Here is a 55,732-nt window from a genome sequence, read left to right as displayed (position 1 = left end):
GGGCTGTAGAGGCTGCTGGCACGCTGCGCGGCAGGCCCGCCTACCGACCGGGACGGGCTGCTCCACACCTTCCCGAAGGAGGCCGACGGTGGCACACCGGACGCTCATAGTGGCGCGGATGGAGCCGGGCAAGACCGACTCCATCGCGCAGATCTTCGCGGAGTCGGACGCGACCGAGCTGCCCCACATGGTGGGGGTGGCGCGGCGGACGCTCTTCACCTTCCACGACCTGTACTTCCACCTCGTCGAGGCGGACGAGGACATCACCCCCAACCTCTACCGCGCCCGCAGCCACCCCCTCTACGACGACATCAACACCCGCCTCGCGCAGTGCGTGTCGCCCTACGACCCGAACTGGCAGGAGCCCAAGGACGCGATGGCCAACCCGTTCTACGTATGGACGAAAGACGGAGGGAGGATCCAGTGAGCGAGTTCACCCAGCGTGAGCTGGCCGCGAAGCTGCTGGAGTGCGCGGGCGAGGCCGACGACGTCGACATCGCCGACGAGGCGGCCCTGGACGTGCCGTTCCTCGAACTCGGCTACGACTCGCTCGCGCTGCTCCAGGTGACCGGGGTCATCAAGCGCGAGTACGGCGTCGAACTGTCCGACGACGCCGTGGTGGAGGCGGAGACGCCCCGGCTGCTGCTCAAGATGATCAACGCCAACCTGCCCGATGCGGCATGAGCGCCGCCGGTACCCAAGCCGGTGTGCTGCCCGCGCCGGGGCTCGCCGGCAAGCGTGTCCTGGTCACGGGCGGCACCCGCGGTATCGGACGTACCACGGTGCTGGCCTTCGCCGAGGCGGGTGCCCGCCTGGTCGTCGCCCACCGCACGGCGGGTGACGAAGCGCGCACACTGGCCGGGGCACTGACAGCGACCGGCGCGGAGCACCACCTGGTACGCGCCGACGTCACCGATTCGCAGGACACCGCCCGCCTCGCCGAGGAGTGCGGGAGGCAGCTGGGCGGTCTCGACGTGCTGGTCAACAACGTCGGCGTCGACGGGCACAGCAAGTTCGCCGACCTGGACGAGACCGAATGGCACCGGCTGATGGACTCCAACGTCACCTCCGCCTACCTGGTCACCCGCGCCGTCCACGCTCTGCTGGCCGACGGCGCCTCGATCGTCAACGTCGGCGCATCGGTCGCCCTGCGGGGGCGGCCACTGGGCACCCACTACTCCGCCTCCAAGGCAGCACTCGTCGGTTTCGGCCGGGCGCTGTGCAAGGAGGTCGGCAGCCGGGGCATCCGCGTCAACACCGTCGCGCCCGGTGTCACCGCGACCGAGGACGAGCCGGGTGCCGGACTGCCGCCGCAGCTCGTCGAGCGCCTCGCCGGCATGACGGCACTGGGCCGGCTGGGCACCGCGGCGGACGTGGCGGGCGCGGTCCTCTACCTCGCGGGTGACACCTCCCGCTACATCACGGGCGCCACGCTCACAGTCGATGGAGGAATCTGATGCCCTACGCGGCAATCACCTACCGGGTCAAGCCCGGCCACGAGGAGGAGATCGCGGAGATCTTCGCCAACTTCAAGCGCGTCGACACCCCCGATCTGACCGGCGACGACGGCCAGGCGGCCGGTCGGCTGCTGGGCACCGGCGTCTTCATCAAGGACGACGTGATGGTGCGCGTCATCCACTACGAGGGCGACTTCGCAGCGGTCGGCAAACACATGGCGCAGCAGAAGGGCGTCCACATCCTGGAGGAGAAGCTCCAGCCCTACCTCGCCGAGGAGCGCGACACCTCCTCCCCGGCAGGCTTCGCCGCCTACTTCCGCGACGCCACGATGCGGTCCATCGCCCAGCTGACCGTGGACACGCACCCCGCCGGGAGCTGACCTGCGATGAGGATGGACGCTGTCCTCGGAGTGGCCGTTCTCCTCGGCAGCGGCGTCACGGCGGGGGTCCTCTTCGCCGTGGCGCTCAGCGTGCTGCCGGCGCTGTTCGCCATGGAGACCGGCACCTATGTGCATGCGCACAAGCTGCTGGGGCGGAACTGGGACCCCACCATGCCCGTCGTCGTGCTGACGTCCACGGTGCTGGCCCTCGCCCTCGCCTTCGTGGCCGACGGCACCTTTGCCCGCACCCTGTTCGCCGTCGCGGCAGTGCTGCTGCTGGGCGTCTCCGCCGTCTCCCACCTGTGCAACGTCCCCATCAACCGGCGGGTCAAGGCCGTGACGGACCCCACAGCGCTGCCGGACGACTGGGAGGACCCCCGCCCTCTGTGGCGGCGCTGGCACTTGCTGCGTACCGCGTTGTCCCTCGTCGCCCTGGTGCTGAACGCCGCGGCGGTGACGGTGCTGTGACCGCGGGGCTCGGTGCGCCCCTTACGGGGCGGTACGCAAACCCGCCGCCCTAGCCCTGGAGCGTGCCGAAGTCGGGGATGGTGAGCGACCCGTCCTCGGCGAGCGGGAATCCGGGGTTGTGTGCGATCTCCCAGGCGTGGCCGTCCGGGTCGACGAAGGCGCCGGAGTAGAAGCCGATGGCGTTGGTGGCCGCGGGCTTGCTCACGGTCGCTCCGGCGCCTTGCGCGGCAGCGAGCAGAGCATCGACCTCGGCGTCGGAGCGCACATTGTGTGCCAGGACGATCCCGCCGAAGCCGCCCGCCGCCCCGCCTGTCAGCCCGCAGTCCCGCGCGAGCTTGTCACGCCCCCACAGGACCAGGCCCAGACCCCCCGCCTGGAAGAAGACGGTCTCCTCGACCTCCTGCCCCCGCCAGCCCAGAGCTTCGTAGAAGGCCCGAGACCGCGCCACATCGGATACCCCGAGCGTGACCAGACTGATGCGCTGTTCCATACCAGGACATTAGCGCGCTGACGGGACGCTTCCGGTGCCGACCTGTCGGACATGGCCCGGTGAGCAGCAGATCTGCGGAAGAACTCCCGTCCGGTTTTCACATCGGTATGAGGGGCTGCCACGCGTGGCGGACCCTCACAGGCGCAGGGCGCGTTGTCCCAGAGGGTGAGCTTGCTTCCGCGCGCGGAACAGCAGCACACCCCGGCGGTATTTCCTTCCGTTCGTGCTCAGGCTTGAGCATCGTCGGTTTGCGCAGAGGCAGTCGGAGCCCCGACGGTCAGGGTCGCTGTTGGTTCAGTGCCGGGTGCGTGGTGGTGCGACTGCCAGGTGTGGGTAAGGAGGTTGGGGGTGCTATGAGTCGGCAGGTTGCCTGCGGCGCAGCCCCGGCTTCGGGGGAGGGGCAGAGTGGCGTTCCGGATCCATTTCACGGCTGACGATCTCCTCCGGGTGTCCCTTGCGCAGGGGCTCGACCCGCTGCACGAGACAGTGATGAGTCTGCGAGTGCTGCAGCAGCGGCGGCCGGGCAACGCCTTCGGGCCATGGCGGCGCTGGGCGCGCCCGCGGATCCCGCACTCCGTCCACCAACTGCGGGCGCTGGTACCAGCCGACGGATTCTGCCCCGACTTCATGACCCCGCCCGGAACGACGGACTTTGAGACGGGCCTGGACGCGCTGCTGCACACGCCGAAATCGTTTCTCCGTAGCGATCTGGAAACGTTCACCCGCTTCACCGCCAGGCCGCTGCCTGCATGGGCGGGCTCGCTCGCCGACGGTTCCCCGCGGGCCCTGGAGACCGTGAGCGGTGCCGTGCGTGACTGGCACCGGGCGGCCATCGCTCCCATCCGGAAGCATGTGGAGGCACGTGTTGAGGCGGCCCGTTCATCCGCGGCGCGGACGCTACTGGCTGCAGGACTGGACGCGATGCTCTCCCGACTGCACCCCACCATCTCGTGGAAGCCCCCCGTGCTCGAACTCACCTGTCCGGATCACGATTGGGACCTCCACCTCGAAGGCCGCGGCGTACGTCTGATCCCGTCCTTCTTCTGCGGTCGCGAACCCATGATCTACCTGCACCCGGCCCTTCCTCCGGTGGTGGTCTACCCCGTCAGCCACGACACCGTCTGGCTCCCCACCACGGAGGACGCCTCGTCAAGTCGCCGGACCAAACTGGCTGCGCTACTGGGCCACGGCCGGGCCGCAGTGCTGGAGGCGCTCACCGCCGGGCACAGTACGACCTCCGACCTCGCGAGCCGCACCGGGCTCTCCGCGGCCACCGTCTCCCACCACACCACCGTGCTGCGCGAAGCCGGACTCATCACCACTCACCGCACGGGCGGCAGCGCCCACCACATGGCCACCTCGCTGGGAATGCAGCTCATCCACGCAGAGCATCCACTGAGTTCCCCCTGAACCTCACGTCGCGGGGATACGGCCGGACCTGACACAAGCCCACTGACCAGCACTATTCGAGCAGCGTCGAAATGCTCGCTCCGAGATGCGTTGTTGGCTGAGCATGGGATGGCCGACTGAGGCGGAGGGGACCACAGTCGGCGACAAGGTCATCATTCGAAGCCTCGATGGCGTGTTCTGCCCGCATATCCGAGGAGACGGGGGAAAGAAATGCCGCGCCTGACAAAGCGCTCCACAGGGTGGTTGGTCACCACGCTCTTACTGGTCGTCGCTGCCGTACTGGCTGTGCAGCAGATCGGCCCCACCGTGTCACCGGACGGAAAACCCGGAAAGTCGAGCAGGAATAAATCCGGAGCGCAGTACAACGCCGCTGCCGGGACAACATGTCCGCAGTACCTGGTCATCGGAGTTCGCGGTTCTGAGGAGGAATACACCGACGAACCCGAATTCCGCATGGGAACTCGTGTCGGCTCCTTCGTCAAAGAGGCGGCCAAGTTCCTGCCGTCCCGCACGGAGGGCGGTGCCGGCACACAATACATATCGCTTGAGTATCCGGCGAAGTTGGGGCTGTCCGCGCCTGGGAAAGGCTACGAGCTGTCAAAGAACGCGGGTGTCGACAAGCTGGCGCAAACCCTGAACGACTACAGGACACGCTGCGCCGGGACGAGCATCGGTCTCATTGGTTACTCGCAGGGCGCGAACGTCATCAGCGATGCCCTGCGTGACAAGGTCGATGATTCCGTCACCTCCATGGTCACGTCGGTTCTGCTGATCGCCGACCCGTACTCCCGCGGCTCCGAGGCTCCGTACCGGGTGCTTCTCAGCGAGACGGGAGAGCCCCTGACGTCCAGGGAGTCGAAGGGCTCCGGCATGCTGGGAGCGAAGCTCCTGCCGGAGTCGGTTCACAAGAGGACCACGGAACTCTGCCGGCGCGACGACCCCGTGTGCAACGCTGAAGAGGAGTTCCTCGGTCTCCCGCTGCCCAAGCAACTGCAGGCTGGCATCTACTCCGCCGGTCATGAGTCCTACCAGGAACTCGGCGGCGAGGCATTCCACAAGAAGTGGGCAGAATCCTTCGTGCGCCGTCTCAAGCTCGACAACACCGGCGGAGACCGGTCGGAAGCATTCACCATCAGGGCCAGAAACGGCTGGGCAACGACCGACTGCCTGGACGCGGACGAAAACACCATCGAAAAGAACGGCGGCAAGGTCCTGGTGCTCCCGTGTAACGGCAGGGACAACCAGAAATGGCGGCTGCTCCCCGTCGGCGGACAGGGTGCCAGCACCTACTACATCCAGAGCGTGCGCTCGGGCAAGTGCCTGGACGTCGAATACCACGATGGCGGCCCGGCAGGCAGCCCGGCTCAGATGTATGACTGCAACGACGGGATCAGCGAACAATGGACACGCAGTGGCACCCCGGGCAACTACACCTTCCTGAACGAGCGCGTCCCGGCCGACGGCACTGGAAAGAAGGCACTTGAGCAGGGGAAGCCACCTGCCGCCCTTACCCCTGAGGCCGCCTATGTGAACAATGCGCAATCCGACAACGACGACCAACGGTGGAATATCACCCTGGCCGACTGATGGGTATCCCGTCGATGGCGGCCTTCCCCCCGGGGGAAGGGCGCCACCGGAGCCGATTCGCCCCGGCGACCACACACGGTGACACCAGGCGGAGCCGCCGGGCACGGTTACGCGTCCGCGCGGTGCCCACTCATCACGGCGAGACTCTCATCGCGGATCGGCTGCGACGTGTCGCGGTCGGGGCGGTAGGGGGCCAGGTCGGGGACGGGGGTGGAGGTGGTGAGTTCCTGTGCCGCGAGGGTGGCGAGGAGCGGGGCGAGGGTGACGCCGCTGTGGGTGGTGAGGGTGTAGAGGCCGGGGGCTTGCGGGTGCGGGCCGACCAGGGGGAGGCCGTCCTCGGGGACGGGGCGGACCCCGATGCGGGTGCCTGACAGTGCGCGGAAGGCGGGCAGCAGCGCGGCGCACCGGCTGAGCAGGTCCGCCTCGGGAGGTACGGGGGTTTCCGCTGTCGGGGTGAGGAGGGCGTCGACCGGCCAGGAGATGGCGCAGACCCGGTTGCCCGGCGCCGGGCGCAGATCCACGCCGGGCGTCGCGACGATGGCCCGCAGCGGGTCGGCCAGCGGGGTGGACTCCCCCACCAGCCCGGGGATCTGCCGCAGCGGCAGCCGTACCCCGGCCAGTTCGGCGATGCGCCCGGCGTCGGGCCCCGCGCAGTTGACGACATGGTCGGCCTCGAAGCGCCGGCCCCGCGCCTCGGCGCCGCGTACCCGCCCGCCGTCCAGCAGCAGAGCGGTGACGGGGCTGTCGTAGCGGATGTCGGCGCCCAGGGCCGCGGCACGGTCGAGCAGCGTACGGGCGAGGAGGGGCGCGTCGTACCAGGCCGCTTCGTCGTGTACGACCAGCTCGGGCGCGCGGCAGGCCGCGGGGTCGACACCGGGCGCGAGGGTGCGCAGTTCGCCGGGGTCGGCGGTGCGGCACGGGTGCCCCCAGCCGGCCAGGCGCTCGGTACGCGCGCGGAGGGTGCGCTGTTCCTCCTCGGTGTGGCCCCACTGGACGAGCGGTGCGGGATGCCGCCAGCCGGCGCTGCCTCCCGCGGCGCGGATCTCTTCCTCCAGTTCGCGGTGGAGGGCTGCGCTGCGCTGGTTGAGCAGGAAGTAGGAGTGCGGGGTCTTCAGATGGGTGACGTCGATGGAGAAGGTGGCGCTGGAGGTGCCCGGGGTAGGGCCGCCGGCATCGAGCACGGTGACGCTGATGCCTGCTTCGGCCAGGCGGTGAGCGGTCGCGGCGCCTATCACTCCGGCGCCGATGACGACGGCTCGGGTGGTCATGGAGTAACTCCCTTGGGGGGTGACGGAACGAAGGGGTGGGTGGCGGCGGTCAGAGGACCTTGCTGAGGAAGGCGCGGGTGCGTTCATGGCGCGGGGCGCCCAGTACGTCCGCCGGCCGGCCGGTCTCGACGACGACCCCGTCGTCCATGAACACCAGCGAGTCGCCGACCTCCCGCGCGAAGCCCATCTCATGGGTGACGACGACCATGGTCATGCCGTCCTCGGCGAGCGACCGCATCACCTCCAGCACCTCTCCGACGAGTTCGGGGTCGAGCGCGGAGGTGGGCTCGTCGAAGAGCATCAGCTCGGGCTCCATGGCCAGGGCACGGGCGATGGCCACCCGCTGCTGCTGGCCGCCGGAGAGCTGCGCGGGGTAGCTGCGTGCCTTGTCGGCCAGCCCGACGCGGTCGAGCAGCTCGGTGCCGCGTGCCCGTGCCTGCTCCTTCGGTTCCTTCCTGACCTGGACGGGAGCCTCGATGACGTTTTCCAGCGCGGTCATATGCGGGAAGAGGTTGAAGCGCTGGAAGACCATGCCGATGCCCTGGCGGCGCCGGGCGACGGCCTTCTCACTCAGCTCGTACAGCTTGCCGTCCCGCTCTTCGTAGCCGACGAGTTCGTCGCGCACGTACAGCCGGCCCCGGTCGATGGTCTCCAGATGGTTGATGCAGCGCAGAAAGGTGGACTTGCCGGAGCCGGAGGGGCCCACCAGGCACATCACCTCGCCGGGCGCGACGGTCAGCTCGATGCCCTTGAGTACTTCGGTACGGCCGAAGCTCTTGTGCACGCTCTCGGCTCTGATCACGGCGGGGGTCACGGTCGAGGTCGCTGCGGGGGTCACAGTGCCTTCTCCTCACGGTGGTTCCGGGCTGCGGCGCGCAACCGCTGGAGCGGGGTGGGCGGCAGATCACGGCTGGCGCCGCGGCCGAAGCGCCGCTCCAGGTAGTACTGGCCGATGTTGAGGACCGAGGTCGCCACCAGGTACCAGAAGCAGGCGACGACCAGCAGCGGGACCTGCTGGAAGTTGCGCGAGTAGATGCCCTGGATGGAGGTCAGCAGCTCTGGTACGGCGATGGCGAAGACCAGCGAGGTGGTCTTCAGCATGGAGATCGCCTGGTTGCCGGTGGGCGGGATGATGATGCGCAGCGCCTGCGGCAGCACGATGCGGCGCAGGGTCTGCCCACGGGACATGCCCAGCGCCTGGGCCGCCTCGTTCTGGCCGTCGTCCACGGAGGTGATGCCCGCGCGGACGATCTCGGCCATGTACGCCGCCTCGTGCAGCCCGAGGCCGAGGACGGCGGCGGTGAGCTGGGTGATGAGGGTATTGGTGTCGGCCTGGACGAAGGTCGGCCCCCAGGGGATGCCGAGCCCGACGGTGGGGACGACCGCGGACAGGAAGTACCAGAACAGCAGCTGGACCAGCAGCGGGGTGCCGCGGAAGATCCAGATGTAGCCCCAGCTCAGCCGGGACAGGATCGGGTTCTTGGACATCCGCAGGATGGCGAGGACGACACCGCCGGCGATGCCGAGCGCCATCGCGAGCGCCGTCAGCAGCAGCGTGGTCCGCAGCCCTTCCATGATCACCGGCGAGAACAGGAACTCGCCGACGGTCCCCCACTGCATCCGCGGGTTGGTGATCCAGCCCTCCAGCAGGAAGATTAGGAAGAAGGTGATGACGACCGCGGCGACGCGCAGCCCTGGACGGCGCAGCGGGACGGCGGTCAGCGACTCGGCCGCGCTGCCGCGGTCCGCACGGGCGAGGGTCTGGCTCATGCCCCGCCCCCGTTCACTGTGGCGCGCTCAAGGGCCCCTGACTCGATGTCCCATGCTTTGAGGATCTTCGCGTAGGTGCCGTTGTCGATCAGTTTCTGCATGGCACCGCGGATGGCCCGGACCAAGGTTCGTTCCTCCTTGTTGATCAGGATTCCGTAGGGCAGGAAGCGGTACGGCTTGCCGGCCGTGCGGAGCCTGCCGTGCGACATCTCCGCCTGGTAGATGACGGTGGGGGTGCCGCCGACGAAGGCGTCGGCGCGGCCCGTGGACAGGGCCTGGAAGCAGCCGACGGAGTCGGGGAAGACCAGCTTCTCCAGCTCCGGCTTGCCGGCCGCCGCACACTTCTTCGCCTGCGCCGCCACGTCGTCCACCTGCGAGGTGCCCTGCTCGACGGCGACCTGGCTGCCGCACAGGCTGGAGAGGGAGCGGATTCTTCCTGCGGCCTTCTCGGAGGCCAGGATCGAGCTGCTGGTCTTCATGTAGTCGACGAACGTGACCTGCGACTGGCGTTCCTTCTTGTCGAGCATGGCCTGGATCGCCACGTCGTAGCGGTGGGACCGGACGCCGCCGATGATGCTGTCGAAGTTCGCCTGCACCAGACGGACGCGGACGCCGAGGATCTGGCCGACGGCACGGATGAGGTCGGGTTCGGCGCCGATGACGGTCTTGTTGTCGATGTCCAGCAGGGACAGCGGCGGATAGTCGTTGCCGACAGCCGAGGTGAGGCTCCCTTTGTCGCGGATGTCCTCGGGGAGCAGCGCACGGAGTGCGGGGTCGGTGCGCTGCTCGGGCACCTTGGACCGGTTGACGGTGTCGGTGCCGCCACAGGCCGTCACGGTCGAGGTGATCAGCGCCGCGAGCGCGAGGGGAAGTGCGGTGGCGCGGGCCCGCGGATACCTTCCGGGCACGGTGCCTCCCTTCTTCAGCTGCTGGTCAGACGACCGGTGCAGGGCTGGTGGACGCCTAATCTGCGGGATGGCGGGGGCCCGGGCAAGGTCAGAGAGAATGAACGTTGCCAGACAGGGTGTTAAGTTCAGCTGATGCTGACCCCACCGCAGCTGCAAGCGATATGCGAGGTCGTCGCCGCCGGATCCTTCCGTACGGCGGCGCAGCGCCTCGGCTACACGCCCTCCGCCGTCTCGCAGCAGATCTCCACCGTCGAGCGTGCCCTGGGCGTTCCGCTCTTCGAGCGCTCACCGCGCAGCGTGCGCCCCACTCCTGCCGGGCTCCAACTGGCCCGGCGCGCCGGACGGCTGCTGGCCGACCTGGCGGCGACGGAGAACGAGCTGCGCGCCTACGCCGCCGCCGAGCGCGGGCGGCTGCGGCTGGGCAGCTTCTGGTCGGCGGGGTTCCGGCTGGTGCCGACGGTGCTGACGGGGTTCCTCCGCGACCGGCCCGAAGTGGAGGTCCGCTACGAGGAAGGTGACCCGCAGGTCACGGTGCCTGCAGTGCTGGAGGGGCGGCTCGACCTGGCGGTGATCTTCGAGTACGGCGTGGTGCCGCACAGCTGGCCCGAGGGACTGGAGCACACGCTGGTCCTGGAAGAGCCGCTCTATCTGCTCCTCCCCGCCGGGCACCCGCTCGCCGGCCGGCCGCACATCCGGCTCGCCGAACTGCGGGACGAGCGCTGGATCAGCTACCACGAGGACACCGACGCAGCCCGCTGTCTGCGGCACATCTGCGCGGCAGGCGGCTTCCTGCCCGAAGTCCTCTTCCGTACGAACGACTACAACCTGCCCTACGAGCTGGTCCGGCAGGGCCTGGGCGTGGCGATCGCACCCGAGCTGGCCGTCCCGGACCCGCCGACCTCGCCCGACACCTCCGGCACGCGCCTCGTCCGGCTCACCGACCCCACCCACACCCGCCGCGTCTACGCCACCCGGCGCACCACCGACCCCAACCCGTTCCTGCCCCAGGCCCTCACCCTCCTGCACACCGCCGCGGCCGCTCTGCCCGAGCGGGCCGAGGGAGAGTGCCACACGGTCACCGGGTGATCTTCATCTGGCCCATCATGCCCATCTGGAGGTGCCCCATCAGATGGCAGTGGTACATGTACAGGCCCTCGTAGTCGGTGAAGCGGAGCTGGATGCGTGCCGACTCACCGGCCATGACGGTGATCGTGTCCTTGAGCCCGGCCTCCGCGGCCGCGGGCGGCTTGCCGTTGCGGTCGAGGATCTTGAAGGTGTCGAGGTGGGGGTGCATGGAGTGCGGGATGCCGAACTGGGTGTCGGCATTGGTGATCTTCCAGGTCTCGGTGACACCCAGCTTCGGCCGGATGTCGACGCGGTCGATGTCGAACGGCTTGCCGTTGATGAGGTGTTCGCCCGTCTGCCGGTTGAAGGACATGGTGAACTCGCGCTCGATCTCGGAGGTCCCGAAGTCCGGTACGGGCCGTAGTTGCGACGGCACGCTGCTCGGGTCGTCGGCGTCGCGGACCACGTCGAAGCGCATGACCTCAGGGGATTCGCCCTCGTACGGGTAGGCGTTGTTGAGCACCAGTTTCCGGCCGATGCCGTAGCGGGCGAAGTCGACGACGATCTCGTGCCGCTCGCCGGGCCACAGCTGGAGCATCCGGGTGGGGACGGGCGCCGGAAGCAGGCCGCCGTCCGTCGCGATGTGGGTGAACTCCTCGCCCTCGCCAAGCTGGAGCAGGAACAGCCGCTCGTTGGAGGTGTTGACCAGCCGCAGCCGGTATTTGCGGGCCGCCACCTCGAAGAAGGGCCGCGGCCGGCCGTTGACGAGGATGGTGTGGCGGTCCTCGAATCCGTGCAGGTCCCACACCAGCGCGCCGTTCTCCTCGAAATCGGCGTCACGCATCTGAAGCGTCACGTCGTACTGCCCCTTGGGCAGCGGCAGGCTCTCCTCGAACTCGTCGGTGACGATGTAGGTGGCCGCCAGTCCGCGGTAGGCGTTCTCGGCGTGCCCGTGGTGCGTGTGGTCGTGTATCCACAGGGTGGCGGCGTCCTGGGCGTTGGGATAGCGGAAGATCCGCCGACCGCCCGGGTCCACCTGGTTCCTGGGGTGGCCGTCCGAGCCCTCCGGGGTGTGGCCGCCGTGCAGATGCATGGAGAACGGCACGTCCAGCCTGTTGATCTGCTCGATGACCACCGGCCTGCCCCGCCGGGCCACGATCAGCGGGCTCATCGTCCCGTTGAAGGAGCGGATCCGGGTCGTGGTGCCCGGCAGCATGGTGACGTCGGCCTCCCGGGTCGTGAGCCGGTAGAAGTCTTGGCCGACCAGCCGCACCGGGCGCAGCGGCGCCGGCACCTTGAGCGGTGTGGTGAACGGTGACCCGGCCGCCCGTGCGGTGCCCGACCGGCTGCCGACGACGAGGCCGCCCGGCACGGCGGCCAGCACCCCGGCCGTGGCACCGGCCCTGAGCACGTTTCTGCGAGTCAGCACGGAGAACTCCTTTTAGCCGAACGTGGGTTGCGCGGATTGCCCCCTGTCCGGAACAGGAGCGGGAGAGCAAGATCCGTCGGGGGCCTCGCCGTCAGGCGGCCGCGGCGTCCCGGACCGACATCTGCGCCATGCAGGTCAGCAGCGAGCGGCGGAACGTGGCGACGAAGCCCTCGACCGTGTCGGTGTCACGGGGCCGGGACAGATACGGGGCCAGCTTCTCCTCCACCTCGCGCACCCCCGGCTGGGCCGCCATATGGCGGGCGATGGCGTCCAGGTCGCCCTGGTACTCGATGACCCGGACCATCGTGGCGTCGCGGATGAAGACGGCGGTGGACAGGATGCGTGCCGCCTCGCCGCCCGCCTCGTCCTGGACGACGGGCGAGCCCACCCGCCGGAAGTTCCCGAAGATCTCGGAGATCTCCTTCTCGTATCCCGCCTTGATGTCGTAGGTGATGGCGGCGAACGGCATGGCTGCTCCTCGCTATTCGCGGACACGGGTCCCTGCGGGGCCATCTCGCCGGATGCCGCTCGGCGAGTGGTCGAGCCCCGCTGGGGAGGGGTTGCCCCTGTCCGCCGTCCGCAGACTGCGGGCGCGTCGTGGCTGGGCGCGCAGTTCCCCGCGCCCCTTCCGGGGCACCTCCCTCATTGCAAGATCCGCCGCGAGGGCCATCAACGACGGTTCGAGCGCGCTTGTAGGCGCGGCTGCAACGGTGCGGGGCGCTGGGTGAGGGGGCAACCACCCGGCGCTAGCCAAGGAAAGGCCGATGAGGAGGCGGGGTCAGTGACCACCGAGATCACGCGCACCGTCCGGGTGCACGCCGACGACGTCGAGGCCAACACCCGGCGGGGCGGCGACATCAGGACCACGCTCAGCCCGAAGACGACCGGATGCACCAGCGGCTTCGGCGGAGTGCTGACCCTGGCGCCGGGCGAGCACGTCACCGAGCACTACCACCCCTACTCCGAGGAGTTCCTGCACATCGTCACCGGCCGGCTGGAGATGACGATGGACGGGCAGGTCGTACAGCTCGGCCCGGGCGACTCGCTGCTGGTGCCCATCGGCGTGCGGCACCGGCTGGTCAACACCGGAACCGAGCCCGCGCACGCCGCTTTCCACCTCTCGCCGCTGGCGCCCCGGCCCGATCTGGGGCACGTGGACACCGAGAAGGTGACCCGGCCCGAGCAGCCCAACCCGTCGGTCGGCGGTGCCTCGTGACCCGAGACGCAGCGACCGGCCGCCGGGCGGTCGTCACCGGCATCGGCGTGGTGGCGCCCGGCGGTGTCGGCCGGGAGGCGTTCTGGAAGCTGCTGGCCGACGGCCGCACCGCGACCCGCCGCATCTCGCTGTTCGACCCCACCGGGTTCCGCTCCAGGATGGCGGCCGAGGCCGACTTCGATCCCGTCGCGGCGGGGCTCGCTCCCCGGCAGATCCGCCGGATGGACCGGGCCGCGCAGTTCGCCGTCGTCAGCACCCGCGAGGCGGTCGAGGACAGCGGATACCACTTCGCCGCCGCCGATCCGGCCCGTACCGGGGTGAGCATCGGCAGCGCCGTGGGCTGCACCATGGGCCTGGAGGAGGAGTACGTCCTGCTCAGCGACGCGGGCAAGCACTGGCTGGTGGACCACACCTACGGAGTGCCGCATCTGTACGGCTACATGGTGCCCTCCACGCTCGCCGTCGAGGTCGCCTGGGAGGTCGGCGCCGAGGGCCCGGTCGCGCTGATCTCCACCGGCTGCACCTCAGGGCTGGACTCCATCGGGCACGGCGTGCAGCTGATCGAGGAAGGCAGCTGTGATGTGGTGCTGGCCGGGGCGACCGACGCGCCGCTCTCCCCGATCACCTCCGCCTGCTTCGATGCCATCAAGGCCACCTCGCCCAACAACGACGACCCCGAGCACGCCTCCCGCCCCTTCGACGCCGAGCGGGACGGCTTCGTCCTCGGCGAGGGCGCCGCCGTCCTCGTACTGGAGGAGAAGGCGGCGGCCGAGGCGCGCGGAGCGCGGATCTACGGCGAGATCGTCGGTTACGCGGGCCGCAGCAACGCCTTCCACATGACCGGACTGAAAGCCAACGGACGGGAGATGGCCGAGGCCATCCGGGTCTGTCTCGACCGCGCGCGGCTCGACCCCACCGCCGTCGACTACATCAACGCGCACGGCTCGGGCACCAAGCAGAACGACCGCCACGAGACCGCCGCGTTCAAGCGCAGCCTCGGCGAACACGCCTACCGGGTACCGGTCAGCTCCATCAAGTCCATGGTGGGCCACTCGCTCGGCGCCATCGGCTCCATCGAGGTGGCCGCCTGCGCCCTCGCGCTCGACCGGCAGGTCGTGCCGCCCACCGCCAACCTGCACAACGCCGACCCCGAGTGCGACCTGGACTACGTACCGCTCACCGCGCGCGAGCACGCCATGGACGTGGTGCTCAGCGTCGGCAGCGGCTTCGGCGGCTTCCAGAGCGCCACCGTGCTGGCCCGGCCGGGAGTTGTGGCGTACGAGGGGAGGGCCGCATGAGCCCCACCGCGACCGCTCAGGCAACGCCCGTCTCCGCGACCGGCGTCACCACCCCGACCCGGGCCCCCGTGATCAGCGGGCTCGGCGTGCTGGCACCCACCGGCATCGGCACCGAGGAGCACTGGAGCTCGGTGCTGGCGGGCCGCTCGGCCATCGACCGGATCACCCTGTTCGACCCGACGCCCTACCCGGTGCGGCTCGCCGGGCAGGTGCCGGGGTTCGTGGCCAAGGAGCGGGTGCCCAGCAGGCTCATCCAGCAGACCGACCGCTGGACCCATCTGGGGCTCGCGGCGGCCGAGGCCGCCATCGCCGACGCCGGGGTCACCCCCGCGGAACTGCCCGAGTACGAGATGGCCGTGGTCACCTCCAGCTCCTCCGGCGGCACCGAGTTCGGCCAGCACGAGATGGAGAACCTCTACCAGCACGCCCCCGACTGGGTGGGCGCCTACCAGTCCATCGCCTGGTTCTACGCGGCCACCACCGGCCAGATCTCCATCCGGCACGGACTGCGCGGCCCCTGCGGAGTGCTGTGCTGCGAACAGGCCGGCGGGCTGGATGCCATCGGCCAGGCGCGGCGGCTGATCCGTACCGGCGCCAAGCTGGTGATGACCGGAGGCACCGACGCCTCCCTTTGCCCCTACGGGCTGACGGCGCAGCTGACCACCGGGCAGCTGTCCACCGTGCAGGACCCGGCCCGTGCCTATCTGCCCTTCGACGCCGAGGCGTCCGGCTATCTGCCCGGTGAGGGCGGTGCGCTGCTCGTCGTGGAGGACGCCGACGCCGCCGAGGCCCGCGGTGCCGAGCACATCTACGGCCGTGTACTGGGCTACGCCGCCGCCTTCGACCCCCCGCCGGGCTCGGAACGCGGTCCCGTACTGGCCCGTACCGTCCGCACCGCGCTGGCCGACGCCCAGCTGGACGCTGCCGATGTGGATGTGGTCTTCGCCGACGCGCTCGGCGTTCCGGAGGCGGACCGTGCCGAAGCCGAGGCGCTGGCCGAGGTGTTCGGACCGCGCGGAGTACCGGTGACCGCGCCCAAGACGCTCACCGGCCGGCTCTACGGCGGGGGAGCGGCACTGGACGCCGCCACGGCGCTGCTCGCACTGCGCGACCAGACCGTCCCGCACACCGCGGGCCCGGCCGCGGCAGCGCCCGGATACGAGATCGACCTGGTGCTCGGCGAGCCCCGCCGGACCGCACTGCGTACCGCGCTGGTCGTCGCACGCGGCCACGGCGGCTTCAACGCCGCACTCGTGCTGGGGCATCCGCAGGGACAACACGAGAAGTGAGGAGGGACCGCCATGGCGGGCCACACCGACAACAGCATCGTCATCGACGCGCCGATCGACCTGGTCTGGGACATGACCAACGACCTCACGTCCTGGCCCCAGCTGTTCAGCGAGTACGCGGCCGTCGAGGTGCTGGAGGACAACGACGGGGCGAACGGCCGGGAGATCATCTTCCGGCTCACCATGCACCCGGACGAGGACGGCAACGCCTGGAGCTGGGTCTCCAAGCGCGTCCCCGACCCGAAAGCCCGCCAGGTGCGGGCCCACCGGGTGGAGACGGGGCCCTTCGAGTACATGAACATCTACTGGGAGTACCTCCCCGAGGGCGACGGCACCAAGATGCGCTGGGTCCAGGACTTCCATATGAAGGAGGCCGCGCCGGTCACCGACGACGGCATGACCGAGCATCTGAACCGCAACACGGCCATCCAGATGAAGCTCATCAAGGAGAAGGTCGAGGCGGCGGCAAAGGCAGCGGCACAGCGGTGATTGCCTACCTCGCCCCGCTCGTCGTCCTGCTCAACGGGCTGGCCGCCGGAGTGCTGTTCGGCACCCAGCTCGGCGGCTGGCCGCTGCTCGCGGCGCTGCCCGCCGACCGGTATGTGCACGCGCACGCGTTCTTCGCCACCCGCTACGACCCGGCCATGCCGATCTGTCTGCTCGGCACCCTGGCCGGGGACATCTGGCTGGCGGCGGTCAGCCCGCACGCGGTGGCCCGCGGTCTGTTCGTCGTGGGCGCCGTACTGGCGGTGGCCACCATCACCATCTCGCTCACCAAGAACGTCCCGGTCAACAAATGGGTGCGAACCCTCGACCCGGACAACCTGCCCGCCGACTTCGCCGACCGCGACCCGCGGTGGCGCTGGGGCGCCTGGAACCAGCGCCGCAGCGCGCTGACCGTCCTCGCCCTGGTCGCCAACTGCGCGGCCCTCACGCTGCTGCTGTGACATACGACCCGCTTAAGGAGAAACTCATGGATCTCGGCCTCAAGGGCAAGAAGGCCCTGGTCACCGGCGGTACCAGGGGAGTGGGCCGGGGCATCGTGCTCGCCCTGGCCGAGGCCGGCGCCGATGTGCTGACCTGCTACCAGCAGGAGAGCGAAGCCGTCGCCTCGCTGGAGACGGCCCTCAAGGAGACCGACGGCGACCACCACGTGATCTGCGCCGACGTCTCCGACCCCGACAGCGTCGGCGCGCTCGTCGCCGAGGCCCGCACACGCTGGGGCCGGCTCGATCTGGTCGTCAACAACGCGGGCGCCATCAGCCACATCCCCTACGCCGAGCTGCCGCTGGAGGAGTGGCGGCGCATCGTCGACACCAACCTCACCGGCGTCCATCTGGTCACCCAGGCGGTGCTGCCGCTGCTGCGCGAGGGCTCGTCCGTCGTCAGCATCGGCTCCAAGGCGGTGGAGGCGGGCATCCCGCTGCGCTCCCACTACACCGCGACCAAGGCGGCGCTGGTGGGCCTGAACCGCTCGCTGGCCAAGGAGTTCGGCAGCAAGGGCATCCGCTTCAACGTCGTCGCGCTCGGTGTCATCGAGACCGAGAACCTGCACAAGATGCCCGAGGACCAGCAGAAACTCATGATCGAGCGGTACAGCGCCAAGACCGCGCTGGGCCGGCTCGGCACCCCCGACGAGGTTGCCGGCGCCATTCTGTGGCTGGCCAGCGACCTTTCCCGCTATGTCACCGGCGCCACTATCGGCGTGGACGGAGGGATCTCCTGATGCCTACGGAAACCCAGCGTGAAGGCCAGTTCCGGGTGCTGCTGCGGATGCAGATCAACCCGGGCATGGAAGCCGACTTCGAGAAGGTGTGGCGCGGCAGCACCGAGGCCGTCACCGGCCACCCCGCCTGCCTCGGCCAGTGGCTGTCCAAGTCGGCGGATGAGGAGTCCACCTACTACATCGTCAGCGACTGGATCGACGAGCCCGGCTTCCGCGAGTTCGAGACCAGCGAGGCGCACCTCGCCCACCGCGAGCGGCTGCACCCCTACCGCTCCCAGGGCTCCTTCAACACGATGACGGTCGTCGCGCACGTACCCGGCAAGGCGGGCACGGATGCCCGCTGAGGTCCGCGTACTGGTCTACCAGGCGGCCTACGACGACGAGCAGCTGGCCGCGGTGCGCGCGGCATACCACGAGGTCAGCAAGCGAATGGCGGAGGTACCCGGCATGCTCGGCAACGAGCTGCTGCGCTCACCCGCCGACCCCACCGCGCTCGTCGTCGTCAGCCGCTGGTCCGACATGGCGGCCTTCCGCGAGTGGGAGGAGGGCGCCACCCACAAGGACGACACATCGCCGCTGCGCCCGTACCGGGACACACGGCTGAAGGTTCCGTTCGGCATCTACCAGGTGGATGCGGAGTACTGATGACGACTTCCACAGCGCCGCCAACGCAACAACAACAGCAACAGCCCTCCTGGGTCTCGTGCACCAATTGCCGCTCCCTCGTCTACGGCAAGCGGTACAAGCGCCTGCTGCACGTATGCCCCGAGTGCGGGGCACACGCCCGCCTGGACGCGCCCGCGCGCATAGCGCAGCTCTTCGACGAGGGCAGCATCCACTACCTCGACGTACCGAAGACCCAGCACAACCCCCTCGACTTCGTGGACCAGCGCCCGTACGACGAACGGCTTCAGCAGGCCCGGCACAAGACAGGCCAGCAGGACGCGGTACTCGCGGTACGGGGCCGCATCGAAGGGCGCCCCCTCACCGCGGCCGTGATGGACTTCCGCTTCTTCGGCGGCAGCCTCGGCGTCGCGGCGGGCGAGGCGGTCACCACCGCGGCCGAGCACGCGCTGCAGGACCGCACCCCGCTTCTGCTCGTCACCGCCTCAGGGGGTGCCCGAATGCAGGAGGGGGCGCTGTCGCTGATGCAGATGGCCAAGACGAGCAACGCGCTGGCCGAGCTGGACGAGGCGGGGCTGCTGACCGTCACCCTGGTCACCGACCCGACGTACGGCGGGGTCGCCGCCTCCTTCGCCACGCTCTCCGACGTCGTGGTCGCCGAACCGGGCGCCCGGATGGGGTTCGCCGGGCCGCGCGTCATCGAGCAGACCATCCGCCAGCAGCTGCCCGACGGCTTCCAGACCGCCGAATTCCTGCGTGACCACGGCCTGGTGGACGACGTATGGGAGCGCGGCGAACTGCGCGCCCGGCTGGCCCGGCTGCTTGCCGTCTCCGACACTCCGGCACCGGCCTGGGGGAGCGGCGAGGAGGACCCCGTCGTCCGCGACAGCCAGCTGCTGGACCAACTGCCCGCCTGGGACTGCGTACAGCTCGCCCGCGAAGCAGGCCGGCCCACCACGCTGGAGCACATCGGGTTCTGGCTCGACGGCTTCGTCGAACTGCACGGCGACCGGGCGGGCGAGGAGTGCGCGGCGATCGTCGGCGGGATCGGCTGCCTGGACGGTCTGCCGGTGATGGTCGTCGGGCACCAGAAGGGCCACACCACCGCCGAGTTGGTGGCCCGGAACTTCGGCATGCCCTCGCCCGCCGGCTACCGGAAGGCGGCCCGGCTGATGCGGCTGGCGGCCAAGCTGCGGATTCCCGTCGTCACCCTGATCGACACCCCCGGCGCCTATCCGGGGCTGACCGCCGAGGAGACCGGCCAGTCCGGCGCCATCGCCGAGAACCTGCGGCTGATGGGGTCGCTGCCGGTGCCCGTCGTCGCCGTGGTGACCGGCGAGGGCGGCAGCGGGGGCGCGCTCGCGCTGGGCGTCGCCGACCGCGTGCTGATCTGCGCGAACGCGACCTACTCGGTGATCAGCCCGGAGGGCTGTGCGGCCATCCTCTGGAAGAACGCCGCCGAGGCGGCTGTCGCCGCGGATGAGCTGGCACTTGATGCCGCGTCGTTGCTGCGGCTCGGCGTGGTGGACGGGGTCATCCCTGAGCCGGAGGGCGGCGGACATGTTGATACCGCCGCCCTGAGCGACGCGGTACGGCGTGCCGTTGTCGCCGCCCTTCGCGAACTGCGGGCCGCACCGGATGCGGAGCCGGTGCCCGCGCGGAGACGCCGTTTCCGGTCCTTCGGACTTGCGGAGGGCTAGTCGTGTCCGGTGAGGGGGTGCCCCTGTACGACGTCCACGGGCTGCGGCTGCGGCTGCGGCTGCGTCGTGGCTGGTCGCGCAGTTCCCCGCGCCCCTTCGGGGCGCGTCCATTACAACCGAGAGGCACTCATGAGTGAGCTCACCCAGACGCAGGGCTCCGACGACACACTTGCCGGGCTGGACTACGACAACAGCAGCCTCGCCCTCACAGACATCTGCCGGAGCATCGCAGAGGTGGTCCGCGTGGGACCGGACCGTCCCCGCAGGGTACGAATCGCGCTCGGCGCGGCCAGCGTCGAGGTCGAGTGGGAAGCCGACCAAGGGCCCGCCACCACGGCGGCCCCGTCCTCGCACGGTGACCCCGGCGCCGCGGGGGGCGTCGGGGAGGAGACCCTGGAGGGGCACCGGGAGTGTGCCCCTCTCGTCGGCACCTTCTACGCCGCCCCCGCACCGGGCGCACCGCCCTTCGTACAGCCGGGCGACCATGTGGAGAAGGGCCAGCAGCTCGGCATCATCGAGGCGATGAAGCTGATGAACCCGCTGGAGGCCACCCGCCCAGGGCGGGTCGTGGAGGTGCTGGTCGGCGACGGCGAACCCGTCGAGTACGGCGAGCCGCTGGTGCTCATCGACCCCGACGCCGCCGACGGCGGCCCGGACGAGGGGGCGTGACATGGGCTTCGGCACTGTCCTGGTCGCCAACCGGGGCGAGATCGCGATACGTGTCATGCGGACCTGCCGCGAGCTGGGCATCCGCACGGTGGCCGTGCACTCCACGGCCGACAAGGACAGCAGCCATGTGCAGGCGGCGGATGCCGCTGTGCAGATCGGTCCAGGGGCGCCCCGTAAGTCGTATCTGTCGGCGCCCGCCGTGATCGAGGCGGCGCTGCGCTCGGGGGCCGACGCGGTGCACCCGGGCTACGGATTCCTCTCCGAGGACCCGGACTTCGCGGAGATCTGCGCGGAGAACGGGCTGACGTTCATCGGGCCGCGCCCCGAAGTGCTGGCCCGGCTCGGCGACAAGGCCGTCGCCAGGTCGCTGATGACGGACGCGGGGCTGCCGGTGCTGCCCGGCAGCCCCGGCACCGTCGACAGCGCCGCCGAGGCGTCCGACCTGGCGTCCCGGATCGGCTACCCGCTGATCATCAAGGCGGCGGCCGGAGGCGGGGGCCGCGGGATGACCGTCGTACGCAACTCAGCGGATCTGCTGCCCGCCTACCGGCAGACCCGGGCGACCGCGCAGGCGGTCTTCGGCGACAACCGCGTCTACATGGAGCGGTACTGCGACAGTGCCCGCCATATCGAGGTACAGGTCCTCGCCGACGGGCACGGCACCGTACTGCACCTGGGCGAGCGGGACTGCTCCGTACAGCGCCGGCACCAGAAGCTGGTCGAGGAGAGCCCCGGACCCGGGCTGCACCCGCAGCTGCGCTCGGCCATGGCCCGCGCCGCGGTACGCGGTGCGCGCGCCATCGGCTACACCGGCGCGGGCACCTTCGAGTTCCTGGTGCACGACGAGGGCTTCTCCTTCATGGAGATGAACTGCCGCATCCAGGTCGAGCACCCGGTGACCGAGGCGGTGTACGGGGTCGATCTGGTACGCGAGCAGATCCGGGTCGCCTCCGGCGAGGCGCTGACCATGACCCAGGAGGACCTGGTGCCGCGCGGGGTGGCCGTCGAGTGCCGGGTCAACGCGGAGGACCCGGCACGGGACTTCGCGCCGGCGCCGGGCACCCTGGCCGAGTTCGTCCCGCCGGGCGGCCCGTTCGTGCGGGTGGACACTCACGGCCGGGCCGGGTGGAAGGTGCCACCGCAGTACGACTCGCTGCTGGCGAAGGTGATCTGCTGGGCGCCCGAACGGGACGAGGCGCTGGACCGGATGGACCGCGCACTGGCCGAGTTCCGTATCGCGGGGCCCGGGGTGCACACCACCATCCCGCTGCTGCGCGAGATCGTCGCCGACCCCGTCTTCCGCGAGGGCCGGCACATCACCTCCTTCCTCGACAGCCGGGACTGAGCCCGGGCCGGTGGACAGAGCCCGGCGAGGCACCCGCTCAAGGCGCGCTCGAGCCGCGCACGGAAGCATGGAATCTCCCCAGACCGCAGGGAGCCGCGATGGAATCCGTCATCCGGGCCGCGATAGGGCGGCCGCGAACGGTGATCGCCGTATGGATCGTGCTGGCAGCGCTGTGCACTCCGCTGATGATGGGACTGACCGGCGCCCTGAAGGCCGGCGGGTTCGAGAACCCGCGCGGTGAGGACCGCAAGGGGCAGCAGGCGCTGCAACGGGACTTCGACGAGCCCGAGGAAGCCTTGCAGGCCGTGCTGCACGACCCGGAGGGTGATGTGACCCGCGCCGTGCCGCAGGCGGCCCGGCTGGCGAAGGACTCGCCGAAGGTCAGCACCGTCGAGGACTACCGGGGGCAGCCCAACTGGCTCTCGAAGGACCGGCACACCACGTTCCTGCAACTGGGCTTCGACGCCGACGCGACGACCGTGCAGGGGGAGATCGACGGACTCCGCGAACGCCTGGGCTCCGCACTCGACGAGCGCGGCGTGGAGGTGAAGGTCACCGGTGAGCAGGCGCTCGACTACGACATGAGCGTGCAGTCCGAGAAGGACACCGTCACCGCGGAGATGATCGCCTTCCCGCTGCTGATCGTCGTGCTGCTGCTGGTCTTCCGCTCGGTCGGCTCCATGCTGGTGCCGATCGTGCTGGCCGGGGTGGCGCTGGTGGTCGCCATGGCCGTCGGCTACGCGCTCGCGCAGATCACCGATCTGTCGGTGCTGTTCATGAACGCGCTGACCATCATCGGTCTCGCGGTCTCGGTGGACTACTGCCTGTTCATCATCAAGCGCTACCGCGACGAGCTGGCGGACGGCGTCGAGCAGCAGACCGCGCTGGAGACCGCCATGCGCACCGCGGGGCACGCCGTGCGGTTCAGCGGACTGGCCGTGGTGGTGGCGCTGCTGGCGCTGCTCATCCCGCGGATGATGGTCTTCACCAGCATCGCGCTGGCCGGGATCGTGGTGACCCTGATCGCGCTGGCCATCTCCATGACGCTGCTGCCCGCCGTACTGCGCCTGCTGGGCCCACGCATCAACTGGGCGTCGCTGAGGCGCCCCGAAGGGGCGCGGGGAACTGCTCCCCCAGCCTCCGGCCGGGAGGTGCCCCCACAAGCCACAACCAACCCGCAGCCCGCGGGCGTCGGGCAGGGGCACCCCCTCACCGGCACAGCAGAGAGGCGCCGCAAGACACTGCCGCTGCTTGCCGTCCTCATCGCGGTGTTCGCCGCACTGTCGCTGCCCATACTTCAGGTGCGGCTCCAAGCCCCGGTGGCCAGCGCGTCGATCCTGCCCGCGAGTGCCGAGTCCCGGCAGGGCATCGAGCGGTTGTCGAAGGACTTGAGGTCCCAGGAGCTCTTCCCGCTCCAGGCGGTGCTCACCGCGCCGCGCGATGCGGAGCCGGACGAACTGCTCGACGTGGTGGACAAGGCCGCCGCGCGGGCCCGTGCGCTGGAGGAGACCGGCTCCGTCCAGGCGATCACCACCCTCGGGCTGCCGCGCGCCGCCCAGGAGCGCGCAGCCCAGGGGGACTTCACCGGCGTGCCGCCACAGGCGCAGGCCGCGTTCGAGGAGCTGTGGACCGAGGAAGACGGACGCTATGTGACCAGGGTGGTCGTCGTCGCCAAGGACGATCCGGACAGCGACGGGGCCCACGATCTGGTCCGCCGGCTGCGCGACGAACTGCCGGGCGCCGACGTGCTGCCCGGCCTCGATACGAAGGTGACCGGCGCCACCGCGCACGGAGTGGACTTCGACGATGCGCTCATCGGCGCGCTACCCGCCATTCTGGGCGCCGTGGCGCTGATCACCCTGGCGCTGCTGGCCCGGGCCTTCCGCTCCTGGCTGCTGCCGCTGCTGGCGCTGGTGCTCAACGCAATGGTCGTCGGCGCCAGCATGGGCCTGCTCACCCTCATCAGCCAGGAGGCGCTGGGCCAGCGCATCGACAGCACCACACCGGTGCTGCTGTTCGCCATCATGTTCGGGCTGAGCATGGACTACATGGTCATCATGATCGCCCGGATGCGGGAGCGCTATCTGCACGACCCCGACCACCACCGTGCCGTCACCGAGGGAATGCGCAGCACCGCGGGCCTGGTCAACGGCGCCGCCGTGATCATGGTCGCCGTCTTCGTCTCGTTCCTCGCCGCCCGGATCAGCGTCGTACAGCAGCTCGGCCTCGGCCTGGCGCTTGCCGTCGTGCTGGACGCGCTGGTCGTCCGCCTGCTGGTGATGCCCGCAGCCCTCCACCTGCTCGGCCCGCGTGTCTGGGGCCGGGTCCCTTCCGCAGCGGGCGCGCCTGCCGCCGATCCGGAACCGGAGAAGCGCACCCCGCCCGCCCCAGCCAAGAGGTGAGCCGTGAACAAGACCGCAAGCGACACCGGACTGACACCCTCCGGTTCTGTCGTGGAACTCCACGACGCCGTACGCGAGCATTACGACAAACTCATCGATCTGTACGAGCAGTTGTGGGGCGAGCACATCCACCACGGCTACTGGGACCTCGATGCTCCCGATGTCCCCCGCCACCAGGCCCAGGAGCGCACCACCCGCGAGCTGGCCGCCTTCTCCCGGCTCCCCGAAGGCGCCCGTGTCCTGGACGCGGGCTGCGGCATCGGCGCCTCCGCGATCTGGCTCGCGCAACAGCACGGCTGCCGCGTCGAGGGCATCACGCTCAGCGAGGAACAGGTCGCTCGCGCCACCGAGAAGGCCGCCGCCGCAGGCGTCGCCGACCGCACCGGTTTCCGGCTGCTCGACGCCATGGCCACGGACTACCCGGACGGCACCTTCGACGCCGTCTGGGCCATGGAGAGCTGCGAGTTGATGCCCGACAAGAAGGCGTTCCTCGCCGAGTGCTCCCGGGTACTGAAGCCCGGCGGCACCCTCGCCGTCGCCACCTGGTGCTGCCGCGACGACCGGCTGGCACCGGCCGAGGTGCGGCTGCTGCGCAGGCTCTACCGCGACTTCGCGATCGCCTTCGTGCTGCCGCTCGACCACTACGCCGAGCTCTGCGCCGAGCTCGGCTTCACCGACGTCGATACCGTCGACTGGACCGAGCATGTGCGCGCCACCTGGAAGCTCTCCGCGGACATCGTCAAGCCGGTGGTACGCGATCCGCGCGTGGTACGCGACCTCATCAAAGCCAAGGGCTTCAACACCTTCCGCTTCCTCAACTCCGTCCCCCTGATGAAGCAGGCGTACGACAAGAACGTCATGCGCTACGGCGTCTTCCGCGCCACCAAACCGGAGTGAGGGAGCCCCGCCGTCCCCGGTCCATCACCGTGGCCGGGCGACGGCGGCGGCGAACTCCGCAACCAGACCGGCTGCTTTACCCAGGCCGCCGTCGGCGAAGGCGCGGATCAGCGGTGAGCCGATCACCACCCCGGCCACACCTGGCCGGCGGACGACAGAAGCCGCCAGGGCAGGGGTGGAGACGCCGATACCGGTGAGGACCGGAGTCGCCGGGGCCGCACGCCGGATGGACGCGACGAACGAGGCGAGGCCGTCCAGGTCCAGCCCGTCGGAGTAGCCGGTGCGCTGGCCCGCGACCGCTGGCGCATAGACGAAACCCGTGGCAGCCCGGCAAATCGCGGTCAGCTCGGCAGCCGATGCCTCCCGGCCGACCAGCAGCGGGGCGCTGATCCCGGCATGGGCGGCCGCGGCTGCCCATGCCGCGACACTCTCCGGCGGGACATCGGGAACGAGGCACCCCGCAGCTCCCGAAGCGGCCAGTTCGAGCGCCGTGCGCTGCGGGCCGTACGCCGAGACGGTGGCCCAGTAGCTCATCACGATGACGGGCTTGCCGGTGAGCGCTGATACCTGCCGCACCGTGGCGAGCGTGACCTCCATGCCGTGCCCCGCACGGCGAACATCGCGATGCGTCGCGGCGATGGCCGGGCCGTCGAGCCACGGATCTGCTGCCGGAGCACCTACTTCCAGCACACTCGCACCACTTCGGGCAGCGGCGACGAGGACGTCAACGCCTGCGCGCTCATCCGGAAAGCCCGCCATCCAGAACGCACCGAGGACGGGCTGCTGTTGAGCCAGTAGACCGGACAGGCCGGTGGCCCGGCGGCTTACGTCTTGGCTGGTGGTGCCGCGTATATACATGCCAGGCGTCATCGGAGCTCCCCCGTGATCCAGTCCGTATCGACGTGATCATGACTGGCCCCGACGATCAGCGCTACCCTCTTGCGTTGCGTTTGGTTGAACTTTCACAGTGCCCCGTCAAACTTGCGCAACCACGCAGTGGAGACGCGCCCCGAAGGGGCGCGGGGAACTGCGCGACAAGCCATGGGGGTACCTCCCTGCTCGAAGAGCTTGGGGGAGCAACCCGCAGACCACGCGCGTCGAGCAGGGGCACCCCTCAGGCGCTGGACAGGGTCGCGGAGCGCGCGGCGGCGAACTCGACGACCTGGTCGACCATGATCTCGAGGCGGCGGACAGTGCGCGGGCTGCCCCATACCGCGTCCTCCGCCGGAGGCATGTCCGCGGAGTTGACGGTCACGCTCATCGGGGTGACCCAACCGCGCAGGCACAGAACGGCGTTGCGGACCTCGGCGACGGCGTGTGCGGCGCCGTGTTCGCTCCAGCCGACGGCGACCGCGCCGGCGGCGCGGCCGTCGAGATAGGCGGGGGTGTCCCGCGCGAGGTCCTCGAGGTGATCGAGGGCGTTCTTGAGCAGCCCGGACATCCCCCCGTGGTAGACGGGCGTGGCGACGACGAGCCCGTTGGCGCGCCGTACGGCGGCCAGCAGCCTCCGCGCCTCGCCGGCAGGCGCCTCCGCACCCGGCTCGTACAGCGGCAGCCGCAGCTGGTGCGCGGGGATCACGGTGACGTGCACCCCGCGCCGCCGGGCGAGCTCGGCGCAGACGCCGAGTACCTGAGTACTGAAGGACCCGGGCCGCAGGGAACCGCCCAGCAGCGCGAGTTCGACTCCGCCGCCGCTCACGGCCGGGCTGCTCACGGCAGGGTGCCTTCCGCCAGCATCCGGGCCAGCAGCGGCCGCTGCGCCTTGCCGCTGGGCGTCCGGGGCAGCGTCTTGCGCGGTACGACGACGACCTCGCTGGGCCGCAGTCCTGTCGCCTTGCTGACGGCCAGCTCGACGCGCTTGCCCAGCAGCGCGGCCTCTTCCGGGTCGGAGTGCAGCCGGGACTCCACGGCCATCACCAGCCGTTCGGTGCCCTGTTCGGGGTCGAGGACGCCGACCGCTGCGACGCCGCCCGGCCGTACGCCCTCGACGGTGGTGGCGGCCAGCTCCAGCGGCTGGGGCTGGTAGTTGCCGCCCGCGATGATGACGAGGTCCTTCGAGCGCCCGGTCACGAACAGCTCGCCGCCGAGCATGAAACCGAGGTCACCGGTGGTCAGCCAGCCGTCGCGCAGATCCTCGGCGGTGCGCTCGGGCATCCCGTAGTAGCCCGCCATCATCGACTCGCTGGCCACCAGCACCGAACCCGCGTGGCCTTCGGGCACCTCGCGGCCCTCCGGGTCGGTGATCCGCACCCGGATGCCGGGGACGGGGATGCCGGAGGAGACGTAACTCTGGGCATCCTGGTCGCTGACGGGCGGCGCGGCGACGCCCCGGTCGGCCATGGCGGTGCGGGAGAGCACCTCGATCCGGGGCAGCGAGCCGGCCGGGGCGAAGGTGGCGGCCAGGCCCAGTTCGGCCATGCCGTAGCAGGGCCGCATGCTCTCGGCCCTGAAGCCGTGCGGGCGCATGGCCCGGGTGAAGTCGCGCAGGGTACCGGCCTCCACCACCTCGGCGCCGTTGAAGGCGGAGCGCCAGCTGCTCAGGTCCAGGCCCGCCAGGTCCATCCGGTGCGCGGTGGAGGCCACCAGCCGGTAGGCGAAGTTGGGTGCGGGTGAGACGGTGCCGCGGTAGCGGTGGATGGCGCGCAGCCAGGTCTGCGGCCTGGTCGCGAAGGACAGCGGTCGCATCAGCGCCGACGGCAGGTCGTGCAGGAACGTGGAGAGCAGACCGCCGACCATTCCCATGTCGTGGTGGAGCGGCAACCAGCTGATCATGATGTCGCCCCGCCGGTAGGGGATGCCCTCACCGATCGAGCGGGCAGCGGCCAGCAACCCGCGGTGGGAGAGCATGATGCCCTTCGCCGCCGAGGTGGTGCCCGAGCTGAACTGGATCAGCGCCAGTTCCTCCGGCGCCGCGTCCACCGCGGGCTCGGCCACCGAGCCCGGGGCGAACGGCGGGCACACCACGCTCAGTCCGCGGGGCGTCAGCGTCTCGTGGGCGGTCTCGCGCAGCAACTCGTCGCAGACGACGGCCTTCGGACCGGTGACCCGCACCATATGGGTCACCCGGTCCAGCCACAGCTTGCGGCGGCCGACGGTCAGCGGCGGCTCGGCCAGTATCGGTACGGCGCCCACCAGCGCGGCGCCGTAGAGCGCTGCCACGAGCTCGGCGGAGGTGTCCAGGCACATGATCACCCGGTCCCCGCGGCCGACTCCGGCGGCGGACAGCGCGGCGCCGGCCGCGTGGGCGCGCTCGTACAGCACCCCGACCGTCATCCTTTCTGCCTCTTCGGGCTCCTCGGGCAGGTAGTAGGCGACGGCGTCCGGCTCGCGCGCCGCGCGGTCCATCAGCGCCGCGGCGAGGTTCCGCTTCGCGGTCGGCCGCGCTGGGGTGGGGTCGGGCCGCCAGTCGAGGCGGTCGGGGTGGACGGCTGGTCGGGTACTGGTACGCATGTCCGCTCCGCGGTGGTCAGGATTCGGTTTCGGTATGACTGGCCAGGGGCTGCCCCTGCCTGGCGGCTGCAGTCTGCGGGCGCGTCGTGGCTTGTCGCGCAGTTCCCCGCGCCCCTGACGGGGCGCGTACTCCCTTGCGCAGCCCCTTTGCGGGGTACGCATGAGGCGCCGGGCACCCCTACGGCAGGACGAAGGGAAAGCCGTGCCGGTCCAGTTCCAGCGCGGAGTCGGTGACGGCCGTGGCCAGTTCGTCGATGTCGGCTTCGTCGTGCGCGTCGCCGAGGTAGATCATCGGCAGGCTCAGGGTGAAGACGCCGCGGCGCCGCAGCAGCAGCGTCAGCAGGAAGGAGCCGAGCGCGTTGACCGCGGCGGCGAACTCGCGGTAGTCGGCGTACGACTCCTTCTCCACGAAGCCGAACGTGCCGCAGTACTCGCCGAAGCCCAGCAGCCGCAGCGGAATGCCGGTGCGGGTACGGAAGGAAGCGAGCTTGTCCTGCAACCGGTCGGCCTTCGCGTCGACCCGCGCGTAGAAGCCGGGGCCCGCCGCGTGGAGCATCCGCAGTGAGGCGAGCGAGGCCGCCAGTGCCAGATGGTTGCCCGAGTGGGTGTTGACCAGGAACGTCTTCACGCCGACATCCCCGGCGGACAGCCCGGAGGTGCGCATGATGTCCAGCAGTTCGGCCCGGCCGCCCAGCGCCGCCAGCGACAGACCGAGGCCGGAGGTCACCTTGCCGTAGGCGATCAGATCGGCGTCCAGCCCGAACCGTGCCGCGGCCCCGCCCACGCCGAACCGGAACCCGGTCAGCACCTCGTCCAGTACGAAGGGGACGCCCAGCGTGCGGCAGCGCGCCGAGACCTCACGCAGCTCGGGGATGGTGTGCTCGGTGAAGGGGTACGACTGGCAGGCCGCGTCCGCGATGACGCACGCCAGCTGGTCCCGGTGCTGGTCGAGCAGCGCCAGCGCGGTGGGCGCGTGGTGCGGGAGTACCAGCACGTCGGCCGGGGCGGCGCCCGCGAACGCCGAGGTGGGCCGCACGCTCCCGTCGTCCCGTACGGCGGGGAACGGGGCCAGGCCCGGGGTGCCGTGCGCGAGGAAGGAGGTGTTGTGCGCGGCCACGTCGTGCACACCGTGCCAGCAGCCCTCGAACTTGGCCACCAGCTGTCTGCCGGTGTGCGCCCGGGCCAGCCGGATGGCGGCATTGGTGGCGTCGGTGCCGGAGTTGAGGAAGGCGAACTTCTCGCAGTGCGGCAGCATCTCGCCCAGCAGCGAGCTGAGTTCGTTCTCGATCCGGTTGAGGTAGCCGTTCCCGGTGTTGGCGCTGGTCAGCTGGGCGCGTACGGCGTCCAGCACCGGCTGCGGGTTGTGCCCGAAGAGGGACTGGCCGCCGAAGCCCATATGCATGTCGAGGTAGGTGTTGCCGTCCACGTCGGTGATGCGGCTGCCCTCGGCCCGCACCACTGCGGGCGGGAACTGCGGGGCATGGAAGGGCAGAAAGGCGTGGCTGGAGGACGCCTGGCCGCCGGTGCGGTCCGCCAGCCGCTGGGAGCCGGGGTGGCGCTCGGCGAGTTCGGTGAGCAGCTCGCCCACCCAGGGCTGGGCGAGCACGTCGTTCGCCACATCGGCCGCGGTCTTGGCGCGCGGTATGTCGGATGTCGTCATGGCAGGGATCGCTCCTTGGCAGAAGGGCTCAGGGCCGGGGGACGCGCCCCGAAGGGGCGCGGGGAACTGCGCGACAAGCCACTGGGGGTACCTCCCTGCTCGAAGAGCTTGGGGGAACCCGCAGCCTGCGGGTGTCGGGCAGGGGCAGCCCCTGCCCAGCACGTGGGAGGGACGGCACAAGATCCGCCGGACACGGCTCACGGCAGCACGAACGGGAAGCCGTTGCGGGCCATCTCGCGGGCCGAGTCGATGACGGCCCCGCAGATCATGTCGACGTCAACATCACCGTGCGCGTCGCCGGTGAAGAGCATCGGCAGGCTCAGTGCGTAGATCCCGCGGCGCCGCAGCATCAGCGTCAGCAGGAACAGGGCGATCGGGTTGACCGCCCCGGCGAACTCGCGGTAATCGGCATAGGACTCCTCGGCGGTGAAGCCGAACGAGCCGATGAAGTCGCCGAAGCCGAGCAGCCGCAGCGGCACCCCCGTCTCGGCGCGGAAGGCGGCCAGCCGGGAGCGGACCCGGGCCACCTTGGCGCGGGTGCGCACGTAGTAGGCGTCACCCTGCTCACGCAGCAGGCTCAGCGAGGCGTAGGAGGCCGCCAGCGACAGATGGTTGCCCGCGTGGGTGGTCTGTACGCACGTCTTGCGGCCCAGGTCGGTGAGGGCCAGGCCGGAGGTCAGCATGTGCTCCAGCAGCTCGGCACGCCCGCCCAGCACCGACAGCGGCAGCCCAAGCCCGGTGACGACCTTGCCGTAGCAGTACAGGTCGGCGGGGATGCCGAAGTGCCCGGCGGCGCCCGAGGGCCCGTAGCGGAAGCCGGTCAGCACCTCGTCCAGCACGAACGGCACCCGCAGCGCCCGGCAGCGCTCGGCGACCTGCCGGATCAGCGGCACGGTGTGTTCCTCGTACGGGTACGAGGAGGAGACCGCCTCGCCCAGCACGCACGCCAGCTCCTCGCGGTGCTGCTCGATCAGCGCCAGCGCGGCCTCCGTGTCGTTGGGCAGGATCAGCAGCTCGCTCGGCGGCGCCGGTGCGACACCGGTCAGCGCGGGCAGCGGCGCCACTCCTTGCGGACCGGTCGCGGGGAACGGCTCGACCGGGTGGCCGTGGTACCAGAAGGCCGTGTTGTGTGCTGCCAGGTCGTGCACCCCGTGCAGGGCGCCCTCGAACTTGGCGACCATCCGGCGTCCGGTGTGGGCGCGGGTGAGCCGGATGGCGGCGGCGGTCGCGTCGGTGCCGGAGTTGAGGAAGGCGAACTTCTCACAGTGCGGTACGAACTCGCCCAGCAGAGTGGTCAGTTGCTGCTCGACCGGGTGCAGATAGCCGTTGCCGGTGGAGCGCCCGAGCACCTCGCGTACCGCCTCCACCACGGCCGGCGGATTGTGTCCGAACAGTGCCTGGGCGCCGAAGCCCAGATGGCTGTCGAGATAGGTGTGCCCGTCCGCGTCGGTGATCCTGCAGCCGGCCGCCTCGGTGGTGACCAGCGGGAACTGCGGGGCGTGGAAAGGCCAGAAGGCGTGCGAGGACACCGACTTCTCGCGCACCTGCCCACTGATCGCCATGGACTTCTGCTGCCGCTCGGTCAGCTCGGTGAACAGGTCCGTCACCCAGCTCTGGGTGAGCAGATCGGCGACCAGGGATTCGATGGTGGGGGATTCGGATGTCGTCATCACACATCGCCTCCGGTGTGTCGATGGGGTCGAAAGTCGAAAGCAGCGCAGTGCGACGGGCGGCGGGGGAGCCCGGCTTCAGAACCTGATCAGCGCGGATTCCATGGTCAGCCCGGGCCCGAAGGCCATGAAGACGCCGTACTCGCCGGGTGCAGGGCCCACCTCCCGCATCAGGTGGTCCAGGATCAGCAGCACCGTCGGCGAGGAGCAGTTGCCGCGCGAGGCGAGGATGTCCAGCGAGGGCCGCACCGCCTCGTCGGGCAGCCCGAGCCGGTCCCCGATGAACTCGATGATCTTCGGGCCGCCGGGGTGGATGCCCCAGTACGAGACCTGGTCCCGCGTGAGCCCGTACGGCGCCAGCAGCCGTTCCACGAAGGGCCCGATGGTCTCCGAGAGATACAGCGGCACATAGGGCGAGAGCGTCATCCGGAACGCGTCGTCCATCACCTTCCAGGTCATGGCGCGGACGCTCTCGGGGTGCGTCTCGGTGTGGGTGCCCAGCACCAATGGCCCGGAGACCTCGGGCGGCTCGTCGGCATCGCCGGCCGCCAACAGCACGGTGGCCGCCGCGTCCCCGAACAAGCCGTGCACCACGACCTGTTCCTTGGTCACCTCAGGGCGCAGATGGACGGAGCACACCTCGGCGCAGGTCACCATGGCCAGCTCGGCCGGACGCGCTGTGAGCGCGTCCAGGGCCACCTTGACGCCGTTGAACGCGGCGTAGCAGCCCATGTGCCCGACGAAGGTGCGGCGCAGGTCCTTGCGCAGCCCGAACTCCTTGGCCAGCAGCATCTCGGGGGTGGGGCCCGCGTATCCGGTGCAGCTGACGAAGGTGTAGCTGCCCACGTCCGCGGTGGTCACCCCCTGCGGTGCCACGCTCTCCAGCACCGCGGCCACCGAGTCGCGGCCCATCGCGAACGCGTGCTCCTCCCAGGCGGCCATCCGCTCCCGCATGCTGGGGTAGCGCTCCGCGTAGTGCTTGTGCGGCGGCCAGGCCATGTAGCGCTCGCGTACCTGCGTGTTGAGGAACAGGCTCTCGGCGTCCGGCACCTCGGCGTACAGCCCCCGGTAGAAGGCGTCGAACATCTCCTGCTGTCCGACGGGCTCGCCCACCGAGGCCGGGGCGAGGCCGAGGATGCGTGCCGCTGTGGCGGTCACGACACACCCACTCTTTGGTCCTCCGCCGCCTCCTTGATGGCGCGCAGGAAGCCCTCCGTGATCTCGTCGGTCTCCTTCTGCGCGAACGGCTCGATCAGCACGATCACCACCGGAGCCACGTCGACCGATGCCTCCGTGCGGGTCTCGATACGCAGCCGCTGCTCGCCGTCGTCGGCGCCGGCCTCGATGCGGAAGGTGCCCCAGGAGCGGAAGTTGTGCTCGCCGTACGGCTCCCAGCCGATCGCGTCCGGGTCGGAGGTGTCGAAGCGCGCCTCGTACTCCGGGGTGAAGGTGACGGCGCCGTTGGAGACAGTGGCCAGCCGGTAGTGGTACACGTCCGGGCCCGCCGCGGCCTGCTCCAGGCTCTCCACGCCGGGCATCAGCCGGCCGCAGCCCACCACGTCACCGATCAGCGCGCGCAGCCGGTCGCGTTCGCAGCGGATGGTGACGCTCTTGTCGCTGGCGGATCGTACCCATGTCATCTCTCGGCCCTCCGGGGCCTCTCGTCCGGCTCAGCCGGGGTGTCGGTGGGGTCTGTGGGGGACTTGACGGCGTGCCCGATGTAGCTGACCGCCGTGGAGGAGGTCAGCCCGAAGTCGCCGAGCGGGCGGCGACGCAGCAGCGCCGCCAGCAGCCGGTGCGGCGGAGCCGTCGGTGCCAGTCCGCGCGGGGCGGCCAGGGTCAGCCCGCACCGGGCGAGCGCGGTACGCAGCTCCTGGGGGCGGATGAACATCCGCCAGTTGTGGGTGCCCGGGTGGATGACCCGCAGCAGCCGCTCCAGCACCACGATCGCCATCAGATAGCTGGCGGCGGTGCGGTTGATGGTGTCGAACACCAGCACCCCGCCGGGCCGCAGTGCCCGGGCGACCTCGGCGACCGCCGTGGGCAGATCGTGCAGATGCTCCAGTACGTCGGACATCAGCACCGCGTCCACGCTGCCGTCGGCGACGGGCAGCTCGTAGGCCGAGCCGACCCGGTAGGTGACCTCGATGCCGCTCGCCTCGGCGTGGGCGCGCGCGGTGTGCACCGAGCCCTCGGACAGGTCGAGGCCGGTCACCCGGTAGCCCAGCGCGGCCAGCGGTTCGCTCATCAGTCCGCCGCCGCAGCCGACATCCAGCACCCGCAGCGCGGACCGGTCGTCGCCCAGCAGCTTGCGCACGGTGCGGTCGAAGTAGTCCACGCGTGCCGGGTTCATGTCGTGCAGGGCCCGCAGCGGCCCCTGCGGGTCCCACCACGAGTCGCCGATGGCGGAGTAGTAGTCGTTGTCGATCGCCGCGGAGGCCGGGTCGAGCGCTGCGGAGTCCCGGCCGGTGGCCGCCATCACAACCACCTCGGGCTCTGCGCGGGGTCGATGCCGAACGCGGCCTTGCCGATCAGCTCCAGGGCCCTGTCGGCGTCGTGGCCGGGGCGGGGGCCGGACTTCACGTCCTGCCAGATCCGGGCCACCCGGCGCTCGGTCTCCTGGTGCCCGCCGCGGATCTGCTCGTACGCCGTCGAGACGACCTGCTCGGCCACAGCGCCGGCCCGCAGCCGGGGAACGGCGCTGTCGGCGCGGGTGGTCACGGTGTGCGGATCGTCCTCCGCGCGTGCGTACGCGCCCAGCAGGGCATCGGCCGACGCCAGCTCGGCCCGCATCCGCGCCACGGCGAACTGGGTCCCCGGCAGCAGCGCGGGCGCGGGAGCAGCGCTGTCCGCGCCGGTCGAGCGCTCCTTGATGGCGGCGACGGCCAGCCGGTAGGCGCACCCGGCCAGGCCCAGCAGGACGGCGGCCTCCGCATGGTCGGCACCCCGGACTGCCGCCTCGCCCTCGCCCGCTGCGGCCGCGTACCGCTCCGCCAGCGCGAACGCCGTAAGCCCGCAGCCGCCCGCGACGATCCGCAGCAGTGCGCAGCGGCGCACTACGGTGCCGCCCGGGTCCGTACCCAGCGCGGCCGTCAGCTCCGCGAGGTTTTCGGCGATCCGGCCCTCGTCCGTGCCGTCTGTCCGCCGCTTGCCGAAGGTGGCCGCGAGCTGCGTGGCCTCCTCGGTGAGCTGTTCCCAGGGGGTGTGCTTCGCGCCGTCCATTCCGCCGTGTCCCCTCTCAGCGTTGCTCGCGGTCATGCCGCTCACCCCGCCCACCGGGGCTCGGCGAACAGCGGTACGTCCAGCGCCTGCTTGCCCGCCCACTCCAGGACGACATCGGTGGCGGGCGGCACCAGCAGCCCCGCGACGACGTCCCGGTACATCCGCTGCAGCGGGTCGGCGGAGGCAAGCGAGGAGCCGCCCTGCACCTGCATGGCCAGGGTCACCACCTCGTGCGCCAGCCGGGTCACGGTGAACTTCATGAGGCTCATGTCGATGTAGTGGCCCAGCGGGTCGGGAGTGTCGTGCTCGGCGTGGATCGCCGCCTCCAGATACGCCTCGGCCGTCGCCAGCCTGGTCGCCATCTCGGCCACCCGGAACTGGATGCCCGGCAGATGTGCGTTCGGCTTGCCGATCACGCTGATGACCCGCTTGCGCTGGGTGGCGACGACATGTTCCAGGGCGCCGCGTGCGATCCCGACGAAGCAGGACGCGAAGCTGCACCAGGCCCAGTGCACCCCGTTCATGAACAGCAGCGGCAGGCTGCCGCGCTCGCCGATCGACCACTTCTCGTCGACGAACAGGTTCTCGATGGCCAGCGAGTGGCTGCCGGTGGCGCGCATACCCGCCGCGTCCCACTCGGCGGTGACCCGCAGCCCGTCCTCCGGCGCCGGTTTGGGGATCAGGAAGGCCATCGGCTGCGGCAGCCCCCGGTCGTCGGTGGCGGCGGCCGACAGGAACAGATGGGTGGCACCGGGGAACCCGGTGAAGAAGCCCTTGCGGCCGTTGAGCACCCAGCCGCCGTCCACCGGCTCCGCCTTGGTGGTCGGATGCCACCAGTTGCCGCCCACGCCCGGCTCGCTGAAGCCGCCCGCGATCACGGCGCCCTCGGCGACCTGCCGGCAGGCCCGCCGGGTGCTCTCCCCGCCCAGATTGGCGATCATGGCGAGCCCGTGGACGTGCATGTTCACCGAGAACGCCGTCGAGGCGCAGGCGGCGGCCAGCACCCGCTGGGCCGCGCACAGCTCGGCCAGGCTCGCCCCGGCACCGCCGTACTCCTCCGGCACGGTCATCGCCGTGTAGCCGCTGGAGACCAGCTCGGCCAGGTTCTCGTGCGGGAAGGAGGCGTCGGCGTCGTGCGCCGCGGCCCGCTCGGCGAACCCGGGCGCCAACTCGCGTGCCAGCGCCACGAAATCGGTGCGGCCCATGCGGCCCGTCCGGCCGCTGCCGGTCCCGCTAGACACGGGGCACCTGGCGCGGACGGTCGAGCCGCACGGACTCGGAGGCGGCCAGTGACTCGGCCATCGAGCCGACGCTGTCGGACTCGGACTGGAACGTCTGGTCCAGCCAGTGCATCAGGTCGAAGTCCGGATAGGCATCCCGGACCCTGCGGCCCAGCGCCTCGAGGTTCATCGAGTCGAATCCCAGGTCCTCGGTGAGCGAGGACTCCGGTGCGATCTCCTCCGCGCGCAGGCTGGGCTTGACCGCGACCAGATGGACCCGTAACGCGTGCAGGTGGTCCGTAATGAAAGCTCCGTCGAGCACGTCGATCATCTCCAGGGATTAGGACGGTCGCGTGCCCCGGAGAATGGCCGCCCCGACTCGCACCCGGCTCAAAGAGCGCGAGGTGTCCAGGAGACCGACGCGCCGCACCGACGGCACGCTTACGCGCACGGCCGGATCCCCTGTCCTGAGACGTACGACCGGAGCCCCTGTCCTGAGATCAGGGCCGGGGCTCCGGTCGTGCGTGAGAGGCGGGCGGTCAGCTCTTGGCTTCCTCCGTCTCGCTCTCCTCGCCCCAGCTCTCGTAGCCGCGTACTTCGCGCGGCATCGTCTGGGCGAGCAGCGCGACGACGGCGAGGCCACCGACCGTGAACCACACGAAACGCCCGAAGGTGTCGGTGAACATCTCGGCGCGGCTGTCGTCGACCGCCTTGTCCACGGCCTGCTGCACCTTGGGGTCGCTGCCGGCCTTCTCGAACACCGGGCCACAGCTCCTCGGCTGCTTGTCGGGGTTCTCCTCCTCGGCGTAGTCGAGGAAGCACGGGCGCAGCTGGGCCGAGAGCTCGCGCGCCTCGGATGCCGAGGCGCCGACGGCGGTCAGCTGGGTGCGCAGCTGCTTTTCGTGCCCGTCGAAGGCGTCAGGCGCGGCGTTGGCGAGTGGCGTGAACAGCAGGACGCCCAGCAGTGCGGCCCCCGTCGCGTTGCCGAGCTGTACGGCGGCGCTCAGCGAACCGGAAGCCGCTCCCGCGTCCCGGCCCGCCACGTGCGCGCCCGCGACGGTGAAGGCCGGGCCGATGACGCCGCCCATGCCGATGCCCGCCAGGAAGAGGCCCGGGGCCAGCTCCCACCAGCTCGCGCCCGGCTCCAGGGCCAGTGCGAACCACAGCATGCCGCCGGCCATCACCACCGCGCCGGCGGTGAGCAGATGCCGCCCCAGCTTGCCGACCAGGCCGTCGGCTGCGCCGGAGGTGAGCGCTGCGCCGATCGCCCACGGCAGGAAGAGCAGTCCGGTACGCATGGCGCTGTAGCCGAGGCCGATCTGGAGGGTGAGCGAGATCGCCAGGAAGAAGCCGATCATCGTGGCGTCGAAGACGAACAGCACGATGGTCCCCGCGCTGAATCCGGGCTGCCCGAACAGCCGCAACGGCACCAGCGACGAGTCGTCCCGTCGCTCCTTGGCGCGGGCGTGCAGTGCGTAGCCGGCCATGACGACCGGCGCTGCGACCATGGCAATGATCATCCAGCTGGGCCACCCGTTGGTGCGTCCCTGCACCAGCGGGTACAGCAGGAGCAGCAGGCTCGCACTGACCAGGACGACTCCGAGGATGTCCATCCGCAGCGGGAAGTCCGACTTCGTCTCCGGCACCAGCATGGAGGCGGCGAACAGCGCCGCGATCCCGATCGGCACGTTGACGAGGAAGACCGCACGCCAGCCGAGTCCCAGCACGTCGTACGCGACGAACACGCCGCCCAGCAGCGGCCCCGCCACCGCGGCCAGCCCGGTCACTGCGCCGTAGGCGCCGCTGGCGCCCCCGCGCTCGCTCGCCGGGAAGATCGCGTAGACCGTCGCCATGATCTGCGGCACCATCAGCGCCGAGGCGATGCCCTGCACCGCACGCGCGGCCACCAGCGTCTCGACATTGGGCGCGATGCCGCACACCAGCGAGGAGACCGTGAACAAGCCGATGCCCAGCAGGAAGATCCGCTTACGGCCGTAGCCGTCCCCCATCCGGCCGCCGGTGATCAGCCCCAGACCGAACGCCAGGGTGTAGGCCGTCACCACCCACTGGGATGCCGCGTAGCCGGCGTCCAGGTCACTGCGGATGTCGGGTAAGGCGATGTTGACGATCGTGACGTCCAGCAGGTCCATGAAGGCCGCGGCGAGCAGCACCCCGAGCGCCAGCCAGCGCTTGGGGTACGGCCCGGCCGCCGGGGTCACCGAGTTGTCCGCTGTGGTGGTCATGTCTCCAACTCCACTGTCGGTGCTATGAGGTTGTGGGCGGTCGGGGGTATCGAGGCGGCGGCTTGCGCGGGGCCCGTCACCAGGCGACGGGCAGCTCGTCCAGACCGCGGATCAGTGACCCCGTACGCCAGGTGAGATCCTCCTCGGGTACCGCCAGCCGCAGGCCGGGGAAGCGGCCGAGGAGCGTACCGAGCGCGATGTGCAGTTCCATCCTGGCGAGTTGGGCGCCCAGACAGAAGTGGGCGCCGTGCCCCATCGCCAAGTGGTGGTTGGGCTCCCGGTGGAAGTCCAGCTCGTCGGGGTGGTCGAAGGCGGCCGGGTCACGGTTGGCGGCACCCAGGTCCACGATCACCGCCTCGCCCGCGGCGACCGGCACCCCGTGCAGCACCGTGTCCTCGGTCACCAGGCTCGCGAACGCCGAGCCCGCGCCGGTGGGCACGTACCGCAGCAGCTCCTCGACGGCCCTGGGCCACAGCTCGGGGTGCTCGCGCAGCTCCTGCGCGCGTGCGGGGTTGCCCAGCAGGACGTAGGTGAAGTTGGTGATCTGGTTGAGGGTGGTCTCGTGGCCCCCGATGAGCAGCGCCACCCCCAGCCACACCAGTTCCTGCTCGGTCAGCTTGTCGTCGTCGTCCCGTGCGGTCACCAGCGCACCGAGCAGATCGTCGGTGGGGTTGGCGCGGCGGTCGGCGACCAGTTGGGCGAAGTAGCCGAAGAAGTTGCCCATGGCGGCCTTGACCTCGTCCGAGTCGAAGGCCGTGGTGCCCATGATCCCCTCGGTGAAGGCGCGGAAGTGCTTCTCGTCCTCGACGGGTACGCCCATCACCTCGCAGATCACCCGCACCGGCAGCGGCACCGCCAGGTGCCGCACCAGATCGGCGGGCGCGCCGTGCGCCACCATGCCGTCCAGCAGTTCGTCGACGGCCTTCTGGATGCGCGGGCGCATGGCCTCCACCCGGCGCGCGGTGAACGCCTTGCTGACCAGCCGGCGCAGCCGGGAGTGCTCCGGCGGGTCGAGCGTCATGATCGTCCCGGCGGGCGGGGGTTCCGGCAGCAGCCGGGGTATCGCCGGGTTCTCCGCCGCTGCCGCGCGGCTGACGGCGGGCGAGGACATCACCTCGCGCACCGCCTCGTAGCCGGTCGCCAGCCAGGCGCTGCCGCCGTGCGGCATCGTCACCCGGGTGAGGGGGGCCTCGGCGAGCAGCCTCGCGTAGCCGGGGTGCAGATCGAGGCGCGTGGGCTCGCCCAACGGGTAGTCGAGGGGCGGTGGTTCCTGCTGCGGTGCCGGCGGCTGCGGACCTGTCGTGGTCACACCTGGCTCCCTTCGAAGGCTGTTCGTCCATGCGGAGGTCGCAGCGATGTGACCGGACGCACCGGCCAGGGTCCCAGCCGCGCCTCGAGTCCGGCTCGAGCGCGGCAGGACCTGTTCATGCGCCGCTCCACCCGAAGTCGTGGTTGCTGTGCGTCGTGATCTGCACGTAGTTGCCCTCGGGGTCGGTCACATACGCGTGCCGGTCCCCCCAGGGCTGGTCGCGGGGCTCCAGTGCCACCGGAGCGCCCGCCTCGCGGAGCGCGCCGACGGTCTTGTCGACATCCTCGACGATGACGGTGATGTCGAAGCGGTGGCCGGACGTGGTGCCGATGTCGTCCAGTCCGGTGGATGCGCGTACGGCCGTCTCGTCGGCCAGGGTCAGATGGAACGCGCTCCACTTGAGCGTGATGAAGACCGGCTCCTCCTTGGTGGGGAACCGGTACGTCTCCACGAAACCGATGGTCCGGTAGAAGGCGGCCATCGCCTCGATGTCCCCGGTGAAGAGGGTGGGCTGGCCGGCCCGGATGTCGTTGTCGGCGACGGCCGCGGTGTCGTCCCCTGGCACGTTGGATACCTCCTGCGGGTTCGCTGTTGGCCGGAGCGGGTGGGTCGCGGCCGTCGACGAACCGCCGGACCCTCCCCGTTGTGGCTGAGCTCCCCCAGCCTTCGGCCGGGAGTTGCCCCCAGTTGCGGCGGAAATGGGCTTGCGTTTCCGCCGCAACGACCTTGCTCGGCTTGTCAGTTGCTCGGCGGCGGGGGCTGGACCTCCGGGGTGCGCTCGCCGATGTTGAAGAGGGTGCCCAGCGGGTCCTTGAAGTCCGCCGACAGGCCCCAGTGCTCCTCGGTGATGTCGTTTGCGATCTCGACCCCGCGCGACCGCAGCTCGGCGACGGTCTTGTGGATGTCATCGCAGTAGAACGCCGTGTGCGAGCGCTGTCCTGCCGTGCTGGGCATGCCCTCGGGACGCTGCGCCAGGATGAGGATGGCCCGCTTGTCCGGCGTCACCACCTCGACCCACCCCGCACCCGGGCATTCCTCGGAGTCCAGGTGGAGCCCGAAGCCCATGGTCTCGGTCCAGAACTCCTTCGCTTTCTGCTGGTCGTCGACGAAGATGAAGATCTTGTTCACGCCGTTGATCACTGGGAGTACCTCCGCAGGGCTGTGATGGGCTGTCGTCCCCAGGAGTAGCCAGCGGTCCTCGAAGATGTCTGGGGACGTGGTCGGGGCCTCCGCCGCCGGCGCGGCTACCAGCCGATGACGGTGTCCCGCCGCAGGAAGACCCCGGACGGCCCGTCGTCGGGCAGGGTGGCCGCGCGCACGATGTGTTCGGCGGCCTCCAGCGGTGACTGCTGCGCCTCAGGCCGCATCCGGGTACGGACCAGACCCGGGTTGATCGCGTTCACCAGTACGCCGCTGCCCTCCGTCTCCCGGGCGAGCAGCACGGTCAGTGCGTTGAGGGACGCCTTGGAGACGGAGTAGGCGGGGCACGGGCCGGGGAGGCCGAGAGTGAACGAGGCGGTGCCGCTGGAGACGTTGACGACCCGCCCCCATCCCCCGCGCACCATGTCCGGCACGAACGCCTGCGCCATCCGCCAGGCGCCCAGCAGATTGACCTCGAGCGTGCGGTGGACCAGCGCCAGGTCGATCCCGGTCGGCTGCTCGTCCCAGTCGAGCTGCACCCCGGCGTTGTTGACCAGGATGTCGACCCCGCCCACCGTGGCGTGCAGCTTGGCCACCGCCTCGGCGTCGGTGACGTCCAGCTCGGCACCGGACGCCGTCTCGCCCAGCCGCTCGGCGGCGGACCGCGCTTCGTCGCCGTCCCGCGCCGCGACGATCACGCGGTGCCCGCGCTCGTGCAGCAGCGTGGCGACCGCGTATCCGATGCCGCGATTGCCGCCGGTGACCAGAGCAGTCCTGGAGACGTCCGCCATGGGATCGCCCTTTCGGTGTTGTCGTCCGGTGTTGTCTCGTACGCGGACCCCGCGCGGACCGCGGCGGCAGCATGCCGCGTCCCGGTGGAGCCGTGCTCGACTGAGGGGGCGTCAAGCGCCCGGAACACCAGCGAAATTCGAGCGCGCTTCGGCATGCTGGAGCGATGACCAGTTCGCCGCACAGCGCCACCAACGACCCCGCCGGCGCCGACCAGCCCGACGCCGGTAAGCATGCCGACTCCGCGGCCGGGCCGCCCGCCCGTACTCGCGGGAAGGTCGTACGCCGCCGCATCCTGATCGGCGCCGGCTCGCTGCTGGGCCTGGGCGCGCTGACCGGAGGCGCGTACGGCATCAACTTCGCGATGGTCTACCGCGACCGCAAGCTCTCCAACCTCGGCGAGCTGGACTTCCGTAATCGCCTGGCCATTCCCCGGCTGCTGGAGCCCGAGAAGGACAGCCGCGGCAGACGGCACTTTTCCCTCAAGGCACGCGCCGGCACCAGCACCCTCGTATCCGGCAAGAAGACGCCGACATGGGGCATCAACGGAGCTTTCCTCGGGCCGACGCTGCGTGCCCGGCGCGGCGACACGGTCTCGGTCACGTTCAGCAACGGGCTGCCGGAGACCACCACCCTGCACTGGCACGGTATGCATCTGCCCGCCGAGATGGACGGCGGCCCGCACCAGGCCGTCGCCCCCGGCGATGAGTGGCGGCCCAGCTGGCGCATCGACCAGCCCGCGGCGACGCTCTGGTATCACCCGCACCCGCACGGCAAGACCGCCGACCACGCCACGCGCGGCATCGCGGGACTGTTCCTGATCGAGGACGAGCACTCCCAGGACGCGGGCCTCCCGCACACCTATGGCGTGGACGATGTGCCGCTGATCCTCCAGGACCGCGCCCTCAACGATGACGGCTCGCTGTCGTTGAAGGGCGTCTCTTTCATGGAGGAGCTGGCCGGAGCGGGCTCCTCCGGTGTCCTCGGCGACACGATCTTCGTCAACGGCACCCACAACCCGCACTTCGGCGTCGCCACCCGGCTGCTGCGGTTACGCGTACTGAACGGGTCCAACGCCCGCGTCTACAACCTCGGCTTCACCGACGGCCGACCCTTCCACCTCGTCGCCCAGGAGAGCGGCCTGGTGCCCGCGCCGGTCCGGATGCGCCGCCTCCAGCTCTCTCCCGCCGAACGCGCCGAGATCGTGGTGCCCTTCGAACCGGGCGACAAGGTGGTGCTGCGCAGCTACGCGCCGGACCTCGGCGTGGGTTTCCCCAGCAGTCGGGTGGACGGCGGCGAGGACACCTTCGACCTGCTCCAGTTCCGCGCCGCGAAGAAGCTGCGCGGCTCCGGCGAGTTGCCCGGCAAGTTGTCCGGAGCCCCCGAGCCGATCACGGCACCCGACTCGGCGCGCACCCGGAACTTCCAGCTGTCCGGCTTCCAGATCAACGGGCGGACCATGGACATGAACCGTATCGACCAGGTCTCACCGGCGCGGGCAGTCGAGCTGTGGGACGTGGAGGCCATCGACGGGTCGCCGCACTCCTTCCATGTGCACGGCACCAGCTTCAGTGTCGTCTCGTACGACGGCGGGGCCGTCCCCGAGCGGCTGCGTGGTCTCAAGGACACCGTCTATCTGCCGCAGCAGAAGACGCTACGGCTCGCCGTGCCGATGCCCGAGCACACGGATCCGGCTACGCCGTACATGTTCCATTGCCACATCCTCAAGCATGAGGACCAGGGGATGATGGGCCAGTTCACCGTCGTCAAGCCCGGAACGGAGCGCTCCGCGCCGCGGCGCGTTCCTGGGGGCCATCACTAGGGAGGGCTTGCCCGGCGAATTTTGCGGCGCCCCTCCTTTGTGCGGATAGGGGGTGCCCCTGCCCCTCGCTTGCGGGGTGCGGGTTTGCTGTGGCTGGTCGCGCAGTTCCCCGCGCCCCCTCGGGGCGCAACTCCTGCTGTGAAGCTTGGGCAGTCTGCGCCCTGGGGGTACCCCCTGCTCGAAGAGCTTGGGGGAGCAGGGTGGGCAAGCGCAGCCCCCGATGCCGGGTACGCAAGCTCCGCGGGGCAAGCCCTTGCCGCCTCCGGCCGTTCGAGTCGTCCGCAAGGGGGCTTTCCTACCCTCGCCGCACTGTGGCAGAAGGGCTGCCCGGTCTTGATGAGAGGCGAGGACGAGCATGGGTAACCCACAAGCGCCAGGGCCGGAGCGGCAGCGTAGGGCGCTGCTCATCGGCTGCGGGATCGCCGGCCCCGTGCTGGCTCTCTTCCTCCAGCGGATCGGCGTCGAGGCCGTCATCCACGAGGCGAGCGAGGTACCACGCGACGACGTGGGCGCCTTCCTCAACCTCGCCCCGAACGGGCTGGCCGTGCTGGAAACCCTCGGCATCAGGGAGAACGTCGAGCGGTACGGATCGCCGACCACCAGCACGGCCTTCCTCAACCACCGCGGCAAGCAGCTCGGGGAGAACCCGGCCGAGACACTGCTCCTCAAGCGCGGCCTGCTCAACAAGGGGCTGCGCGAAGCCGCCGTCGAGCGCGGAATCAGCATCGAGTTCGGGAAGTTCTTCGAGAGCGTCACCGAGACCGGTGACGGCGTCACCGTACGCTTCCGCGACGGCACCACCGCCGAGGGCGACTTCATGGTCGGCTGCGACGGCATCCACTCCAGAACGCGGTACTCGGTGCTGCCCGACGCGCCCAAGCCGACGTACACGGGCGTCATCGGCACCGCCGGCTACACCCGCTCCCGGTACGGCGCGCCCGAGGACGGCACGATGCGGATGTCGTTCTGCCTCGACGGGTTTTTCGGCCACCAGACCACGCCCGGCGGGGAGATCTACTGGTTCGAGAACTACCACCAGGCCCGCGAGCCCGAGCGCGGCGAGATCGAGGCCGTCACCCACGAGGAGTGGCAGCGGCGGCTGCTGGCCAAGCACCGCAAGGACCACTTCCCGGTGCCGCAGCTCATCGAGGACACCCCGGCCGGCATCCTCGGCTACCCCATCTACGACATGCCGTCCCTTCGCACCTGGCACAAGGGGCGGGTCTGCCTGGTCGGTGACGCGGCGCACGCGACCTCGCCGCACGTCGGGCAGGGGGCCTCCATGGCGATGGAGGACGCAATCGTGCTCGCCAAGTGTCTGCGGGACCTGTCCGATACCGAAGGCGCCTTCGCCGCGTTCCAGGGCATCCGCAAGGGGCGTGTCGAGAAGATCATCAAAGAGGGCCGCAAGACCGGCAACCAGAAGGCCGCCACCAACGGCTTCCAGCGCGCCGTGCGCGACCTGGTACTGCCCTTCTTCCTCAAGCTCGGCGTCAAAGCGACCGAGCCCGTCTACTCCTACCGCGTCCCGTGGGACGAGCCGGTGACGGCCGCCCGCGTCTGAGTACCGCCACCGGCCAAAGGGGCGCGCCCGATTCACCGGGCGCGCCCTCTTGCGTGCGGGGTGGGCCGGCTTGCGCGCGGGGTCGGCCGGCTCAGTGTGCGTGTCGGCCGGGGTTTCGAGGCCGTCTCCACCGCCGCTCCGGCACCGCGGCGCACCGTGCCGGGGAGGGTCCGAGCCTCAGACCGACCTGTCCAGGACCCCGGAGGAATGGAGAAGTTCATGCGTGGTTCCACCCAGATCCTCGTCATCGGGGGCGGGCCTGCCGGGTCCACGGCGGCCGGACTGCTGGCGAAGCAGGGCTTCGAGGTCACCCTGCTGGAGCGTGACCGGTTTCCCCGTTACCACATCGGCGAGTCGATCCTCCCCTCGTGCCGGCCGATCCTGGAACTGCTCGGCGTCTGGAACAAGGTGGAGTCCCACGGCTTCCAGCCCAAGGGCGGCGCCTACTTCTTCTGGGGACCGGAGGAGTGGGAGGTCAAGTTCGACAACCTGGGCGAGGACGGCACCAATGCCTGGCAGGTCGTCCGCTCCGAGTTCGACGAACTGCTGCTGCGGCACGCCGAGTCGCTGGGCGTCGAGGTCGTGGAGAACATCACCGTCAAGGAGCTGGAGTTCGACGGCGAGCGTCCCGTCGCGGCCCAGTGGGCCAGCACCAAGGACCCGTCCGAGAGCGGACGCATCACCTTCGACTACGTCGTCGACGCCTCCGGGCGCGGCGGCGTGATGGCGGCCCGGCACGTGAAGAACCGCCAGTACCACGAGATCTTCCGCAACGTGGCGGCCTGGTCGTACTGGAAGAACGTCAAGCCGCTCGACCGCGGACCCGAGGGGGCCATCGCAGTCTGCTCGGCGCCCGACGGCTGGTTCTGGGTGATCCCGCTGCACGACGGCACCACCAGCATCGGCCTGGTCACCGGCCGGGACATCTTCAACGAGAAGCGCAACCGGCTCGGCGGCATCCAGGAGGTCTACGACCAGGTGCTGGCCGAGTGCCCCGCAGTCACCAAGCTGCTGGGCGGCGCCGAACAGGTCAGCGGGATGAAGGTGGAGCAGGATTACTCCTACACCGCGGAGAACTTCGGCCGCCCCGGCTATCTGATGTGCGGAGACGCCGCCTGCTTCCTCGACCCGCTGCTGTCCACCGGCGTCCATCTGGCCACCTACAGCGCCATGCTGGCCAGCGCGGCACTGGGCAGCGTCATCCGCGGCGAGGTCGAGGAAGAGGAAGCCTGGCACTTCTTCAACACCGTCTACCAGCACGCCTACGAGCGGCTTCTGGTGCTGGTCTCGGTCTTCTACGAGAGCTACCGCGGCAAGGAGCACCACTTCTACAACGCCCAGAAACTCACCTCCTCGCAGCGCGAGAACCTCAACCTCCAGGACGCCTTCGACCGCATCATCACCGGCATCGCCGACATGGAGGACGCGCAGGACGTCTACGCGAGCGTGCACGCCCACCTCAACGGCGCGGAGAGCGGTGACCCCAACCCGCTCGCCAACCTCAACAAGGTGCACGAGCAGAAGCAGGCCCCCATGAGCGAGCAGAACGCCGTCGGCGGGCTGTACCTCTCCTTCCGCCCGTATCTGCATCTGGCGCGGGCGACGGGAGCCGAGGCCGAGGGAGGTCCCGCGGCATGACGGCCGAACACACTGCCGACCCCGGAGAGACCGCACCCGGCAAGGAGAGCGCGTCCGCCTCGCTGCGCCCCTGGCCCAACTGGTTCCGCACCCTGTTCCTGAGCGATCTGTGGGAGCGCTTCGGCTTCTTCGGCATGCAGGCGATCCTCGTCCTGTTCGCCGTGGCGCCCCGCGACGAGGGCGGGCTGGGACTCGCCAAGGCGGACGCCGCCGCGCTGTTCGGCGCCTGGATCGGGCTCGCCTTCATGCTGTGCCTGCCCGGTGGCTGGATCGCCGACCGGCTGCTGGGCCCCCGCCGCACGCTGCTGCTCGGTGCCGCCATCACCACCGCGGGCCACTTCGCGCTGGCCACGCCGCTGCTGTGGCTCACCCCGCTCGCGCTTGTGCTGCTCGCCGTCGGAATGGGCCTGTACAAGCCCAACCACCAGGCACTGCTCAACCTGATGTTCAAAGACAACGGGCGCCGCGAGGCGGGCATCTCGCTGATCTACGTGGGCATCCAGGTCAGCGCGCTCACCTCGCCGCTGATCGCCGGGTTCCTCGGCGAACGCGTCGACTGGCGGCTCGGCTTCGCCGTCTCGGGCACCGCCATGCTCATCGGCACCGTCCAGGTCGCCCTGGCCCGGCCGCAGTTCCAGGGCGTGGGCGAGCGGCCGGGCAGGCCGCTGGACGCGGAGACGGCGCGCCGCGTCAAACGCCGCGCCGGGACCGTCACGGGCATTCTCGTACTGCTGCTGGGCGGCATGGCGGCGGCCGGCGGGCTCACCGCGGGCAGCGGCATCGCGCTGGTCGGCATGGTCACCATCGTCGCGCCCGTCATCGCCTACACGGTGCTCTACCGCAGCCGCGAGCTGGGCCCCGGCGACCGCAGGCGGCTGCGCTCGTTCCTGTGGATCTTCCTGGGCTCGACGCTGTTCTGGTCACTGATCGCCCAGGACGGCTCGTCCCTCACCCTGTTCGCCAAGCACTCCACCGACCGCGATGTGCTCGGCTTCGAAGTCCCGGTCAGCTGGCTCCAGTCGGCCACCCCGCTGTTCATCCTCGTCCTGGCGCCGGTCTTCGCCTGGCTGCTGCTCAAGCACGGCGGCGGACGCGCGGGTGTCCCGGCGAAGTTCTCCGCCGGGCTGCTGCTGACCGGCGTCAGCTTCCTCGTCATGGCGCTGGCCGCAGGGCTGGCCTCCGGCGACGACAAGGTCTCACCGATATGGCTGCTGGTGGTCTATCTGATGCACGCCTGCGGTGAACTCATCGTCGCTGCCGTGGGCATCGCCGCCGTCGCCGATGTGCTGCCGCGCCGCTTCATCGCGCACATGCTCGGGCTGCTGTGGCTGTTCGCCGCTCTCGGCGGCGGCGCGGGCAGCGGCCTCGTCCGGCTGATCGATGTCATCCCCGAGGCGCTGTACTACCTGCTGCTCGCCGTCCTGGCGCTGGCAGTCGGCGGCACGCTCGCACTGCGCCGGCACACCGTGGCTCGCGGGCTGGCCCCGGAGGACGCCGCGCCGCCCGTGACCGTCAAGGAAGGTGACCCGCTATGACCTCCCTCTCCCAGGTTCCGGAATCCACCACCCTCGACTCGCCGGAAGCCTCGGCCCTCGCCCAGCTGGGGCTGGGCTTCGCCGCCTCCAAGCTGCTGCTCAGCGCACTCGAACTGGGCGTGTTCACCGCGCTGGACGAGACCGCGGACGGTACCGCGGAGGCCGAGGAACTGCGCGCCGCGCTGGGCCTGCACCCGCGGGCCGCCTCCGACTTCTTCGACGCGCTGACCGCCGTCGGACTGCTGGAGCGGCAGTACGGCCGCTACCGCAACAGCGAGGCGGCCCGTCGTCATCTGGTGCGCGGCCCCGCCTATCAGGGCGGCTTCCTGGAGGGCGCCAACTTCGTGCTCTACCCGGCCTGGGGCCGGCTCACCGAAGCGCTGCGCACCGGACAACCGCAGGCCGAGGGCGACTTCGAGGCCATGCTCAGCGACCCGCAAGCGCGCCGGATGTTCCTGGCCATGCAGGACTCGCTCAGCCAGCCGCTGATCCCGCATCTGCTGGACGCGCTCGACTGGTCCGGGTACACCACCCTCACCGACGTGGGCGGAGCCCGCGGCAACCTCGCCGCGCGCATCGTGCGGGAGCGCCCCGGGCTGACGGCAACCGTCTTCGACCGCCCGCAGAACGCCGAACCCTGCGCCGAGCACGTCCAGGATCTGGGGGTGCCCGAAAGCGTCACCTTCTCAGGCGGTGACTTTTTCACCGACCCGCTGCCGCCGGCCGATGTCGTCGTCATCGGCCACGTCCTCGCGGACTTCTCCCGCGACGAGCGTCGCACGCTGATCGAGAAGGCGTACGCGGCCGTCCACGACGGCGGCGCGCTGCTCGTCTACGACCCCATGAACGGCGACAAGCCCGAACTGGCCTCGCTGATCGCCAGCCTCCACATGCTCGTGATGACCCCGGCAGGTGCCGGATACCACCCGGACCACTGCACGGGCTGGATGGAGCAGGCCGGATTCACCGAGGTGACCGGCCATCCGCTGCCACTGGGCAACACCCTGCTGGTCGCCCGCAAACCGGCGGCATGAAGCCCTGACTCGGTAAGGAGACCGACTGTGGAGATCGGAGTGGGCCTGCCCACCACCGTGCCCGACGTCGACGGGCGGCGGCTCGTCCGATGGGCGGCCCGCGCCGAGGAGCACGGCTTCTCGACGCTGGGCGTACTCGACCGGCTCGTCTACGACAGCTACGAACCCCTCACCGCGCTCACGGCGGCTGCGGCCGTGACGGAACGCATCCGCCTCGCGACGACGATCCTGCTGGCGGCCTACCGCCCCGGCACCCCGCTGCTGGCCAAGCAGCTCGCCACCCTGCACGAGATCTCCGGCGGCCGGCTGGTGGTCGGCGCGGCGGCGGGCGGCAGGGAGGACGACTTCCGGGCCACGGGCGCCACATACGGGGACCGTGGCCGCCGCCTGGACGCCATCCTGACCGAGCTGCGGGCTGTGTGGGACGGCAAGGAGACGGCAACCGGCGTCGCGGGCATCGGCCCCCGCCCCGGTGGGCCCGGCCCCGAACTGATCGTCGGCGGCCACACCCCCGCCGCCATGCGGCGCGCAGCCCGCCATGCGAGCGGCTGGATCGCGGGCGGCAGCTCCGCCACGGCCTACGCCGATCTGGCACAGCAGGCCCGCGCCGCCTGGCGCACCGAGGGCCGCACCGACACCCCGCGCCTGGTCGCCCTCGTCTACGCCTGCCTGGGCCCGAACGCCCGCGAAACCGCCGAGCGCTATCTGCGCGCCTACTACGCCTTCATCGGCCCCAAGGCCGAAATGGCCGCCAAGGCCGTCATCACCGACGCGGACTCGCTCCGCGAGACGGCCACGGCCTACGAGGCGGCAGGCTGCGACGAGTTGTTGGTCTTCCCCTGCACCGCCGCCACCAGCCAGCTGGACCTCTTGGCGGAGGCCGCTCTGCACTGAGGCGCCGCCCCACGGACGGCGCCGCCCGTCATGCACCAAAGGAGATCACTACTCTGCATGAGTGCTTTCCTACGACGAGTTGACTTCACCTGAGCGTGAGCTGTGGGACGCGTTCCCCGAGGGGCGGCGGGTGGACCTGCGTATGGGGATCCCGGAGGAGGACCGGGTCGCCGACGGCGGACGGTGGGGACCCGAGCGGACGGTGCGGGCGGCGGTGGTCGCCGCGTTGCTGCTGGGCGCGAACACCGGGCGGCCTGGTGCGGTGGCGCGGCTGAGGCTCACCGGGGCACGGATCTCCGGAGGCTTGGATCTGGCCGGCGCGGAGATCGCCCATGCTCTCTGGCTGGAGGCATGCTGGTTCGAGGAAGCGGTGAATCTCCTCGGCGCGTCGACGCAGACCCTCGTGTTCACGGGCAGCCGGATACCCGGCATCGAGGCCGATTCGGCCCGTATCGAGGGCAATTTCTCCCTGCGGCACGCCGTGGTGGAGGGCGGAGCGCCCACACCCTTCAACCGTCTGAGCACCGCCCTGTCGCTGACCGACGCCCGGGTGAACGGTGGACTGCTTCTCAACGGGGCCGAGTTGATCGCACCCGACGGGTGGGCCCTGTCGGCCGGTGGCCTGGCCATGGAAGGGGGCGTCTTCTGCCGGAACGGGTTCGTCGCGAAGGGGGAAGTCCGGCTGATGGGGGCGCAGTTGCCGGGCACTCTGGTCATGCGGGGCGCCCGGCTGGAAGGACCCGGCCCACGCGGCGTGGCCCTCACCCTCGACAATGCCATGGCCTCGTCGCTCAAGTTCTCCGAGGGATTCACCGCGAACGGCACGGTACGGCTGCGCGGCGCCCAGGTCGCGGACAACGTGACCTTCGACGGAGCCGTCCTGAACGGCCCGCCCACCGAGGACGGGAACGCCCCGGCTCTGGTCGCCATGCACCTGCAAGCCGTCGACCTCGATCTCGCCCTCGCCCGACCCCCGTCCGGCACCCTCGACCTGCGGGGCGCCCAGGTGTCGTACCTCCACGAGAACGAGCACAGCTGGCCGGAGAGGGTGGAGCTGGACGGCTTCGTCTACGGCTCCATCAAGACGGCGGACGCGAACGACGAGCGCCATGAGGCCGTGGGTGACCGGGAGTCCGTGGCCCGACGCGTGGCATGGATACGCAGCAGCCCGGGCTACAACCCACAGCCGTACGAGCAGTTGGCGGCCTGGTACCGCAAGGCCGGGCACGACGACGACGCCCGCCGCGTCCTCCTCGCCAAGCAGCGCCACCGGCGCCGCACCCTGTCCCCGGCAGCCCGTGCATGGGGCCATCTCCTCGACGTGACCGTCGGGTACGGCTACCGTCCCTGGCTGGCCGGCGTCTGGCTCCTCGCGCTGATCCTGCTGGGCACGCTGTCCTTCAGCACTGACGACCCCAACCCGGTCAAACAAGGCGAAGGCGCCCCGTTCCAGCCCCTCGTCTACACGCTGGACCTCTTGATCCCCATCGGGGGGCTGGGTCAGCGCACGACCTGGTACTGGTCGAACGACAGCCTCCAGTGGCTGGCCTATCTGCTGATCGCCTTCGGCTGGGTACTGACGACCGCCGTCATCGCGGGTGTCACCCGCACCTTGCAGAAGAACTAGCGGCAAGGGCTCGTCACGTCCGGTACTCCCCGCGAGAGGGCCGGCTCTTGCGGGTGGCGGGGATCCCGGCGCTGTGCGCGGTCTCGATGCTCTCCGCGGGGAACGAGAAGTCCCCCAGAGCCGCCGGGCCTCCGCGGCGGCGGCCCAGCAGCGACAGCAGCGGACCGGCCATGGCGGTGGTCACCAGGGCCATGACGACCATCAGGGCGTACAACTCCGGGCCGATGACGCCCAGTTGAAGCCCAACGGTCAGAATGACCAGCTCCGTCAGTCCGCGGGTGTTCATCAGCGCGGCCAGCACCCCGCTCTGCACGCGGGGTACCCGGTTGAGGCGGGCGCCCGCATAGGCGCCGGCGAACTTGCCGGTGATCGCGGTCAGCAGGATCAGCCCGAGCTCACCCAGTTCCCGGGTACCCGTGCGGGAGAGGTCGACCTGGAGACCGGCGACGACGAAGAAGGCGGGCAGCAGCAACAGCCGGGTCACGTACTCGAGCCGGTCGGTGATCTGGAGCCGCAGCCGGCGCGAGGGGTCGCGGGGCATCACCGCACCGAACAGGAAGGCGCCGAAGACGAAGTGGGCGCCCATCCACGCGGTGGCCAGGGACGAGAGCAGCAGCCCTCCCAGCACCACGATCAGCTGGTCCGCGGTCACATGCTCACGCGCCCACCCCGCCCAGCCGGCCCGCGTCCCGGGCCCGCGCCGCCCCTCGAACAGCCGCCGCAGACAGGGCCGTACGACGAGCAGCATCACCGCGAGGTACACCGGAGCCAGCAGCATCCGCCACTGGCCGCCGCCGCCCGCGATGGTGACGACGACGGCCAGCAGCGACCAGGCGAGGATGTCGTCGAGTGCGGCACTGGCCAGCGCGATGCCGCCGACCCGGGTGCGGCCGAGCCCGCTGTCGGCCAGGATGCGGGCCAGTACGGGGAACGCGGTGACCGCCATGGCGGCGCCGAGGAACAGCACAAAAGCCGTCCGGCTGCTGGTGGCGTGCTGATCGGCGAGGTACAGCGCGAGCAGCCCGCCGAGGGCCAGTGGCGCCAGTACGGAGCACAGGGACACGCTCACCGCGACGCGTTCCTTGCCGCGGAGCCGGGCCAGGTCGAGCTCGTAGCCGACCACGAACATGAACAGCACCAGGCCGAGGTCGGCCAGCGCGCCGAGCATCGGCCGGATGTCGGTGGGGAAGAGATGCCGGGCCAGCGCGCCGTCGAACAGGGTGGGCCCGACGAGCACCCCGGCGAGCAGCTCGCCCACCACGGGCGGCTGTCCGATCCTGCGCGCTGCGGCGCCCAGCAGCCGGCTGAGCGCCAGTATGGCGGCGAGTCCGATGAAGAAGGACTGGACCTGCTCCGGAGTCATGAGTGCGCCCCCTGCGCGGTGCCGAACGGTGCCGGGCCGTCCCGGCCGGTGCCGAGCGCCGCGGCCGACCGGCCACCACGCCATGACCGACCGACCGGCCAGTATGCCGTGACCGACCGCGCGGCCGTTACGCCGTGACCGGGAAGGACCGGCGCCGGACGGCGAAGGTAAGGGGGTGCACTCGACGGGGCGTCGAGGCTCAGCGGGACGGGCTCGCGGCCGCCTTGCGGTGCTGCTCCGCTTCCGGGTGCTCGTACACCCGGCCGGGGTCGGGGAGTACCGGCCAGGTGCCGTCCCGGTGTGCGGTGCGGCAGTCGTCGATGAACTCGCGGGAGAACATCACGCTCAGCGTCGCGACGCCGCCGCGTGCGACGCGGATCTCGCCGCGCTGGAGCGTGCCGGTCAGCCGGACGACGCGGCCGTGGTGCGGGACGTGCCGCTCGCGGTCCTTGATCTTGCAGCGGCCGACCAGGGTCAGCTCCCGCTCGTCGAGAACGGCGTCCTCGGGGAGCAGCAGCTTGAGTGTGCTCCGCTCGCTCAGCAGCCGCAGCTCGATGTCGCCCTCGGGGAGTTCCGCCGAGCGCAGGTCGAGGTGGACGGAGGAGCGGCGGGTACGGAGGTCGATCGTCCGGCTCCGCGTCCAGTGGCCCAGTCGTTTCACACTGGTGTAGAAGGCTTCGACCCGTTCGGTGTGGAGGTCCGGCGTGTGCTCTGTGTGCTGGTTGCTCATCGCAGCGTTCCTTCCAGGAACCCGGGCAACAACCCGATAGTGGATGCGTACCTTGCGAACCGGCTATCTTGGTAATCAAGCTAGTTGCCTTTATTTTGAGAGTCGAGATACTTGTATGTCAAGCGAAGAGGTTTCTCCGCCGCAGGAGTCGAAGGAAACCGAGCTGCGCCGGCAGCTCGGCGAGGAGGTTCGCGCCCTGCAGAGCGCGACCGACGCCGTGGACGCCGCCACCGCAGACCGGCTCGGCATCAACCGCACCGACCTGCACTGCCTCGACGTCCTCACCCAGCGCGAGAGCGCCACCCCCAGCCAGTTGGGCGCCGCGCTCGGCCTGACGACCGGCAGTGTCACCGCGATGCTCGACCGGCTGGCCCGGCTCGGCTATCTGACCCGCGAGCCGGACCCGCACGACCGCCGCAAGTCCGTCGTCCGCGCCACCGAGCAGATCCAGCGCGGTGCCGACGACCTCTACGGCCCCCTCGCGGAGGAAGGCGCCGCGCTGCTGGAGCGCTACTCGCTGCCCGAACTGGAGCTTCTCCTGGACTTCGCCCGGCGCAGCCGCGAGATCCAGGAGCGGCACGTGAAGCGGGTACGGGACGAGAGATGAGGGTGAGCTGCGGGCCAGGGTTGCGCGGCGAGCATGGGAGGGTGCGCGCCGGGAACGCGGGGTGCGGAGCCTGACGCCCCATCGCGCACAGAAAGCAGGTGTTCGCCATGCCCGAGGCCATCGCCTTCGCCGCCTACGGCGGTCCCGAGGTGCTCCAGCCCACCGGCATCGACATCCCGGAGCCCGATCCCGACCAGGTGCGCGTCGCCGTCCGGGCCGCGGGTGTCAATCCGCTGGACTGGAAGCTCCGCAGCGGCGCCCTGGCCGCCGTCATGCCCGTCTCGCTGCCGCACATCCCCGGGCTGGAGTTCGCGGGCACCGTCGACGCGGTGGGCGACGGCGTCAGCGGTCTGGAGCCCGGCGACGAGGTCTTCGGCCGCGCGCAGTCCGCCTACGCCACGCTCCTCGTCGCCGACACCGCCCTGCTGCGCATGCGGCCGGACGAACTGGACGTTCACCGCGCCGCAGGGCTGCCCGTCGCCGCGGAGGCCGCCTACCGCGCGCTGGAAGAACTGCACGTCGCGGCGGGGGAGACGGTGCTCGTCCACGGCGCGGGCGGCGCCGTCGGCAACCTCGCCGTCCAGTTCGCGGTGGCGCGCGGCGCCCACGTCGTCGGTACGGCCGCCGAGCGGGTGCACCGGCGGCTGGCCGATCTGGGGGCAACCCCCGTCACCTACGGAGTGGGCTGGGCGGAACGGGTGCGCGCGGTCGCCCCGCGCGGGGTGGACGCCGTGCTGGACACCTCCGGCGCCGATGTGCTGGGTGACTCCGTCGGGCTGGCGAGTGGCGGGTCGGCGAGGGTGCTCACCCTCGCCGA

Annotated in this window: 55 protein-coding genes; 30 read left to right on the top strand and 25 right to left on the bottom strand. The window is 70.6% G+C overall.

The features are described from left to right. Positions 1–88 precede the first annotated feature (88 nt). The 5 genes from ACTWQF_RS25855 to ACTWQF_RS25835 are packed head-to-tail and all read left to right on the top strand — an operon-like array spanning position 89 to position 2,305. A complete protein-coding gene (locus tag ACTWQF_RS25855; protein WP_443282085.1) occupies positions 89–427 on the top strand; it encodes a TcmI family type II polyketide cyclase in 339 nt (112 codons plus the stop codon). After that, positions 424–684 carry an acyl carrier protein gene (locus tag ACTWQF_RS25850; RefSeq protein WP_443246523.1) on the top strand — a complete coding sequence of 87 codons (261 nt, stop codon included), beginning with the start codon at positions 424–426 and terminating at the stop codon, positions 682–684. Before ACTWQF_RS25855 ends, ACTWQF_RS25850 begins: the two co-directional genes overlap by 4 nt. Continuing rightward, positions 681–1,457 carry an SDR family NAD(P)-dependent oxidoreductase gene (locus ACTWQF_RS25845; RefSeq protein ID WP_443282084.1) on the top strand — a complete coding sequence of 259 codons (777 nt, stop codon included), beginning with the start codon at positions 681–683 and terminating at the stop codon, positions 1,455–1,457. Before ACTWQF_RS25850 ends, ACTWQF_RS25845 begins: the two co-directional genes overlap by 4 nt. After that, positions 1,457–1,837: a SchA/CurD-like domain-containing protein gene (locus tag ACTWQF_RS25840; protein ID WP_443282083.1), complete on the top strand. Its 381-nt coding sequence runs from the start codon at positions 1,457–1,459 to the stop codon at positions 1,835–1,837. The genes ACTWQF_RS25845 and ACTWQF_RS25840 overlap by 1 nt, the downstream gene beginning before the upstream one ends. Before the next feature lie 12 nt (positions 1,838–1,849). Further along, positions 1,850–2,305, top strand: coding sequence for an anthrone oxygenase family protein (locus ACTWQF_RS25835; protein WP_443282172.1), 456 nt, complete (start codon positions 1,850–1,852; stop codon positions 2,303–2,305). A gap of 49 nt (positions 2,306–2,354) precedes the next feature. On the opposite strand, the gene ACTWQF_RS25830 is transcribed toward ACTWQF_RS25835, so the two are convergent. Continuing rightward, positions 2,355–2,795 (bottom strand): VOC family protein, encoded by a 441-nt coding sequence (locus ACTWQF_RS25830; RefSeq protein WP_443282081.1) that lies wholly within the window; start codon positions 2,793–2,795, stop codon positions 2,355–2,357. 405 nt (positions 2,796–3,200) lie between these two features. Here ACTWQF_RS25830 and ACTWQF_RS25825 point away from each other — a divergent pair, with 405 nt between their 5' ends. Continuing rightward, on the top strand, positions 3,201–4,205 hold the full coding sequence (locus ACTWQF_RS25825; RefSeq protein WP_443282079.1) for an ArsR/SmtB family transcription factor: 1,005 nt from the start codon (positions 3,201–3,203) through the stop codon (positions 4,203–4,205). Positions 4,206–4,415: 210 nt separating this feature from the next. Continuing rightward, the gene (locus ACTWQF_RS25820) at positions 4,416–5,792 is read left to right on the top strand and encodes an RICIN domain-containing protein (protein WP_443282077.1); all 1,377 of its coding nucleotides are present in this window, start codon (positions 4,416–4,418) and stop codon (positions 5,790–5,792) included. 107 nt (positions 5,793–5,899) lie between these two features. Here ACTWQF_RS25820 and ACTWQF_RS25815 read toward each other — a convergent pair whose 3' ends face one another. Genes ACTWQF_RS25815 through ACTWQF_RS25800 form a run of 4 tightly spaced genes read right to left on the bottom strand, consistent with a single transcriptional unit; the run spans position 5,900 to position 9,738 of the window. Next, positions 5,900–7,060 (bottom strand): NAD(P)/FAD-dependent oxidoreductase, encoded by a 1,161-nt coding sequence (locus tag ACTWQF_RS25815; RefSeq protein ID WP_443282075.1) that lies wholly within the window; start codon positions 7,058–7,060, stop codon positions 5,900–5,902. A 49-nt stretch (positions 7,061–7,109) separates the two neighbouring features. Continuing rightward, positions 7,110–7,862 carry an amino acid ABC transporter ATP-binding protein gene (locus ACTWQF_RS25810; protein WP_443282171.1) on the bottom strand — a complete coding sequence of 251 codons (753 nt, stop codon included), beginning with the start codon at positions 7,860–7,862 and terminating at the stop codon, positions 7,110–7,112. A 32-nt stretch (positions 7,863–7,894) separates the two neighbouring features. After that, positions 7,895–8,830, bottom strand: a complete 936-nt coding sequence (locus ACTWQF_RS25805; protein WP_443282074.1) for an amino acid ABC transporter permease — start codon at positions 8,828–8,830, stop codon at positions 7,895–7,897. After that, positions 8,827–9,738, bottom strand: a complete 912-nt coding sequence (locus ACTWQF_RS25800; RefSeq protein WP_443282072.1) for an ABC transporter substrate-binding protein — start codon at positions 9,736–9,738, stop codon at positions 8,827–8,829. The genes ACTWQF_RS25805 and ACTWQF_RS25800 overlap by 4 nt, the downstream gene beginning before the upstream one ends. A gap of 132 nt (positions 9,739–9,870) precedes the next feature. Between ACTWQF_RS25800 and ACTWQF_RS25795 the strand changes: the two genes are divergently transcribed. Further along, a complete protein-coding gene (locus ACTWQF_RS25795) occupies positions 9,871–10,824 on the top strand; it encodes a LysR family transcriptional regulator (RefSeq protein ID WP_443282071.1) in 954 nt (317 codons plus the stop codon). Here ACTWQF_RS25795 and ACTWQF_RS25790 read toward each other — a convergent pair. Continuing rightward, a complete protein-coding gene (locus ACTWQF_RS25790) occupies positions 10,814–12,232 on the bottom strand; it encodes a multicopper oxidase family protein (protein ID WP_443282069.1) in 1,419 nt (472 codons plus the stop codon). The two genes, ACTWQF_RS25795 and ACTWQF_RS25790, sit on opposite strands and share 11 nt — an antisense overlap. A 91-nt stretch (positions 12,233–12,323) precedes the next feature. Beyond that, entirely contained in the window at positions 12,324–12,701 is a 378-nt protein-coding gene (locus tag ACTWQF_RS25785; RefSeq protein ID WP_443282068.1) for a SchA/CurD-like domain-containing protein, read from the bottom strand. 312 nt (positions 12,702–13,013) lie between these two features. Here ACTWQF_RS25785 and ACTWQF_RS25780 point away from each other — a divergent pair, with 312 nt between their 5' ends. From ACTWQF_RS25780 to ACTWQF_RS25720, 13 genes are all read left to right on the top strand, one after another. Then, a complete protein-coding gene (locus ACTWQF_RS25780; protein ID WP_443282067.1) occupies positions 13,014–13,448 on the top strand; it encodes a cupin domain-containing protein in 435 nt (144 codons plus the stop codon). Continuing rightward, the gene (locus ACTWQF_RS25775) at positions 13,445–14,746 is read left to right on the top strand and encodes a beta-ketoacyl-[acyl-carrier-protein] synthase family protein (RefSeq protein ID WP_443282066.1); all 1,302 of its coding nucleotides are present in this window, start codon (positions 13,445–13,447) and stop codon (positions 14,744–14,746) included. Before ACTWQF_RS25780 ends, ACTWQF_RS25775 begins: the two co-directional genes overlap by 4 nt. Then, a complete protein-coding gene (locus tag ACTWQF_RS25770) occupies positions 14,743–16,035 on the top strand; it encodes a ketosynthase chain-length factor (RefSeq protein ID WP_443282064.1) in 1,293 nt (430 codons plus the stop codon). Before ACTWQF_RS25775 ends, ACTWQF_RS25770 begins: the two co-directional genes overlap by 4 nt. Positions 16,036–16,047: 12 nt before the next feature. Further along, positions 16,048–16,524, top strand: coding sequence for an SRPBCC family protein (locus tag ACTWQF_RS25765; RefSeq protein ID WP_443282063.1), 477 nt, complete (start codon positions 16,048–16,050; stop codon positions 16,522–16,524). Next, positions 16,521–16,982 carry an anthrone oxygenase family protein gene (locus tag ACTWQF_RS25760; RefSeq protein WP_443282062.1) on the top strand — a complete coding sequence of 154 codons (462 nt, stop codon included), beginning with the start codon at positions 16,521–16,523 and terminating at the stop codon, positions 16,980–16,982. Before ACTWQF_RS25765 ends, ACTWQF_RS25760 begins: the two co-directional genes overlap by 4 nt. A gap of 26 nt (positions 16,983–17,008) precedes the next feature. After that, a complete protein-coding gene (locus tag ACTWQF_RS25755; protein WP_443282061.1) occupies positions 17,009–17,761 on the top strand; it encodes an SDR family NAD(P)-dependent oxidoreductase in 753 nt (250 codons plus the stop codon). Continuing rightward, positions 17,761–18,105, top strand: a complete 345-nt coding sequence (locus ACTWQF_RS25750; protein WP_443282060.1) for an antibiotic biosynthesis monooxygenase family protein — start codon at positions 17,761–17,763, stop codon at positions 18,103–18,105. The genes ACTWQF_RS25755 and ACTWQF_RS25750 overlap by 1 nt, the downstream gene beginning before the upstream one ends. Then, positions 18,095–18,406 carry an antibiotic biosynthesis monooxygenase family protein gene (locus ACTWQF_RS25745; protein ID WP_443282058.1) on the top strand — a complete coding sequence of 104 codons (312 nt, stop codon included), beginning with the start codon at positions 18,095–18,097 and terminating at the stop codon, positions 18,404–18,406. Before ACTWQF_RS25750 ends, ACTWQF_RS25745 begins: the two co-directional genes overlap by 11 nt. After that, the gene (gene accD / locus ACTWQF_RS25740; RefSeq protein ID WP_443282057.1) at positions 18,406–20,085 is read left to right on the top strand and encodes an acetyl-CoA carboxylase, carboxyltransferase subunit beta; all 1,680 of its coding nucleotides are present in this window, start codon (positions 18,406–18,408) and stop codon (positions 20,083–20,085) included. The genes ACTWQF_RS25745 and accD overlap by 1 nt, the downstream gene beginning before the upstream one ends. Positions 20,086–20,214: 129 nt before the next feature. Then, on the top strand, positions 20,215–20,754 hold the full coding sequence (locus tag ACTWQF_RS25735; protein WP_443282055.1) for an acetyl-CoA carboxylase biotin carboxyl carrier protein: 540 nt from the start codon (positions 20,215–20,217) through the stop codon (positions 20,752–20,754). Between the two features lies 1 nt (position 20,755). Further along, positions 20,756–22,099 (top strand): acetyl-CoA carboxylase biotin carboxylase subunit, encoded by a 1,344-nt coding sequence (gene accC, locus ACTWQF_RS25730; RefSeq protein WP_443282054.1) that lies wholly within the window; start codon positions 20,756–20,758, stop codon positions 22,097–22,099. 98 nt (positions 22,100–22,197) lie between these two features. Beyond that, on the top strand, positions 22,198–24,501 hold the full coding sequence (locus ACTWQF_RS25725; protein ID WP_443282052.1) for an MMPL family transporter: 2,304 nt from the start codon (positions 22,198–22,200) through the stop codon (positions 24,499–24,501). Between the two features lie 3 nt (positions 24,502–24,504). Next, positions 24,505–25,398 (top strand): methyltransferase domain-containing protein, encoded by an 894-nt coding sequence (locus ACTWQF_RS25720; protein ID WP_443282051.1) that lies wholly within the window; start codon positions 24,505–24,507, stop codon positions 25,396–25,398. A gap of 24 nt (positions 25,399–25,422) precedes the next feature. Here the strand turns inward: ACTWQF_RS25720 and ACTWQF_RS25715 are convergent, their stop codons facing one another. From ACTWQF_RS25715 to ACTWQF_RS25640, 16 genes are all read right to left on the bottom strand, one after another. Beyond that, entirely contained in the window at positions 25,423–26,157 is a 735-nt protein-coding gene (locus ACTWQF_RS25715; protein WP_443282170.1) for a tryptophan synthase subunit alpha, read from the bottom strand. A gap of 355 nt (positions 26,158–26,512) precedes the next feature. Further along, entirely contained in the window at positions 26,513–27,112 is a 600-nt protein-coding gene (locus ACTWQF_RS25710) for an NADPH-dependent FMN reductase (RefSeq protein WP_443282050.1), read from the bottom strand. Further along, a complete protein-coding gene (locus ACTWQF_RS25705; RefSeq protein ID WP_443282048.1) occupies positions 27,109–28,848 on the bottom strand; it encodes an AMP-binding protein in 1,740 nt (579 codons plus the stop codon). The genes ACTWQF_RS25710 and ACTWQF_RS25705 overlap by 4 nt, the downstream gene beginning before the upstream one ends. Positions 28,849–29,026: 178 nt before the next feature. After that, positions 29,027–30,508: an aminotransferase class III-fold pyridoxal phosphate-dependent enzyme gene (locus ACTWQF_RS25700; RefSeq protein ID WP_443282047.1), complete on the bottom strand. Its 1,482-nt coding sequence runs from the start codon at positions 30,506–30,508 to the stop codon at positions 29,027–29,029. 197 nt (positions 30,509–30,705) lie between these two features. Further along, the gene (locus ACTWQF_RS25695) at positions 30,706–32,178 is read right to left on the bottom strand and encodes an aminotransferase class III-fold pyridoxal phosphate-dependent enzyme (RefSeq protein WP_443282046.1); all 1,473 of its coding nucleotides are present in this window, start codon (positions 32,176–32,178) and stop codon (positions 30,706–30,708) included. Between the two features lie 78 nt (positions 32,179–32,256). Continuing rightward, positions 32,257–33,336 (bottom strand): type III polyketide synthase, encoded by a 1,080-nt coding sequence (locus ACTWQF_RS25690; protein ID WP_443282044.1) that lies wholly within the window; start codon positions 33,334–33,336, stop codon positions 32,257–32,259. Next, complete coding sequence (locus ACTWQF_RS25685; RefSeq protein ID WP_443282042.1) at positions 33,333–33,818, bottom strand: hypothetical protein; 486 nt, start codon at positions 33,816–33,818, stop codon at positions 33,333–33,335. The genes ACTWQF_RS25690 and ACTWQF_RS25685 overlap by 4 nt, the downstream gene beginning before the upstream one ends. Continuing rightward, positions 33,815–34,657, bottom strand: a complete 843-nt coding sequence (ubiG, locus tag ACTWQF_RS25680) for a bifunctional 2-polyprenyl-6-hydroxyphenol methylase/3-demethylubiquinol 3-O-methyltransferase UbiG (RefSeq protein ID WP_443282040.1) — start codon at positions 34,655–34,657, stop codon at positions 33,815–33,817. The genes ACTWQF_RS25685 and ubiG overlap by 4 nt, the downstream gene beginning before the upstream one ends. Then, positions 34,657–35,436, bottom strand: coding sequence for an acyl-CoA dehydrogenase family protein (locus ACTWQF_RS25675; RefSeq protein ID WP_443282039.1), 780 nt, complete (start codon positions 35,434–35,436; stop codon positions 34,657–34,659). The genes ubiG and ACTWQF_RS25675 overlap by 1 nt, the downstream gene beginning before the upstream one ends. A 5-nt stretch (positions 35,437–35,441) precedes the next feature. Then, complete coding sequence (locus tag ACTWQF_RS25670) at positions 35,442–36,641, bottom strand: acyl-CoA dehydrogenase family protein (protein WP_443282038.1); 1,200 nt, start codon at positions 36,639–36,641, stop codon at positions 35,442–35,444. Next, the gene (locus ACTWQF_RS25665; RefSeq protein WP_443282036.1) at positions 36,634–36,951 is read right to left on the bottom strand and encodes a hypothetical protein; all 318 of its coding nucleotides are present in this window, start codon (positions 36,949–36,951) and stop codon (positions 36,634–36,636) included. Before ACTWQF_RS25665 ends, ACTWQF_RS25670 begins: the two co-directional genes overlap by 8 nt. Positions 36,952–37,159: 208 nt before the next feature. Beyond that, entirely contained in the window at positions 37,160–38,863 is a 1,704-nt protein-coding gene (locus tag ACTWQF_RS25660; RefSeq protein WP_443282035.1) for an MFS transporter, read from the bottom strand. A 76-nt stretch (positions 38,864–38,939) separates the two neighbouring features. After that, positions 38,940–40,172 carry a cytochrome P450 gene (locus tag ACTWQF_RS25655; RefSeq protein WP_443282034.1) on the bottom strand — a complete coding sequence of 411 codons (1,233 nt, stop codon included), beginning with the start codon at positions 40,170–40,172 and terminating at the stop codon, positions 38,940–38,942. A gap of 115 nt (positions 40,173–40,287) precedes the next feature. Then, on the bottom strand, positions 40,288–40,737 hold the full coding sequence (locus ACTWQF_RS25650; protein ID WP_443282032.1) for a VOC family protein: 450 nt from the start codon (positions 40,735–40,737) through the stop codon (positions 40,288–40,290). 173 nt (positions 40,738–40,910) lie between these two features. Further along, positions 40,911–41,312, bottom strand: a complete 402-nt coding sequence (locus ACTWQF_RS25645) for a VOC family protein (RefSeq protein ID WP_443282030.1) — start codon at positions 41,310–41,312, stop codon at positions 40,911–40,913. A 104-nt stretch (positions 41,313–41,416) separates the two neighbouring features. Next, positions 41,417–42,103 (bottom strand): SDR family NAD(P)-dependent oxidoreductase, encoded by a 687-nt coding sequence (locus tag ACTWQF_RS25640; protein ID WP_443282028.1) that lies wholly within the window; start codon positions 42,101–42,103, stop codon positions 41,417–41,419. 164 nt (positions 42,104–42,267) lie between these two features. Between ACTWQF_RS25640 and ACTWQF_RS25635 the strand changes: the two genes are divergently transcribed. The 7 genes from ACTWQF_RS25635 to ACTWQF_RS25605 all read left to right on the top strand — a co-directional run bounded on the left by ACTWQF_RS25635 (position 42,268) and on the right by ACTWQF_RS25605 (position 52,215). Continuing rightward, complete coding sequence (locus tag ACTWQF_RS25635; RefSeq protein WP_443282027.1) at positions 42,268–43,923, top strand: multicopper oxidase family protein; 1,656 nt, start codon at positions 42,268–42,270, stop codon at positions 43,921–43,923. Positions 43,924–44,278: 355 nt separating this feature from the next. After that, positions 44,279–45,487 (top strand): FAD-dependent monooxygenase, encoded by a 1,209-nt coding sequence (locus ACTWQF_RS25630; protein WP_443282025.1) that lies wholly within the window; start codon positions 44,279–44,281, stop codon positions 45,485–45,487. Between the two features lie 219 nt (positions 45,488–45,706). Then, positions 45,707–47,125 carry an NAD(P)/FAD-dependent oxidoreductase gene (locus ACTWQF_RS25625; RefSeq protein ID WP_443282023.1) on the top strand — a complete coding sequence of 473 codons (1,419 nt, stop codon included), beginning with the start codon at positions 45,707–45,709 and terminating at the stop codon, positions 47,123–47,125. Continuing rightward, positions 47,122–48,660: a peptide MFS transporter gene (locus ACTWQF_RS25620; protein ID WP_443282022.1), complete on the top strand. Its 1,539-nt coding sequence runs from the start codon at positions 47,122–47,124 to the stop codon at positions 48,658–48,660. The genes ACTWQF_RS25625 and ACTWQF_RS25620 overlap by 4 nt, the downstream gene beginning before the upstream one ends. Next, positions 48,657–49,694 carry a methyltransferase gene (locus tag ACTWQF_RS25615; RefSeq protein WP_443282021.1) on the top strand — a complete coding sequence of 346 codons (1,038 nt, stop codon included), beginning with the start codon at positions 48,657–48,659 and terminating at the stop codon, positions 49,692–49,694. Before ACTWQF_RS25620 ends, ACTWQF_RS25615 begins: the two co-directional genes overlap by 4 nt. 27 nt (positions 49,695–49,721) lie before the next feature. Next, positions 49,722–50,588, top strand: coding sequence for an LLM class flavin-dependent oxidoreductase (locus ACTWQF_RS25610; protein ID WP_443282020.1), 867 nt, complete (start codon positions 49,722–49,724; stop codon positions 50,586–50,588). Positions 50,589–50,649: 61 nt separating this feature from the next. After that, positions 50,650–52,215 carry an oxidoreductase gene (locus ACTWQF_RS25605; RefSeq protein WP_443282019.1) on the top strand — a complete coding sequence of 522 codons (1,566 nt, stop codon included), beginning with the start codon at positions 50,650–50,652 and terminating at the stop codon, positions 52,213–52,215. A gap of 13 nt (positions 52,216–52,228) precedes the next feature. Here ACTWQF_RS25605 and ACTWQF_RS25600 read toward each other — a convergent pair whose 3' ends face one another. Then, on the bottom strand, positions 52,229–53,578 hold the full coding sequence (locus tag ACTWQF_RS25600; protein WP_443282017.1) for a cation:proton antiporter: 1,350 nt from the start codon (positions 53,576–53,578) through the stop codon (positions 52,229–52,231). 199 nt (positions 53,579–53,777) lie between these two features. Then, the gene (locus ACTWQF_RS25595; protein ID WP_443282016.1) at positions 53,778–54,308 is read right to left on the bottom strand and encodes a hypothetical protein; all 531 of its coding nucleotides are present in this window, start codon (positions 54,306–54,308) and stop codon (positions 53,778–53,780) included. Positions 54,309–54,423: 115 nt separating this feature from the next. Here ACTWQF_RS25595 and ACTWQF_RS25590 point away from each other — a divergent pair, with 115 nt between their 5' ends. After that, positions 54,424–54,915 carry a MarR family winged helix-turn-helix transcriptional regulator gene (locus ACTWQF_RS25590; RefSeq protein WP_443282014.1) on the top strand — a complete coding sequence of 164 codons (492 nt, stop codon included), beginning with the start codon at positions 54,424–54,426 and terminating at the stop codon, positions 54,913–54,915. 107 nt (positions 54,916–55,022) lie between these two features. Beyond that, positions 55,023–55,732, top strand: a 710-nt coding sequence (locus tag ACTWQF_RS25585) for an NADP-dependent oxidoreductase (protein ID WP_443282012.1), incomplete at its 3' end; no start/stop codon positions are given.

It is taken from the genome of Streptomyces sp. 8N114 (assembly GCF_052245835.1).
Classification (GTDB): domain Bacteria; phylum Actinomycetota; class Actinomycetes; order Streptomycetales; family Streptomycetaceae; genus Streptomyces.
The sequence above is the reverse complement of the archived record's forward strand: the minus strand, read 5'-3'. Positions and strand labels throughout refer to the sequence as shown.

What these genes read in the sequence shown, in the direction of transcription:
- ACTWQF_RS25845 (WP_443282084.1), top strand. Translation starts at nt 681, where the DNA reads ATGAGCGCCGCCGGTACCCAAGCCGGTGTGCTGCCCGCGCCGGGGCTC.
- ACTWQF_RS25840 (WP_443282083.1), top strand. Translation starts at nt 1,457, where the DNA reads ATGCCCTACGCGGCAATCACCTACCGGGTCAAGCCCGGCCACGAGGAG.
- ACTWQF_RS25835 (WP_443282172.1), top strand. Translation starts at nt 1,850, where the DNA reads ATGGACGCTGTCCTCGGAGTGGCCGTTCTCCTCGGCAGCGGCGTCACG.
- ACTWQF_RS25830 (WP_443282081.1), bottom strand. Translation starts at nt 2,795, where the DNA reads ATGGAACAGCGCATCAGTCTGGTCACGCTCGGGGTATCCGATGTGGCG.
- ACTWQF_RS25820 (WP_443282077.1), top strand. Translation starts at nt 4,416, where the DNA reads ATGCCGCGCCTGACAAAGCGCTCCACAGGGTGGTTGGTCACCACGCTC.
- ACTWQF_RS25815 (WP_443282075.1), bottom strand. Translation starts at nt 7,060, where the DNA reads ATGACCACCCGAGCCGTCGTCATCGGCGCCGGAGTGATAGGCGCCGCG.
- ACTWQF_RS25805 (WP_443282074.1), bottom strand. Translation starts at nt 8,830, where the DNA reads ATGAGCCAGACCCTCGCCCGTGCGGACCGCGGCAGCGCGGCCGAGTCG.
- ACTWQF_RS25795 (WP_443282071.1), top strand. Translation starts at nt 9,871, where the DNA reads ATGCTGACCCCACCGCAGCTGCAAGCGATATGCGAGGTCGTCGCCGCC.
- ACTWQF_RS25785 (WP_443282068.1), bottom strand. Translation starts at nt 12,701, where the DNA reads ATGCCGTTCGCCGCCATCACCTACGACATCAAGGCGGGATACGAGAAG.
- ACTWQF_RS25770 (WP_443282064.1), top strand. Translation starts at nt 14,743, where the DNA reads ATGAGCCCCACCGCGACCGCTCAGGCAACGCCCGTCTCCGCGACCGGC.
- ACTWQF_RS25765 (WP_443282063.1), top strand. Translation starts at nt 16,048, where the DNA reads ATGGCGGGCCACACCGACAACAGCATCGTCATCGACGCGCCGATCGAC.
- ACTWQF_RS25755 (WP_443282061.1), top strand. Translation starts at nt 17,009, where the DNA reads ATGGATCTCGGCCTCAAGGGCAAGAAGGCCCTGGTCACCGGCGGTACC.
- ACTWQF_RS25750 (WP_443282060.1), top strand. Translation starts at nt 17,761, where the DNA reads ATGCCTACGGAAACCCAGCGTGAAGGCCAGTTCCGGGTGCTGCTGCGG.
- ACTWQF_RS25745 (WP_443282058.1), top strand. Translation starts at nt 18,095, where the DNA reads ATGCCCGCTGAGGTCCGCGTACTGGTCTACCAGGCGGCCTACGACGAC.
- accD (WP_443282057.1), top strand. Translation starts at nt 18,406, where the DNA reads ATGACGACTTCCACAGCGCCGCCAACGCAACAACAACAGCAACAGCCC.
- ACTWQF_RS25735 (WP_443282055.1), top strand. Translation starts at nt 20,215, where the DNA reads ATGAGTGAGCTCACCCAGACGCAGGGCTCCGACGACACACTTGCCGGG.
- accC (WP_443282054.1), top strand. Translation starts at nt 20,756, where the DNA reads ATGGGCTTCGGCACTGTCCTGGTCGCCAACCGGGGCGAGATCGCGATA.
- ACTWQF_RS25725 (WP_443282052.1), top strand. Translation starts at nt 22,198, where the DNA reads ATGGAATCCGTCATCCGGGCCGCGATAGGGCGGCCGCGAACGGTGATC.
- ACTWQF_RS25715 (WP_443282170.1), bottom strand. Translation starts at nt 26,157, where the DNA reads ATGGCGGGCTTTCCGGATGAGCGCGCAGGCGTTGACGTCCTCGTCGCC.
- ACTWQF_RS25705 (WP_443282048.1), bottom strand. Translation starts at nt 28,848, where the DNA reads ATGCGTACCAGTACCCGACCAGCCGTCCACCCCGACCGCCTCGACTGG.
- ACTWQF_RS25700 (WP_443282047.1), bottom strand. Translation starts at nt 30,508, where the DNA reads ATGACGACATCCGACATACCGCGCGCCAAGACCGCGGCCGATGTGGCG.
- ACTWQF_RS25695 (WP_443282046.1), bottom strand. Translation starts at nt 32,178, where the DNA reads ATGACGACATCCGAATCCCCCACCATCGAATCCCTGGTCGCCGATCTG.
- ACTWQF_RS25685 (WP_443282042.1), bottom strand. Translation starts at nt 33,818, where the DNA reads ATGACATGGGTACGATCCGCCAGCGACAAGAGCGTCACCATCCGCTGC.
- ubiG (WP_443282040.1), bottom strand. Translation starts at nt 34,657, where the DNA reads ATGGCGGCCACCGGCCGGGACTCCGCAGCGCTCGACCCGGCCTCCGCG.
- ACTWQF_RS25675 (WP_443282039.1), bottom strand. Translation starts at nt 35,436, where the DNA reads ATGACCGCGAGCAACGCTGAGAGGGGACACGGCGGAATGGACGGCGCG.
- ACTWQF_RS25665 (WP_443282036.1), bottom strand. Translation starts at nt 36,951, where the DNA reads ATGATCGACGTGCTCGACGGAGCTTTCATTACGGACCACCTGCACGCG.
- ACTWQF_RS25660 (WP_443282035.1), bottom strand. Translation starts at nt 38,863, where the DNA reads ATGACCACCACAGCGGACAACTCGGTGACCCCGGCGGCCGGGCCGTAC.
- ACTWQF_RS25640 (WP_443282028.1), bottom strand. Translation starts at nt 42,103, where the DNA reads ATGGCGGACGTCTCCAGGACTGCTCTGGTCACCGGCGGCAATCGCGGC.
- ACTWQF_RS25635 (WP_443282027.1), top strand. Translation starts at nt 42,268, where the DNA reads ATGACCAGTTCGCCGCACAGCGCCACCAACGACCCCGCCGGCGCCGAC.
- ACTWQF_RS25630 (WP_443282025.1), top strand. Translation starts at nt 44,279, where the DNA reads ATGGGTAACCCACAAGCGCCAGGGCCGGAGCGGCAGCGTAGGGCGCTG.
- ACTWQF_RS25625 (WP_443282023.1), top strand. Translation starts at nt 45,707, where the DNA reads ATGCGTGGTTCCACCCAGATCCTCGTCATCGGGGGCGGGCCTGCCGGG.
- ACTWQF_RS25620 (WP_443282022.1), top strand. Translation starts at nt 47,122, where the DNA reads ATGACGGCCGAACACACTGCCGACCCCGGAGAGACCGCACCCGGCAAG.
- ACTWQF_RS25615 (WP_443282021.1), top strand. Translation starts at nt 48,657, where the DNA reads ATGACCTCCCTCTCCCAGGTTCCGGAATCCACCACCCTCGACTCGCCG.
- ACTWQF_RS25600 (WP_443282017.1), bottom strand. Translation starts at nt 53,578, where the DNA reads ATGACTCCGGAGCAGGTCCAGTCCTTCTTCATCGGACTCGCCGCCATA.
- ACTWQF_RS25595 (WP_443282016.1), bottom strand. Translation starts at nt 54,308, where the DNA reads ATGAGCAACCAGCACACAGAGCACACGCCGGACCTCCACACCGAACGG.
- ACTWQF_RS25590 (WP_443282014.1), top strand. Translation starts at nt 54,424, where the DNA reads ATGTCAAGCGAAGAGGTTTCTCCGCCGCAGGAGTCGAAGGAAACCGAG.